This window comes from Polaromonas sp. P1_F4 (assembly GCF_056405675.1).
The window spans coordinates 284353-339696 of sequence record NZ_JBFUBP010000002.1 but is presented as its reverse complement, the minus strand read 5'-3'; the positions used below and the strand labels follow the sequence as shown (position 1 = coordinate 339696).

59 protein-coding genes and 1 tRNA gene (1 of these 60 only partly in view) are annotated in these 55344 nt (G+C 60.7%); 52 read left to right on the top strand and 8 right to left on the bottom strand.

The window, feature by feature from the left end; all coding sequences use genetic code 11:
- Window positions 1-87 precede the first annotated feature (87 nt).
- Entirely contained in the window at window positions 88-735 is a 648-nt protein-coding gene (locus AC1DYQ_RS06615; RefSeq protein WP_477686104.1) for a protein-methionine-sulfoxide reductase heme-binding subunit MsrQ, read from the top strand.
- 59 nt (window positions 736-794) lie between these two features.
- Here the strand turns inward: AC1DYQ_RS06615 and lysA are convergent, their stop codons facing one another.
- The gene (gene lysA / locus AC1DYQ_RS06610; RefSeq protein ID WP_477686103.1) at window positions 795-2078 is read right to left on the bottom strand and encodes a diaminopimelate decarboxylase; all 1284 of its coding nucleotides are present in this window, start codon (window positions 2076-2078) and stop codon (window positions 795-797) included.
- 162 nt (window positions 2079-2240) lie between these two features.
- Window positions 2241-2450, bottom strand: coding sequence for an LPS translocon maturation chaperone LptM (lptM, locus tag AC1DYQ_RS06605; RefSeq protein WP_477686102.1), 210 nt, complete (start codon window positions 2448-2450; stop codon window positions 2241-2243).
- A gap of 12 nt (window positions 2451-2462) precedes the next feature.
- Here lptM and cyaY point away from each other — a divergent pair, with 12 nt between their 5' ends.
- Entirely contained in the window at window positions 2463-2813 is a 351-nt protein-coding gene (gene cyaY, locus AC1DYQ_RS06600; protein WP_477686101.1) for an iron donor protein CyaY, read from the top strand.
- A gap of 81 nt (window positions 2814-2894) precedes the next feature.
- On the opposite strand, the gene AC1DYQ_RS06595 is transcribed toward cyaY, so the two are convergent.
- Window positions 2895-5306 (bottom strand): penicillin-binding protein 1A, encoded by a 2412-nt coding sequence (locus tag AC1DYQ_RS06595; RefSeq protein WP_477686100.1) that lies wholly within the window; start codon window positions 5304-5306, stop codon window positions 2895-2897.
- A gap of 268 nt (window positions 5307-5574) precedes the next feature.
- Between AC1DYQ_RS06595 and AC1DYQ_RS06590 the strand changes: the two genes are divergently transcribed.
- The 5 genes from AC1DYQ_RS06590 to AC1DYQ_RS06570 are packed head-to-tail and all read left to right on the top strand — an operon-like array spanning window position 5575 to window position 10702.
- Window positions 5575-6654 (top strand): pilus assembly protein PilM, encoded by a 1080-nt coding sequence (locus tag AC1DYQ_RS06590; protein ID WP_477686099.1) that lies wholly within the window; start codon window positions 5575-5577, stop codon window positions 6652-6654.
- Complete coding sequence (locus AC1DYQ_RS06585; protein WP_477686098.1) at window positions 6651-7319, top strand: PilN domain-containing protein; 669 nt, start codon at window positions 6651-6653, stop codon at window positions 7317-7319. The genes AC1DYQ_RS06590 and AC1DYQ_RS06585 overlap by 4 nt, the downstream gene beginning before the upstream one ends.
- Before the next feature lie 22 nt (window positions 7320-7341).
- Window positions 7342-8010 (top strand): type IV pilus inner membrane component PilO, encoded by a 669-nt coding sequence (locus tag AC1DYQ_RS06580; protein WP_477686097.1) that lies wholly within the window; start codon window positions 7342-7344, stop codon window positions 8008-8010.
- Window positions 8007-8561, top strand: a complete 555-nt coding sequence (locus AC1DYQ_RS06575) for a pilus assembly protein PilP (protein ID WP_477686096.1) — start codon at window positions 8007-8009, stop codon at window positions 8559-8561. Before AC1DYQ_RS06580 ends, AC1DYQ_RS06575 begins: the two co-directional genes overlap by 4 nt.
- Window positions 8558-10702 (top strand): type IV pilus secretin PilQ, encoded by a 2145-nt coding sequence (locus AC1DYQ_RS06570; protein ID WP_477686095.1) that lies wholly within the window; start codon window positions 8558-8560, stop codon window positions 10700-10702. Before AC1DYQ_RS06575 ends, AC1DYQ_RS06570 begins: the two co-directional genes overlap by 4 nt.
- Here the strand turns inward: AC1DYQ_RS06570 and AC1DYQ_RS06565 are convergent.
- Complete coding sequence (locus AC1DYQ_RS06565; RefSeq protein WP_477686094.1) at window positions 10699-10848, bottom strand: hypothetical protein; 150 nt, start codon at window positions 10846-10848, stop codon at window positions 10699-10701. The two genes, AC1DYQ_RS06570 and AC1DYQ_RS06565, sit on opposite strands and share 4 nt — an antisense overlap.
- On the opposite strand from AC1DYQ_RS06565, the gene AC1DYQ_RS06560 reads away from it, so the two are divergent.
- The 34 genes from AC1DYQ_RS06560 to tatC all read left to right on the top strand — a co-directional run bounded on the left by AC1DYQ_RS06560 (window position 10847) and on the right by tatC (window position 43157).
- The gene (locus AC1DYQ_RS06560; protein ID WP_477686093.1) at window positions 10847-11407 is read left to right on the top strand and encodes a shikimate kinase; all 561 of its coding nucleotides are present in this window, start codon (window positions 10847-10849) and stop codon (window positions 11405-11407) included. The genes AC1DYQ_RS06565 and AC1DYQ_RS06560 overlap by 2 nt on opposite strands.
- A gap of 45 nt (window positions 11408-11452) precedes the next feature.
- Complete coding sequence (gene aroB / locus AC1DYQ_RS06555; protein ID WP_477686092.1) at window positions 11453-12568, top strand: 3-dehydroquinate synthase; 1116 nt, start codon at window positions 11453-11455, stop codon at window positions 12566-12568.
- A gap of 99 nt (window positions 12569-12667) precedes the next feature.
- Window positions 12668-13864: a deoxyguanosinetriphosphate triphosphohydrolase gene (locus AC1DYQ_RS06550; protein ID WP_457279729.1), complete on the top strand. Its 1197-nt coding sequence runs from the start codon at window positions 12668-12670 to the stop codon at window positions 13862-13864.
- A gap of 33 nt (window positions 13865-13897) precedes the next feature.
- Entirely contained in the window at window positions 13898-15145 is a 1248-nt protein-coding gene (locus AC1DYQ_RS06545; protein ID WP_477686091.1) for an MFS transporter, read from the top strand.
- 192 nt (window positions 15146-15337) lie between these two features.
- Window positions 15338-16486: an ABC transporter substrate-binding protein gene (locus AC1DYQ_RS06540; RefSeq protein WP_477686090.1), complete on the top strand. Its 1149-nt coding sequence runs from the start codon at window positions 15338-15340 to the stop codon at window positions 16484-16486.
- Between the two features lie 106 nt (window positions 16487-16592).
- Window positions 16593-17303 (top strand): transposase, encoded by a 711-nt coding sequence (locus AC1DYQ_RS06535; protein WP_477686089.1) that lies wholly within the window; start codon window positions 16593-16595, stop codon window positions 17301-17303.
- Window positions 17304-17541: 238 nt separating this feature from the next.
- Window positions 17542-22287 carry a glutamate synthase-related protein gene (locus AC1DYQ_RS06530; RefSeq protein ID WP_477686088.1) on the top strand — a complete coding sequence of 1582 codons (4746 nt, stop codon included), beginning with the start codon at window positions 17542-17544 and terminating at the stop codon, window positions 22285-22287.
- Between the two features lie 113 nt (window positions 22288-22400).
- Window positions 22401-23867: a glutamate synthase subunit beta gene (locus AC1DYQ_RS06525; protein ID WP_477686087.1), complete on the top strand. Its 1467-nt coding sequence runs from the start codon at window positions 22401-22403 to the stop codon at window positions 23865-23867.
- A 530-nt stretch (window positions 23868-24397) separates the two neighbouring features.
- Window positions 24398-25243 carry an ABC transporter ATP-binding protein gene (locus tag AC1DYQ_RS06520; protein WP_477686086.1) on the top strand — a complete coding sequence of 282 codons (846 nt, stop codon included), beginning with the start codon at window positions 24398-24400 and terminating at the stop codon, window positions 25241-25243.
- Window positions 25240-26034, top strand: coding sequence for a lipid asymmetry maintenance ABC transporter permease subunit MlaE (gene mlaE, locus AC1DYQ_RS06515; protein WP_457279722.1), 795 nt, complete (start codon window positions 25240-25242; stop codon window positions 26032-26034). Before AC1DYQ_RS06520 ends, mlaE begins: the two co-directional genes overlap by 4 nt.
- Before the next feature lie 131 nt (window positions 26035-26165).
- Window positions 26166-26672 carry an outer membrane lipid asymmetry maintenance protein MlaD gene (gene mlaD / locus AC1DYQ_RS06510; protein ID WP_457279721.1) on the top strand — a complete coding sequence of 169 codons (507 nt, stop codon included), beginning with the start codon at window positions 26166-26168 and terminating at the stop codon, window positions 26670-26672.
- On the top strand, window positions 26669-27445 hold the full coding sequence (locus tag AC1DYQ_RS06505; protein ID WP_477686085.1) for an MlaA family lipoprotein: 777 nt from the start codon (window positions 26669-26671) through the stop codon (window positions 27443-27445). The genes mlaD and AC1DYQ_RS06505 overlap by 4 nt, the downstream gene beginning before the upstream one ends.
- A gap of 193 nt (window positions 27446-27638) precedes the next feature.
- Complete coding sequence (locus AC1DYQ_RS06500; RefSeq protein ID WP_477686084.1) at window positions 27639-28280, top strand: MlaC/ttg2D family ABC transporter substrate-binding protein; 642 nt, start codon at window positions 27639-27641, stop codon at window positions 28278-28280.
- A 14-nt stretch (window positions 28281-28294) separates the two neighbouring features.
- Window positions 28295-28564 carry an STAS domain-containing protein gene (locus tag AC1DYQ_RS06495; protein WP_477686083.1) on the top strand — a complete coding sequence of 90 codons (270 nt, stop codon included), beginning with the start codon at window positions 28295-28297 and terminating at the stop codon, window positions 28562-28564.
- A gap of 98 nt (window positions 28565-28662) precedes the next feature.
- Complete coding sequence (locus AC1DYQ_RS06490) at window positions 28663-29622, top strand: ABC transporter ATP-binding protein (protein ID WP_457279717.1); 960 nt, start codon at window positions 28663-28665, stop codon at window positions 29620-29622.
- A 109-nt stretch (window positions 29623-29731) separates the two neighbouring features.
- A complete protein-coding gene (locus tag AC1DYQ_RS06485; RefSeq protein ID WP_477686082.1) occupies window positions 29732-30487 on the top strand; it encodes an ABC transporter permease in 756 nt (251 codons plus the stop codon).
- A gap of 134 nt (window positions 30488-30621) precedes the next feature.
- Window positions 30622-30867 carry a BolA family protein gene (locus tag AC1DYQ_RS06480; protein WP_457279715.1) on the top strand — a complete coding sequence of 82 codons (246 nt, stop codon included), beginning with the start codon at window positions 30622-30624 and terminating at the stop codon, window positions 30865-30867.
- A gap of 4 nt (window positions 30868-30871) precedes the next feature.
- Complete coding sequence (gene murA / locus AC1DYQ_RS06475; protein WP_477686081.1) at window positions 30872-32146, top strand: UDP-N-acetylglucosamine 1-carboxyvinyltransferase; 1275 nt, start codon at window positions 30872-30874, stop codon at window positions 32144-32146.
- Complete coding sequence (gene hisG, locus AC1DYQ_RS06470; protein WP_477686080.1) at window positions 32143-32796, top strand: ATP phosphoribosyltransferase; 654 nt, start codon at window positions 32143-32145, stop codon at window positions 32794-32796. The genes murA and hisG overlap by 4 nt, the downstream gene beginning before the upstream one ends.
- A gap of 4 nt (window positions 32797-32800) precedes the next feature.
- On the top strand, window positions 32801-34183 hold the full coding sequence (hisD, locus tag AC1DYQ_RS06465) for a histidinol dehydrogenase (protein ID WP_477686079.1): 1383 nt from the start codon (window positions 32801-32803) through the stop codon (window positions 34181-34183).
- On the top strand, window positions 34184-34624 hold the full coding sequence (locus tag AC1DYQ_RS06460) for a hypothetical protein (RefSeq protein WP_477649152.1): 441 nt from the start codon (window positions 34184-34186) through the stop codon (window positions 34622-34624).
- A gap of 47 nt (window positions 34625-34671) precedes the next feature.
- A complete protein-coding gene (gene hisC, locus AC1DYQ_RS06455) occupies window positions 34672-35775 on the top strand; it encodes a histidinol-phosphate transaminase (RefSeq protein WP_477686078.1) in 1104 nt (367 codons plus the stop codon).
- A complete protein-coding gene (gene hisB / locus AC1DYQ_RS06450; RefSeq protein ID WP_477649150.1) occupies window positions 35772-36380 on the top strand; it encodes an imidazoleglycerol-phosphate dehydratase HisB in 609 nt (202 codons plus the stop codon). Before hisC ends, hisB begins: the two co-directional genes overlap by 4 nt.
- A 124-nt stretch (window positions 36381-36504) precedes the next feature.
- Complete coding sequence (gene hisH / locus AC1DYQ_RS06445) at window positions 36505-37194, top strand: imidazole glycerol phosphate synthase subunit HisH (protein ID WP_477669864.1); 690 nt, start codon at window positions 36505-36507, stop codon at window positions 37192-37194.
- Window positions 37195-37288: 94 nt separating this feature from the next.
- Window positions 37289-38029: a 1-(5-phosphoribosyl)-5-[(5-phosphoribosylamino)methylideneamino]imidazole-4-carboxamide isomerase gene (gene hisA, locus AC1DYQ_RS06440; RefSeq protein ID WP_477650971.1), complete on the top strand. Its 741-nt coding sequence runs from the start codon at window positions 37289-37291 to the stop codon at window positions 38027-38029.
- A gap of 9 nt (window positions 38030-38038) precedes the next feature.
- Complete coding sequence (locus AC1DYQ_RS06435) at window positions 38039-38797, top strand: hypothetical protein (RefSeq protein ID WP_477686077.1); 759 nt, start codon at window positions 38039-38041, stop codon at window positions 38795-38797.
- A gap of 7 nt (window positions 38798-38804) precedes the next feature.
- Window positions 38805-39605: an imidazole glycerol phosphate synthase subunit HisF gene (hisF, locus tag AC1DYQ_RS06430; protein ID WP_477686076.1), complete on the top strand. Its 801-nt coding sequence runs from the start codon at window positions 38805-38807 to the stop codon at window positions 39603-39605.
- A gap of 161 nt (window positions 39606-39766) precedes the next feature.
- Entirely contained in the window at window positions 39767-40192 is a 426-nt protein-coding gene (gene hisI, locus AC1DYQ_RS06425) for a phosphoribosyl-AMP cyclohydrolase (protein ID WP_477686075.1), read from the top strand.
- The gene (locus AC1DYQ_RS06420) at window positions 40179-40562 is read left to right on the top strand and encodes a phosphoribosyl-ATP diphosphatase (protein WP_477686074.1); all 384 of its coding nucleotides are present in this window, start codon (window positions 40179-40181) and stop codon (window positions 40560-40562) included. Before hisI ends, AC1DYQ_RS06420 begins: the two co-directional genes overlap by 14 nt.
- A gap of 85 nt (window positions 40563-40647) precedes the next feature.
- Complete coding sequence (locus AC1DYQ_RS06415; RefSeq protein WP_477686073.1) at window positions 40648-40995, top strand: DUF4870 family protein; 348 nt, start codon at window positions 40648-40650, stop codon at window positions 40993-40995.
- Between the two features lie 23 nt (window positions 40996-41018).
- Complete coding sequence (locus tag AC1DYQ_RS06410) at window positions 41019-41378, top strand: histidine triad nucleotide-binding protein (RefSeq protein WP_457279704.1); 360 nt, start codon at window positions 41019-41021, stop codon at window positions 41376-41378.
- 184 nt (window positions 41379-41562) lie between these two features.
- Complete coding sequence (gene tatA, locus AC1DYQ_RS06405; RefSeq protein ID WP_477686072.1) at window positions 41563-41802, top strand: Sec-independent protein translocase subunit TatA; 240 nt, start codon at window positions 41563-41565, stop codon at window positions 41800-41802.
- A 16-nt stretch (window positions 41803-41818) separates the two neighbouring features.
- Window positions 41819-42286: a Sec-independent protein translocase protein TatB gene (tatB, locus tag AC1DYQ_RS06400; RefSeq protein ID WP_457279703.1), complete on the top strand. Its 468-nt coding sequence runs from the start codon at window positions 41819-41821 to the stop codon at window positions 42284-42286.
- Window positions 42287-42356: 70 nt separating this feature from the next.
- Window positions 42357-43157: a twin-arginine translocase subunit TatC gene (gene tatC / locus AC1DYQ_RS06395; RefSeq protein ID WP_477672777.1), complete on the top strand. Its 801-nt coding sequence runs from the start codon at window positions 42357-42359 to the stop codon at window positions 43155-43157.
- 129 nt (window positions 43158-43286) lie between these two features.
- On the opposite strand, the gene AC1DYQ_RS06390 is transcribed toward tatC, so the two are convergent.
- Complete coding sequence (locus AC1DYQ_RS06390; RefSeq protein WP_477650970.1) at window positions 43287-44444, bottom strand: S1C family serine protease; 1158 nt, start codon at window positions 44442-44444, stop codon at window positions 43287-43289.
- A 243-nt stretch (window positions 44445-44687) separates the two neighbouring features.
- Here AC1DYQ_RS06390 and AC1DYQ_RS06385 point away from each other — a divergent pair, with 243 nt between their 5' ends.
- Both AC1DYQ_RS06385 and AC1DYQ_RS06380 read left to right on the top strand, forming a co-directional pair.
- Window positions 44688-45293, top strand: coding sequence for a chalcone isomerase family protein (locus tag AC1DYQ_RS06385; protein WP_457279700.1), 606 nt, complete (start codon window positions 44688-44690; stop codon window positions 45291-45293).
- Between the two features lie 34 nt (window positions 45294-45327).
- The gene (locus AC1DYQ_RS06380; RefSeq protein WP_477686071.1) at window positions 45328-46089 is read left to right on the top strand and encodes a Nif3-like dinuclear metal center hexameric protein; all 762 of its coding nucleotides are present in this window, start codon (window positions 45328-45330) and stop codon (window positions 46087-46089) included.
- A gap of 17 nt (window positions 46090-46106) precedes the next feature.
- Here the strand turns inward: AC1DYQ_RS06380 and AC1DYQ_RS06375 are convergent, their stop codons facing one another.
- A complete protein-coding gene (locus AC1DYQ_RS06375; protein WP_477686070.1) occupies window positions 46107-47456 on the bottom strand; it encodes a hypothetical protein in 1350 nt (449 codons plus the stop codon).
- 68 nt (window positions 47457-47524) lie between these two features.
- Between AC1DYQ_RS06375 and AC1DYQ_RS06370 the strand changes: the two genes are divergently transcribed.
- Both AC1DYQ_RS06370 and pdxA read left to right on the top strand, forming a co-directional pair.
- Complete coding sequence (locus AC1DYQ_RS06370; protein ID WP_477686069.1) at window positions 47525-47671, top strand: hypothetical protein; 147 nt, start codon at window positions 47525-47527, stop codon at window positions 47669-47671.
- Complete coding sequence (gene pdxA / locus AC1DYQ_RS06365) at window positions 47668-48708, top strand: 4-hydroxythreonine-4-phosphate dehydrogenase PdxA (protein ID WP_477686068.1); 1041 nt, start codon at window positions 47668-47670, stop codon at window positions 48706-48708. The genes AC1DYQ_RS06370 and pdxA overlap by 4 nt, the downstream gene beginning before the upstream one ends.
- Before the next feature lie 167 nt (window positions 48709-48875).
- On the opposite strand, the gene mscL is transcribed toward pdxA, so the two are convergent.
- Complete coding sequence (gene mscL, locus AC1DYQ_RS06360) at window positions 48876-49301, bottom strand: large conductance mechanosensitive channel protein MscL (protein WP_477686067.1); 426 nt, start codon at window positions 49299-49301, stop codon at window positions 48876-48878.
- A gap of 293 nt (window positions 49302-49594) precedes the next feature.
- Here mscL and petA point away from each other — a divergent pair, with 293 nt between their 5' ends.
- The 6 genes from petA to AC1DYQ_RS06330 all read left to right on the top strand — a co-directional run bounded on the left by petA (window position 49595) and on the right by AC1DYQ_RS06330 (window position 54149).
- On the top strand, window positions 49595-50230 hold the full coding sequence (gene petA / locus AC1DYQ_RS06355) for a ubiquinol-cytochrome c reductase iron-sulfur subunit (RefSeq protein ID WP_457279695.1): 636 nt from the start codon (window positions 49595-49597) through the stop codon (window positions 50228-50230).
- Window positions 50231-50358: 128 nt separating this feature from the next.
- A complete protein-coding gene (locus AC1DYQ_RS06350) occupies window positions 50359-51900 on the top strand; it encodes a cytochrome b (RefSeq protein ID WP_477686066.1) in 1542 nt (513 codons plus the stop codon).
- Between the two features lie 16 nt (window positions 51901-51916).
- The gene (locus tag AC1DYQ_RS06345) at window positions 51917-52672 is read left to right on the top strand and encodes a cytochrome c1 (protein ID WP_457279693.1); all 756 of its coding nucleotides are present in this window, start codon (window positions 51917-51919) and stop codon (window positions 52670-52672) included.
- A gap of 85 nt (window positions 52673-52757) precedes the next feature.
- Window positions 52758-53369, top strand: a complete 612-nt coding sequence (locus tag AC1DYQ_RS06340) for a glutathione S-transferase N-terminal domain-containing protein (protein WP_007868077.1) — start codon at window positions 52758-52760, stop codon at window positions 53367-53369.
- 141 nt (window positions 53370-53510) lie between these two features.
- A complete protein-coding gene (locus tag AC1DYQ_RS06335) occupies window positions 53511-54062 on the top strand; it encodes a ClpXP protease specificity-enhancing factor (RefSeq protein ID WP_477669848.1) in 552 nt (183 codons plus the stop codon).
- An 11-nt stretch (window positions 54063-54073) separates the two neighbouring features.
- Window positions 54074-54149, top strand: a tRNA-Thr gene (locus AC1DYQ_RS06330).
- 124 nt (window positions 54150-54273) lie between these two features.
- On the opposite strand, the gene AC1DYQ_RS06325 is transcribed toward AC1DYQ_RS06330, so the two are convergent.
- Complete coding sequence (locus AC1DYQ_RS06325; RefSeq protein ID WP_457279691.1) at window positions 54274-54591, bottom strand: hypothetical protein; 318 nt, start codon at window positions 54589-54591, stop codon at window positions 54274-54276.
- Window positions 54592-54644: 53 nt separating this feature from the next.
- On the opposite strand from AC1DYQ_RS06325, the gene AC1DYQ_RS06320 reads away from it, so the two are divergent.
- Window positions 54645-55344, top strand: partial view of a M23 family metallopeptidase gene (locus AC1DYQ_RS06320; protein WP_477686065.1) — the 5' portion only. The gene runs 281 nt beyond the window's last position; the window shows 700 of its 981 coding nt (coding positions 1-700); it begins with the start codon at window positions 54645-54647; its stop codon lies beyond the right edge, outside the window.

The following is a 55344-nucleotide window of genomic DNA, read 5'->3' as shown; positions in this document are numbered from 1 at the left end:
GCAAAGCCGGTTCCGCGGCCCCTGCTGGTGTGAGGGGCATGGGGCGTTGCATCTCGACGAGAGTCGCTCCGATAGCGGATGGCTGTGATGGCAAGCTCGCAAAAATGGTTGCTGCATCCTGCTGCTAAACCAATGCTCTTCGCCGTTTGCCTGCTGCCCTTTGCGTGGCTCTTCTATGGCGCTTTCACTAACCAGCTGGGCGCCAATCCGGCCGAGGCGTTGATACGCGCCACCGGCGACTGGACATTGCGCTTTATCTGTATCGTCCTGACGGTCACGCCGCTTCGGGTCATCACCAGCACGCCTGCACTGGCGCGCTTTCGGCGCATGCTGGGGCTGTTCGCGTATTTCTACGTCGTCATTCACCTGCTGAGCTACAGCTGGTTCGACATGGGCTTTGACTTTGCCGATATTGCCAAAGACATCGCCAAGCGGCCTTTCATCCTCGTGGGGTTTTCGGCCTTTGTGTTGCTGACGCCCCTGGCGGCTACGTCCTTCAATGCGGCCATCAAAGCCATGGGTGCCAAACGCTGGCAGTGGCTGCACAAGCTGGTCTACCTGATTGCCGGCTTGGGGCTGCTGCATTTTTTCTGGATGCGCGCCGGCAAGAACAATTTTGCCGAAGTGTTCGTTTACGCCGCGATCATCGCCCTGCTGCTCGGCTGGCGTGTGCAGCAGTCCTTGAGGAAAAAGAGGCTGAAACCCATATACGACGTGCGCAACCAGCTATCATAATGATAGCGATATGCGCGCTTCACGAGGCCGGCTTGTGACCGGTGAGCCCGGCTCCAGTCTCAACCCGCTACCAGCTGTTCCTGCCGCATCTGGTCTTCGGCGGTTTCCCGGCGGCGTATGAGGTGCACTTCGCCACCGTCAACCAGAAGTTCGGCGGCCCGGCCACGTGTGTTGTAGTTGCTGGCCATGCTCATGCAATACGCACCTGCCGACATCACGGCCAACTGGTCACCCGCCGTGACAGACAGCACGCGGTCGCGGCCTATCCAGTCACCGCTTTCGCAGACGGGGCCCACGACGTCATACGTCGCTTCGGCAGTTTTGCCTTCGGCCAACACGGGCACGATGGCGTGGAAAGCCTGGTACATCGCGGGGCGCGGCAGGTCGTTCATCGCCGCATCGACGATGCAGAAGTTCTTGTGTTCGCCCGGCTTGACGTAGAGCACTTCCGTCAGGCAAACCCCTGCATTGCCGACCAGCGAACGGCCCGGCTCGATCATCAGTTTTTTGCTGCCATAGCCGCGTGCGTCGATCTTCGTGAGCAGCTGCTGCCAGAGCGCGTCGGCTTCGGGCGGGGTGTCGTTGTTGTAGTTGATGCCCAGGCCACCTCCGAAATCGATATGTTCGAGCGGGATGCCCGCGGTTTCAATGGCCGCCACCAGGTCGAGCACCCGGTCCATGGCGTCAAGGTACGGCGTGGTGTCGGTGATCTGCGAGCCGATGTGGCAATCGATGCCCACGACCTGCAAACCTTTGAGCGAAGCCGCATGCCGGTAAATACGCAATGCGTCTTCGTGTGCCACGCCGAACTTGTTGTCTTTAAGGCCCGTGGAAATGTAGGGGTGCGTCTTGGGGTCCACATCGGGGTTGACGCGAATGCTGACGGGCGCACGCATGTCCATGGCCAAGGCTACCCCGGACAGCACATCCAGCTCGGCTTCGCTTTCGACATTGAAGCAGCCGATGCCGGCGCTCAGGGCCTGGCGCATTTCGCCGCGGGTTTTGCCCACACCCGAAAAAATAATCTTCCGCGCTTCGCCGCCGGCGGCCAGTACGCGGTTGAGTTCTCCGCCCGAAACGATGTCGAAGCCGCAACCCGCCCGGGCAAACGCCTGCAGGATGCCGAGGGAGGAGTTGGCCTTCATGGCATAGCAAATTTGCGCGTTGCGCCCTGCAAAGCCACGCTGGTAAGCCGCCAGCGCCGAAAGCATGGCCGCCTTGGAATACACAAACAGCGGCGTGCCGTGTGCCGCGGCCAGATCGCGAAGCCGGACATTTTCAACAAACAGCTCGGTATCGCGGTAAGCGAAATGGGGGTGGCCGGGGAGAGGTTGGCGGGTCATGAAGAATGGGCTTTGAAGCGGTTGGAGTTATTGGCAACTATCTTAAGGAGCGCAGGGCTTGCGCGCCATGATCGATTGACGGCATGAACGGTCGGGCGCCTTTAGATTGAAGGCCCAGCCACCGGATGGCCTGAATCTTCAATGAATCGGCCAGGTTGCAGGTCAGCGAGCGGCTGACGCCGGCGGTGTTGCAGGCGCGGCAGCCGGCGGCGCTGTGGTGGCCGTGGCCGGCACCTTCGGGGGAACTGGCAGGTAAAGTGCGCCTTTTTGTCCGCAACCGGCCAGCAAGGCCGCGCCGACCACAATTGCAGCAAGGCCATAGCGGGAGGCCGAAGGGCGGATGCGGCCTAAAATTTGAGCTGAAGAAACCATGATGGGATTGTAATGACGGACCTTGAATACCAGGATCTGGCCGAGAGCGCGCTCAGGGCCGTTGAAACCGCCTGTGACCGGATCAATGATGAGACCGACGCGGATATCGATAACCAGCGCACTGGCGGCATGGTCACACTGACTTTCTCCAACCGCAGCCAGATCATCATCAACCTCCAGAAACCCTTGCAGGAAATATGGATGGCGGCCAAGGCCGGCGGATTCCACTACAAATTCAGGGACGGGCACTGGGCTGACACCAAGGACTCGAGCGAGTTTTTTGCCAATTTGTCTCGCTATGCCAGCGAGCAGGCCGGCCAGACATTGGTGTTCGCGGCTTCGGCGGAAGCAAATAAGGCGTAGCAGCAGGAGCTTGCAGGTGTGCCGTGCTTGGCGTTGAAACAAAAAAGGGCTCCGTGGAGCCCTTTTTTGATGCGTTTCATCTCAGTTTTTGAACAGATCCAGAATGCGCTTTTTCTCGTCCGAAGGCGGTAGCACCTGGATCGCGCCTGGCGCTGCCGGCGTGGCCGCTGCTGCCGGGTCCTGTTGTATACCGACCGTGCTGACCCCGGAGCCTTTGGCATATTCGCTGTAATACCACTCTCCGCCAACGTTGACGACACCTTCGGGCGGCGGGTATTCGGTCACCGGCACGCCCTTGAGGGCGTATTCCATGAAGTTGATCCAGATCGGCAGGCTCAGGCCGCCGCCGGTTTCACGGTCGCCGAGTTTTTTCGGCGTGTCGTAACCCATCCACACCGCCGCCGTCAGAGTAGGCTGGAAACCCACGAACCAGGTGTCGATCGAGTCATTGGTGGTACCGGTCTTGCCGAAAAGGTCGGGGCGCTTGAGCGTGGCTTGCGCTTTGGCCGCGGTACCCGAGCGTGCGACTTCCTGCAGCAGGCTGTCCATGATGAACGCATTGCGCGCATCGATGGCCCGGGCCGATTCGTCCAGCACGGGGGGCTTGCTTTCCAGCAGGACTTTGCCGCGTTGGTCGGTGATTTTGGTGACCAGGTAGGGATTGACGCGGTAACCGCCGTTGGCAAATACCGAATAAGCGGTGGCCATTTGTATCGGGGTGACCGATCCGGCGCCCAGCGCCATCGTCAGGTAGGCGGGATGTTTTTCGGCCTCAAAGCCGAAGTGGGTGATCCAATCCTGCGCATACGGGGCACCGATAGCCTGCAGTATGCGGATGGAAATCATGTTCTTGGATTTCTTCAGGCCGGTCCGCAGACTCATGGGGCCGTCGAAAGTGCCGTCGTAGTTTTTGGGCTCCCAAGGCTGGCCCCCAGTGACGCCGGCGTCGAAAAACAGCGGGGCGTCATTCACCACGGTCGCTGGGGTAAAGCCCTTCTCGAGGGCGGCGGAGTATATAAAAGGCTTGAAGCTGGAACCCGGCTGGCGCCAGGCCTGGGTCACATGGTTGAACTTGTTTTTTTCGAAATCAAACCCGCCCACCAGTGCCCGGATGGAACCGTCGCGCGGATCAAGGGCCACAAAAGCGCCTTCCACTTCAGGCAACTGGGTGATTTCCCAGGTGTTTTTTTGTGTTTTCGCCACGCGGATCAGGGCGCCGCGGCGAATCTTGATGTTGGGCCCCGCCTTGTCAGCCAGCCCGGATTGAGCGGGTTTCAGGCCGTCGCCGGTAATTTCAACCGTTTCGCTGTTTTGGCGCATGGCCAGAATCCGTTTGGGATTGGCTTCCAGCACGATCGCCGACATCACATCTCCGTTGTCGGGGTTGTCGGTCAGTGCGTCGTCAATCGCATCTTCTGTTTCCTGCGCATTGGCCGGCAGATCGATGAACTTCTCGGGGCCCCGGTAAATTTGCCGGCGCTCATAGTCCATGATGCCCTTGCGCAAGGCTTTGTAGGCGACCATCTGGTCGGTGGCACGCAGGGTGGTATAGACATTCAGGCCGCGGGTGTAGGTTTCGTCCCCGTACTGGTTGTAAACCAGCTGGCGCACGGTTTCAGCGACATATTCCGCGTGTACCCGGCCCGCGTCTGGCCCGGTCCTGACCTTGAGCTCTTCTTCCTTGGCGGCCTTGGCCTGTTCGGCGGTAATGAAGCCGTTTTCTTCCATGCGCTCGATGATGTAGAGCTGGCGGGCCCGGGCTCGCTTGGGATTGATGATGGGGTTGTAGGCCGAAGGCGCCTTGGGCAGGCCCGCCAGCATGGCTGCCTCGGAGATGGAGATGTTCTTCAGGGGCTTGCCGAAATAGGCCTCTGAGGCCGCGGCAAAGCCATAAGCCCGGTTCCCCAGAAAAATCTGATTCATATAGATCTCAAGGATCTGGTCCTTGGTCAGCAGGTGCTCCAGCTTGAAGGTCAGCAGGATTTCATAGATCTTGCGGGTATAGCTTTTCTCGGCTGACAGATAGACATTGCGGGCCACCTGCATGGTGATAGTGGAGGCGCCCTGGCTCTTGGCTCGACCCACATTGGCAAAGCCGGCCCGGATCACGCCCAGGTAATCCACGCCGCCATGCGAGAAAAAGCGGGCATCTTCAATGGCCAGCACCGCGTCCTTCATGACCTGCGGGATGTCCTTGATCGGGGTGAGACTGCGGCGTTCTTCCCCGAACTCGCCAATAACCACCCCATCGGCGGAGTAAACCCGCAATGGCAACTTTGGCCGGTAGTCTGACAGGTCAGAGATATCCGGCAGGTTGGGGTAGGCAACCGACAGCGCTACAGCCACAAACAGCAAGACGGCGGCAACACCAGCCAGCAACAGGCCGCCACTCCACAAAAAGAGCATGACCAGCCAGCGGGGGACGAGGGACTTTGCGCGACCTTGCTTGACCGGGGCAGAGTTTGAATCAGAAGACGTGGGTGTGGAGGGCATGTAGACAATCGTAAAGTCGCGTCACCATTATAAAAATCCTGACAAGCCGGGCGGGCGGGGTGTCAGCGCAAGCCCCATACTTTTACGTTTGCAGACATCGTTTTGGGGAACCCTGTCAGGACATGGCTCGGTAAGACCGTCTGCTTTTGACAACGTTCCGAGCGCCCAAAACAGGAAAAATCCTTACTGCACAAAGAGCTTACTGCTACTATTCAAGTGATTTCTTAAGTATGCAGGGCTACATATTAGCCGTCATTTGGGGACCGCCTTGATCTCTCTGGGATCGTTATTCAACCGCCAACAACCCGCTTTGCTGGGTTTAGATATCAGCTCATCCAGTGTCAAGCTGGTGGAGTTGAGCCGTGACAAGGCCGGTAATCTGGTGCTGGATCGCTGTGCGATCGAACCACTGGAGCGAGGCTGGATTACCGATGGTAACGTCGAAAAATTCGACGAAGTGGCCGACGCGGTGCGCCGGCTCGTTAAAAAAAGCGGAACCCGTACCAAGAATGTGGCAATGGCCCTGCCGGCTTCGGCAGTCATTACCAAGAAAATCATCCTCCCGGGCGGCCTCAGCGACGCAGAGCTGGAAATCCAGGTCGAATCCGAAGCCAATCAATATATTCCGTTCTCTCTGGATGAAGTCAGTCTCGATTTCTGCGTGGTGGGCCCGAGCGCTACCTCCAGCGGCGACGTTGAAGTACTGATTGCCGCTTCGCGCAAGGAAAAAGTACAGGACAGGCAGGGTCTGGCAGAAGCCGCCGGGCTCAAGCCTATTGTTATAGATGTGGAGTCGTATGCCTCTCGCCTGGCCACCGCACGCCTCATTGAGAGCCTTCCCAACAAGGGCGTGGACACCATGGTGGCCCTGTTTGAAGTGGGTGCATTGACGACCAGCATGCAGGTCATCAAAAACGACGAAGTACTTTACGAGCGTGACCAGGCCTTCGGTGGAGCACAGCTGACGCAGCTCATCATTCGGCAGTACGGCTTTTCCCCTGAAGAAGCGGAAAGCAAAAAACGCAGTGGCGATTTGCCGGAAGACTACGAATCCGGCGTGCTGAAGCCTTTTGTCGAGAGCATGGCGCAGGAAATCGGACGGGCCTTGCAGTTTTTCTTTACCAGTACACCGCACAACAAAGTTGACTATGTCATGTTGGCCGGCGGCTCGTCCGCCCTGCCAGGTCTGACCGACTCCGTTACCCAGCAGACGTCGTTTGCCTGCGTGCTTGCCAATCCTTTTGAAGGAATGGAACTCGGTGACGGCGTACGTGAAAAGAAGATGCGGCGCGAAGCGGCATCCTATCTGACCTCATGCGGTCTGGCTTTGCGGAGGTTTCTGCAGTGATTCTCGTCAATCTGCTTCCCCATCGCGAAGCTGCGCGCAAGCGCAGGCGCGAAGTTTTTTTTGCCACGCTGGGTATGGCGGCCTTGGTCGGCGGTCTTATTTGCGGCGCTGTTTATTCCTGGTACCTTGCCCAGATTGAGGGCCAGCGGGGAAAGAACAATTTTCTGAAAACGGAAATTACCCGATTAGAAGGGCAGATCAAGGATATCGCCACGCTGCAGGCAGAAATTTCCGCACTCAGGGCTCGCCAGAATGCCGTGGAAGATCTGCAGGGAAACCGCAATCTGCCGGTGTATTTGCTGAGCGAACTGGTCAAGCAGTTACCGGATGGCGTGTACATCACAACCATGCGGCAGGAAAACCAGACAGTATTGATCAGCGGTGTCGCCCAGTCCAACGAGCGAGTTTCGGAGCTGTTGCGCAACCTTGCTAACAACAGTGCGTGGTTAACCCGGCCGGAGCTTGTTGAAATCACCGCCAGTACGGTGGCCTTGACTGCACGTGACCAGCGCAGGGTATCCAATTTTTCGATGAGGGTCGGGCTGAAGCGGGCCAGCGATCCGAAGACGGCTGGTTCAGCACCGGCAGGCCCAGGGACGGTACCGGTGGTGTCTGGGGCGGCTGCCAAGCCAGCCTCGGCCGCCTCGGCGCCGGCCAAGGTATGAGGCGGAATGAACGAGTTTGATCATGGCAAAAATCTCTAAAAATTCCATTGACGTTGCTGCGATTCAAAGCAGTCTCAAATCCCAATTCACGGGTCTGGATGCCAACGACCCACCTTCCTGGCCTGCGCTTCCGCGTTACCTCCTGTGTGTGGCTGTGACGATTTTTGTCGTCGTGGCTCTATGGTTTGTATGGCTCAGTGCGTCAGATGAAGAGTTGACCTTGGAGAAAGCCAAGGAGGTTCAACTCAAAGACGATTACTCAAAGAAGCTTGCGCAGGCCGTTAATCTGGACGCACTAAAGAAGCAGCGCGAGCAGGTTCAGCAATATGTCACGCAGCTTGAAAAGCAACTGCCTAGCAAAGCCGAAATGGATGCGTTGCTTTCCGATATCAACCAGGCGGGTTTGGGCCGCAGTCTGCAGTTCGAATTGTTTCGTCCTGGCCAGGTCAGCGTGAAAGAGTATTACGCAGAATTGCCGATCGCTGTTCGAGTCACCGGTAAATACCATGACATGGGTGCTTTTGCCGCTGATATCGCCAATCTTTCCCGCATCGTCACTTTGAATAACCTGACCATAACGCCAGTCAAGGACGGCATCCTGGTCATGGACACCACAGCCAAGACGTTCCGCTATCTGGATACTGACGAAGTAGCCTTGCAGCGCAAGAGTGCTCCGGGAGCCAAAAAATGAATGCAGGCAAATACACGATAGTCGTCTGTAGTCTGGCGGGAACGTTATTGGGCCTGTCCGGTTGTGGTTCTTCTGAGCAAGAGGAGTTGCAGGAGTGGATGACGCAACAGCGTAATGCCACCAAGCCAAAAGTGGAGCCGTTGCCGGAGCCCACGAAGTTTTCGCCGCAACCATATGGTCAGGAGAGTTCAATTGAACCCTTTAGCAACCAAAAACTGACACAGGCCTTGAAGCGCGAATCCAATCAGGCGACGGCCAACGCCGCCTTGATTGCACCCGAACTGAGCCGGCGCAAAGAACCATTGGAGGCGTATCCCTTGGATGCCATTGTCATGGTGGGCAGCCTAATCAAGGTTGGACAGCCCGTCGCACTGGTGCGGGTGGACAACCTGGTTTACCAGGCTCGGGTTGGGAATTACCTGGGTCAGAACTACGGCCGAATCACCAAAGTCACTGAAACGGATCTCGCTTTGCGCGAAATAGTGCAAGACGCAGCGGGTGAATGGATAGAGCGGACCGCGACATTACAGTTATTAGAGGGATCAAAATGAACAAGCAGACACCGGTACTAGAGACGCAGGAAAAAAGGGGCCGCCTGCAGCTTTTGTTTGGGCGTGTGTTGCGTTGCGCTTCGCTCAGTTTGGCATTTTCAGTAGCTGCCTCTCCTTTGCTGGCGCAGGCACAGAATGCCATCCAGGCCGTTTCCGGATCAGTTCAGGGAGGTGCAGAAGTCATTCGAATCGATTTGGCAGAGCCTTTGGCCGCGGTACCAACGGGCTTTAGTATCCAGACGCCAGCGCGCATCGCACTGGATTTCCCGGGTGTGGGAAATTCCATGGGGCGGTCTGCAGTAGATATCAACCTGGGAAATTTGCGTTCGGCAAATGTTGTACAAGCAGGGGAGAGGACTCGGGTGGTCCTGAATCTCAAAGTGCCAACGGCGTACAAGGCCGAGATTCAGGGCAAATCGCTGTTGATCACCCTCGATTCCGTAGCGGTGGCGGCGCCCTCGGCCATTACACCGCCAGTGTTTGCAGAAAACCGCAACACTGACACACTTCCTTTGAAGGACATCGACTTTCGGCGGGGCGTCGAAGGTTCTGGCCGCATCGTTGTGGACCTGCCTAATAACCAGGTGGGCGTGGACATTCGCCAGCAAGGCCAGACTCTGGTAGTTGAGTTCCTCAAAACTGCGCTGCCCGAAGGCTTGCGTCGGCGCCTGGATGTCGGCGATTTCGGTACACCGATACAAACCGTCACCACGTTTCAAACGGGCGACAAAGTCCRCATGGTGGTCGAACCCAAAGGTGCTTGGGAGCACAGTGCGTACCAAAGCGATAACCAGTTTGTATTGGAAGTACGTCAGCAAAAAATTGATCCGAGCAAACTGACGCAAGGACCTGGGTATAACGGTGAGAAGCTGTCCCTGAATTTCCAGAACATTGAAATTCGCTCGCTCTTGCAGGTGATCGCCGACTTTACAAACTTCAACATCGTGACGTCGGATTCAGTGACTGGTGCGGTTACCTTGCGCCTAAAAGATGTGCCGTGGGATCAGGCGTTGGACATTATTCTTCAAGCCAAGGGTCTGGGGATGCGTAAAACGGGCAACGTCTTGCTGATAGCGCCCAAAGATGAACTCGCAGCAAAAGACAAGCTGGAGCTGGAATCAAAGAATGCGATTCAAAGCCTGGAAACGCTTCGTACTCAGGACTTCAAGCTTAACTATGCAAAGGCGACGGATATTGCCGCAGGATTGCTGGGCACCAATGCCGGCGCAACAAAGATACTTTCGGCTCGTGGAAGCGTGATTTCAGAAACGCGTACCAATCAGTTATTCGTTACCGATATACCCTCTCGACTGGAGCAAGTCCAAGCGCTGATTGCAAAGCTCGATGTGGCCGTCCGTCAGGTATTGATTGAAGCCCGTATTGTGGAAGCATCCGATTCATGGGGTAAATCATTAGGTGTCAGGTTGGGCGGTCGGCCATTCAATACTACCAATAACGTTATGTTTGGGAGTACTTACATCGCACCCAATGTTCCTACGGGTACACCGGCTATTCTCGGAGGAAACATTGGGACCAATGCCGGTGACTTCCTGAGTATGCCCGCCGTTGGTCAGAATGGATTTGGAGCTTCCACGTTTGCCTTGTCACTCTTCAACTCGTCAATGACCAGGCTTTTGAACCTTGAAATTTCTGCTTCGGAAGCAGACGGCAAAACCAAAATTGTGTCTAGCCCTCGAATCATTACCGCAGACCAGGTCAAAGCTCTGATCGAGCAGGGTACGGAATTGCCGTATCAGCAGGCAACTTCCAGCGGTGCGACGTCTATTGCTTTCCGCAAGGCCAATCTGAAGCTGGAGGTCACCCCCCAGATTACGCCGGAAGGCAACATCATTCTTAATGTTGACGTGAACAAGGACAGCGTGGGGCGAGAAACCTCTAACGGTTTTGCCATTGATACCAAACATATCCAGACACAGGTACTCGTGGAAAATGGTGGAACTGTGGTGATTGGCGGAATTTTTGAGCAGAATGATCGCGATAACGAAACAAAGGTTCCTTTCCTGGGTGATCTTCCGGGCGTCGGTAATCTGTTCAAGCAAAGAACACGCTCAGCCACCAAGTCAGAGATGCTGGTGTTCCTGACTCCCAAGATGCTGACAAATGGAGGCGCGCTGCGTTAAACCAGATAATGGGCTATCAGCGCGCATTGGAGGTCAGGCTTCACAGCTGCACGGCGCAGCGCCGGTAACGTTGAAATAGCTGGTTTATTATCTTCATGCGCAAGCAGGCCGACCGGCGATGCTTGCGCGCCCGGCAGCCGTTTCATGGATCAATTGAATGCACATCCGTTGAGAATCGCCTGCGTGGGTTTGCCTGGGTCGGGGAAATCCACCGTCGGCAGGCATCTTGCCCGAAGAATGGGGTTGCGGTTCATTGACTCGGATCAGGTGATAGAGCAGCGTATCGGTTGCTCTATCAGGGAGTTTTTTGAGCGCGAAGGTGAAGACGCATTTCGCGACATCGAGCAGCTGGTCATCGATGAGTTGACTCAGGGTGAGGCTTGTGTGCTCTCCAGCGGCGGAGGGGCTGTGCTGCGCCCCGCCAACCGCCAACATCTTCGGGGGCGGGCGCAGGTGGTTTACCTGCATTCCATTCCCGAAGAGGTTTTTCGCCGTTTGCGGCATGACCAGAACCGCCCCTTGCTTCAGGTGGCTGACCCGCTGGCGCGACTGAGGGACCTTTACGCCGCCCGCGACTCTCTTTATCGGGAAACAGCACACTTTGTCATTGAAACAGGCCGTCCCTCGGTCTCTACGCTGGTCAACATGATCCTGATGCAGCTGGAGCTGGCAGGCGCGATGGCTCCGCATCCTGGCCGGCCATAACCATTGGCAAGCCTTGGAAAGGGTGGAAGCCTCTACACTTCTTGCATGCAAGAAAATTCCTCTTCCGCCGTTGCGACAATCCGGATTGATCTGGCCGAACGCAGCTATCCGATCGTCATTGGCAGCGGGCTTCTGGGAAGCAGCAATACCTATCTGGGTATTCCTAAGGCCGCAACCGCACTGGTAGTCTCAAACACCACCGTAGCACCGCTGTATGCCGTGCAACTCACCCGTGCGTTGCAGCAACGCTATGACAAGGTGCTGCTGGTCACCCTGCCGGATGGTGAAACCCATAAAGACTGGCCAACCCTGCAATTGATTTTTGATGCCCTGCTGGAAAACGGCTGCGACCGAAAGACGGTGCTGTTTGCCCTGGGTGGCGGCGTGGTCGGGGACATGACCGGCTTTGCCGCGGCCAGCTACATGCGCGGCGTACCTTTTGTGCAGGTGCCCACGACATTGCTGGCCCAGGTGGACTCGTCGGTAGGGGGCAAGACGGCGATCAACCATCCGCTGGGTAAAAACATGATCGGCGCGTTCTACCAGCCCTTGCAGGTGGTGTGCGACCTGGATGTCCTGGCGACGCTGCCTTCCCGCGAACTGAGTGCGGGCCTGGCCGAGATCATTAAATACGGCCCCATTGCCGACATGGCATTCCTTGAATGGATCGAAACCAACTTGCAAGAGCTGCTTGCCAGGGAGCCCGTTGCCATGGCCCACGCCATCCGGCGCAGTTGTGAGATCAAGGCATGGGTTGTAAGCCAGGACGAACGGGAGTCGGGCTTGCGGGCCATCCTGAATTTCGGTCACACCTTTGGCCACGCGATTGAATCCGGCCTGGGCTATGGGGAATGGCTGCATGGCGAAGGTGTGGGCTGCGGCATGGTGATGGCCGCGCATCTGTCAGAGCGTCTGGGCCTGGTTGACAAGCCTTTTACGGAGCGCCTGACCAATCTTGTCCGACGATGCGGCCTGCCGGTGCGAGGACCTGTGCTGTCAACCACCGACAATGCAGGCCGCTATCTCGAATTGATGCGCATCGATAAAAAATCCGAAGCGGGGGAGATACGGTTTGTTGTGATCGACGGCCCCGGGAAGGCAGCCGTTCGCAGCGCGCCGGATGCCATGGTGCGCAGTGTCATAGATATGTGCTGTGCATAAGCGGCGGAAAATATGGAAGGAGTACCTGAGATTGCTATCAATTCAGGAGCTTCTTGCGCTTATACGGTATGGGACTCCGGTCGTTTTTATGCTTAATCCATGAATCTCCAGCCCTACGCCTGTGACCCTTCGCGTTCGCGCGGCCGCCGCTTTGCCGAGCCTGCTGCGCCAACCCGGTCCGAGTTTCAGCGCGACCGCGACCGTATCGTGCACTCCACCGCTTTTCGGCGCCTGGTGTACAAAACCCAGGTGTTTCTGAATCACGAAGGTGATTTGTTTCGCACCCGGCTGACTCATTCGCTGGAGGTCGCCCAGCTGGGACGGTCCATCGCCCGCACGCTTCAGCTCAATGAAGATCTCGTGGAAGCCATTGCGCTGGCGCATGACCTGGGCCACACGCCGTTCGGCCATGCCGGCCAGGATGCCTTGAACGCGTGTCTGAAAGCCTGTAACCCAGACAGCGCAGGCTTTGAGCACAACCTGCAAAGCCTGCGCGTGGTGGATTCCCTTGAGGAGCGCTATCCGGCCTACAACGGGCTGAACCTGACCTTTGAGACGCGCGAGGGAATCCTGAAACATTGTTCCAGGCGCAATGCACGCCATATTGAAGCCCGCGAGCCGGACGGTGTTGCCCGCCGGTTCGTAGAGCCCGCTGACGGGCCGCGCTGGCAGCAACCCGGTCTGGAAGCACAACTGGCCAATCTTGCGGACGAAATAGCCTACAACGCACACGATATTGACGACGGCGTGCGCTCCGGCCTGTTAAGCCTGGAGCAACTGGAGGGTGTCGAGCTGTTCGCGCAACACTGCCGGGAAACGCAGCTGGCGCACCGGGCCTTGAAAGGCCGGCGGCTGCTGTTTGAGACCATACGGCGCATGCTCAGTGCGCAGGTCTATAACGTGATGGATGCGACATCGCTTGCGATTTACAAGGTTGCCCCTGCCAGCGTGGACGAAGTTCGCAGGCATCCGGCGCTGGTGTGTTTTACCGAAGAAATGGCGACGCAGTCTGCATCCCTCAAACGTTTTTTGCTGCGAAACTTGTACCGCCACCCGAAAGTGGTGGAAACCACGCAGGCTGCCAAGCAGGTAGTTCGTGATCTGTTCGAAGCCTATATGGCCGACCCGGCCCAGATGCCGCAGGCTCACATCGACCGGTTTGACGGCATTGATGCCCCCCATGCGGCGGGCGCAAAACCCGAGAGGGTGGTCGCCGACTACATTGCCGGCATGACAGACCGCTTTGCCGCCAAAGAGCATGAACGCCTTAAGGGGCGCGCAGCCTTTCCGGTTTAGGTGGAATTGTGGCCGCCCATCGCAGCAAACAACTTGACTGAGCCCCGGCCAGCAACAACCCCGGGCCCGAATGCGGCCTGGTACGTGGTGGCTGCCGGTGTGGTGGCCGCCCTTTACGTGGGAAAACTACCGCCTGCGCTGCCTGTGCTGGGAAAGGTATTGGGCGTGACATTGCTGCAGGCCGGATTTCTGCTGTCGCTGGTGCAGCTGGCGGGTATGGTGCTCGGGCTGCTCATCGGGCTTGTTGTGCAGCGTGCCGGCCTCAAGCGCAGCATGGTGGCCGGGCTGCTGGTGTTGTCCGGTGCCGGCCTGTTGGGCGGCATGTCTCCCGATGTGCATTGGCTGCTGACCGCACGTGTATTCGAAGGGCTGGGATTCCTCTGGGTGGTGTTACCGGCTCCAGCCCTGATCCGCCAGCTGGTGCCACAAGAGCGGCTCAACGGCATGCTGGGAGTATGGGGCGCCTACATGCCGCTGGGCGCCTCTCTGGCCTTGCTGGGCGGCCCCGCGATCATCGGCCTGGCCGCACCTGACTGGGGTTGGCGAATCTTGTGGTGGCTTCTGGCCGCGCTGGCCGCAGTGCTGGCTTTGCTGGTCGTGTGGCAAGTTCCTGCAGAAGAGGGGCATCTGCATGATGGCATGCCCCCTCGGCAATCGCCGGCTCCTCATTTCCGTGGCGGAGATATTGTCCGTGCGACCCTGCGGTCGCGCGCAGCCTGGTACATGGCTGTTGCTTTTGCGATGTACTCGGGACAGTGGCTTGCCGTGGTCGGGTTCCTGCCGTCCATCTACACCCAGGCTGGCGTGAGCGGTGTGTGGGTGGCATGGCTTACGGCGCTTGCGGCGGCCGTCAATATCATCGGCAACGTCGCGGCAGGCAGGCTGCTGGAGCGTGGTGTACGACCGGTGGTTCTGCTTGGCGCAGGCTTCCTGTCGATGGCTGGAGGCGCGCAGCTCGCATTTGCCGTGCAATTGCTCCCGGAAATACAGTACGTGGCCATACTGGTCTTCTCGATGGTGGGCGGCCTGATCCCCGCAACACTGTTTAACCTGGCCATCCAGCTTGCGCCCCGCCGTGATGCCGTGTCCACCACCGTCGGCTGGGTCCAGCAGTGGTCGGCGCTGGGGCAATTTGTCGGTCCTCCGCTGGTTGCCTGGGTGGCCGGCACTGCGGGAGGATGGCAATGGACGGGCTGGCTTGCGACGGCCAGCTGCGCCATCGCCCTCGTGTTGGCAATCTTGCTTCATCGCCTGCCTGGATCTGCCCGACAACGCACTTGAACGGGCGCATGTTGGCGCCCCATGCGCATAGGCTTATGACGTGTTGGCATTTCCACGGTGGTTTTTGGGGGTCGCACAGATTACGCTGAGGGTCTGCGCACAATTTGTGACATTTCTTCGGAATATTGAGCGCATGCTGGAGTACGGGCATCAAACCTGCTTTGGCTATTTCGTCTCTCAAAAGGTGTTTTCATGGGTTTCAATCGACGTCAACTAATTCTGCGCGGGGTTTCCGCGGGCGCTGCGGTAGCAAGCCCTGCGCTCTGGGCTCAAAGCAAAACCAGCCGCAAGATTCTTCTTGGCCAATCAGTGCCCTTGACAGGTGCAGCCGACCAGATCGGCCTGGCGTATCTGAATGGGGCAAAGATTTATTTCGATGCCATCAATGCAAAGGGCGGTGCCGGCGGTCACAAGATAGAAGTCAAGACACTCGACGACGGCTACAACCCGGCCAAGGCTGCCGCCAATGCCAAGCAGTTGATCGACGAAGGCGTCGATGCGCTGTTCGGCTTTGCCGGTACAGCCAGCTGTGATGCCGCGTTTGCCGCTTCCAAGGCATCCGGGGCGCTCTTTTTCGCACCTTTTGCGGCGTCGGACGCGCTGCATGATCCTGCTCTGGCAAACATCTTTCATGTGCGCCCGGCGCTGGCCGACGAGGCCTACAAAATTGCGCGCCACTGCGCCACCCTCAACCAGGACCGTATCGGTGTATTTGCCGAAGATGACGCCATGGGGCGGGGCGGCCTTGCAGCGGTGAACCAGGCCCTGATCGACCTGAAGCGCCCAGCCATCGTTGGCAGCGCCCTGTCGCCCGTCAACAGCGACAAGGTCGATGCTGCGGTGGCGCAGCTGATGAAGGCGCAACCCCAGGCCGTGATTCAGGTCAGCCTGTTCAATTCATCGGCAGCGTTCATCCGCAAGATGCGCCAGGCCGGCTTCGGCGGGCAGTTCCTCAATTTCTCCGTCGTGGGTATCGATCCGCTATTCAGTGCCTTGGGCAAGGAGATAGGCGGTGTGGTGATCTCGCAGGTGGTGCCGTCGCCACGCAGCACGGGTACGCCCATCATCAAGGAATACCTGGATGTACTGAACCAGACGGACCAGACGCCGAGTTACGAGAGTGTGGAGGGTTATATTGCTGCCCGTACTTTTGCCGAAGGCGTGCGCCGCAGTGCGGCCGGCAGCGGCAAACCCGACAGGGCTGGTCTGCAAAAGGCGTTTGAAACCATGACGGACTATGACGTGGGCGGCTTTCGTGTGAATCTGCGCCCCAAGAAATACGAATCGGTGCGCGCGATTGACCTGGTCACCATCACGCCTGACGGCAAGGTTGTCCGTTAAGCGCCTTTACTCCGGGGTGTTTTAACGGCGCTTCGATGGACTGCTGCCGGCAAAAATCGGGGTCAGATTCCTTTTATCATGGTGCAAACTCCCGACATTGCATCCCATGGCCCGTCTTCCCCGTCTGACGCTTCCCGGTTACCCCCACCACATCATCCAGCGGGGGAATAACCGGCAAGCCGTGTTTTCTTCAGCTGCCGACCATCAGATGTTTTTGGCGCTGCTGGACGAAAGCGCCCGAAAATTCGGCGTTGCCCTGCATGCCTACGTGCTGATGGACAACCATTTCCATTTGCTCGCCACGCCGTCCACAGCAGAAAGCCTGCCGCAGATGATGCAAGCGGCCGGGCGGCGCTATGTGCGTTACTTCAACGACAGCCAGGCCCGCTCCGGCACCTTGTGGGAAGGGCGTTATCGGGCCACCGTGATCGAGGCCGAGCGCTACCTGCTGGCGTGCATGGCCTATATGGACCTCAATCCAGTCCGCGCGGGACTGGTGGCCGAGGTCAAAGACTATCCATGGTCCAGCTACGGCCATTACGCAGGCCTGCGGGTCGACGGCCTGCTCACGCCGCACCCGATGGTCTGGGCGTTGGGCAACACGCCCTTCGCCCGTGAAGCGGCCTACGCCGAACTGGTGCGCGCCGGCATCACGCTGGAGCAGCAAGACCAGCTGACCCGATCCGCCCTGAGTGGCTGGGCCCTGGGTGGAGATGGCTTTTTGGCGGAGTTGCAAAAGCGCACGGAGCGCCGCGTCACCAGGAACCAGGCGGGGCGCCCACCTCTACGCGTGGCCGAGGTGGTGGATGATGATTAATTCCTTATTTATCAAGGCTTGATGCGCCCGAATCTAATATGTCCCTAATTTATTGTTGATTAAATTAATCGACATTTAATTAGAATCTGACCCCATTTAAACCACTTGGCATTGTTGTTGCAATGCAATATGCTCCCATTCCCTGCGAAAAATTATGAACCTTGCGGATGGAAGCGTTGCCATGCCTTTTCTAAGGCCGCGCGGCACCGCCGTCATCCCCAACTGACGAGGAATTGCCATGACCACGGCTGCTGAAATCAAACATTTTGAAGAAAACGGTTTGTACTCCGGTGCAAACGAACATGACGCCTGCGGCGTCGGCTTCGTGGCGCACATCAAAGGGCACAAAAGCCACGCCATCGTCCAGCAAGGCCTGAAAATCCTCGAAAATCTCGACCATCGGGGTGCAGTGGGCGCTGACAAATTGATGGGTGACGGCGCCGGCATTTTGATTCAGCTGCCCGACGCGCTGTATCGCGAAGAAATGGCCAGCCAGGGCGTGCAGCTGCCGCCGCCCGGTGAGTACGGCGTCGGCATGGTGTTTCTGCCCAAAGAGCACGCATCCCGCCTGGCGTGCGAGCAGGCGCTGGAGCGCGCCGTCAAGGCTGAGGGCCAGGTGCTGCTGGGCTGGCGCGACGTGCCGGTCAACCGCGACATGCCCATGTCGCCCACCGTGCGCGAAAAAGAGCCCATCCTGCGCCAGATCTTCATCGGCCGCGGCAACGATGTGATCGTGCAGGACGCGCTGGAGCGCAAGCTGTACGTGATCCGCAAAACCGCCAGCGCCGCCATCCAGAACCTGCGCCTGACGCACAGCAAAGAATATTACGTGCCCAGCATGTCCAGCCGCACGGTGGTCTACAAAGGCCTGCTGCTGGCTGACCAGGTGGGCACCTACTACCGCGACCTGACCGACCCACGCTGCGTCTCGGCACTTGGCCTGGTGCACCAGCGTTTTTCGACCAACACCTTCCCCGAATGGCCCCTGGCCCACCCCTACCGCTATGTGGCGCACAACGGCGAGATCAACACCGTCAAGGGTAACTACAACTGGATGAAGGCGCGTGAAGGCGTGATGTCTTCGCCGGTGTTGGGCGCCGATCTGCAAAAGCTCTATCCCATCAGCTTTGCCAGCCAGTCCGACACCGCCACCTTCGACAACTGCCTTGAGTTGCTGACCATGGCTGGCTACCCCATCAGCCAGGCCGTGATGATGATGATCCCCGAGCCCTGGGAGCAGCACACCACCATGGACGAGCGCCGCAAGGCCTTCTATGAATACCACGCCGCCATGCTTGAGCCTTGGGACGGCCCGGCCTCCATCGTCTTCACCGACGGCCGCCAGATCGGCGCCACGCTGGACCGCAATGGCCTGCGCCCCTCGCGTTACTGCGTGACCGACGATGACCTGGTCATCATGGCCTCCGAATCCGGCGTGCTGCCGATTCCTGAGCACAAGATCGTGCGCAAATGGCGCCTGCAGCCCGGCAAGATGTTCCTGATCGACCTGGAACAGGGCCGCATGGTTGACGACGAGGAAATCAAGGCCACGCTGGCCCACAGCAAGCCCTACAAGCAATGGATTGAAAACCTGCGCATCAAGCTGGACGACGTGGCAGGCAAGGCCGCCAAGACCGCTCCGGTCACTGTGCCCGCGGCTTCGAACATCGCGCTGCTTGATCGCCAGCAGGCCTTTGGCTACACGCAGGAAGACATCAAATTCCTGATGTCCCCGATGGCCGCCAACGGCGAGGAAGCCACCGGCTCCATGGGCAACGACAGCCCGCTGGCTGTGCTGTCCAACAAGAACAAGCCGCTGTACAACTACTTCAAGCAGTTGTTCGCGCAGGTGACCAACCCGCCTATCGACCCGATACGCGAAGCCATCGTGATGTCGCTGGTGTCCTTCATCGGCCCCAAGCCCAACCTGCTGGACATCAACCAGGTCAACCCGCCGATGCGGCTGGAAGTCAGCCAGCCGGTGCTCAACGTGGCCGACATGCAGAAACTGCGCGATATCGAGTCGCACACCCAGGGCAAGTTCAAGAGCTACACCCTGGACATCACCTATCCGCTGGCCTGGGGCCATGAAGGTGTCGAGGCAAAGCTGGCTTCGCTGTGCGCCGAGGCGGTCGACGCGATCAAGGACGGCAAGAACATCCTGATCATCAGCGACCGCGGCATCAGCGCCACGCAGGTTGCCATCCCGGCCCTGCTGGCCCTGTCGGCCATTCACCAGCACCTGGTGAAGGAAGGCCTGCGCACAACCGCCGGCCTGGTGGTCGAAACCGGCTCCGCCCGTGAAGTGCACCACTTCGCCGTGCTGGCCGGCTACGGCGCCGAAGCCGTGCACCCCTACCTCGCCATGGAAACGCTGGCTGAGCTGTCCAAAGGTTTGCCGGGCGACCTCAGCACCGACAAGGCCGTCTACAACTACACCAAGGCCATCGGCAAGGGCCTGTCCAAGATCATGTCCAAGATGGGCGTGTCGACCTACATGAGCTACTGCGGCGCGCAACTGTTCGAGGCCATCGGCCTGAACCGCGACACCGTGGCGAAGTTCTTTACCGGCACCGCCAGCCAGGTCGAAGGCATGGGCGTGTTCGAGATCGCTGAAGAAGCCCTGCGCATGCATCGCGCCGCCTTCAGCGACGACCCGGTGCTGGCCAACATGCTGGACGCCGGCGGCGAATACGCCTGGCGCGTGCGCGGCGAAGACCACATGTGGACGCCCGATGCAATCGCCAAGCTGCAGCATTCCACGCGCTCCAACAACTGGAACACCTACAAGGAATACGCCCAGCTGATCAACGACCAGAACCGCCGTCACATGACGCTGCGCGGCCTGTTCGAGTTCAAGATTGATCCGTCCAAAGCCATCCCGATTGATGAAGTCGAGCCGGCCAAAGAGATCGTCAAGCGTTTTGCCACCGGTGCCATGTCTCTGGGTTCCATCAGCACCGAGGCCCACGCCACGCTGGCCGTAGCCATGAACCGCATCGGCGGCAAGAGCAACACGGGCGAGGGCGGTGAAGACCCGAACCGTTACCGGCAAGAGCTCAAAGGCATCCCGATCAAGAAGGGCGAGACCCTCAAAAGCGTGATCGGCCCGAAACAGGTCGAGGTTGATCTGCCACTGCAAGACGGCGATTCGCTGCGCTCGCGCATCAAGCAGGTCGCGTCGGGCCGCTTCGGCGTCACCGCCGAGTACCTGGTATCTGCCGACCAGATCCAGATCAAGATGGCGCAGGGCGCCAAGCCCGGCGAGGGCGGCCAGCTGCCCGGTGGCAAGGTCAGCGAATACATCGGCTCGCTGCGTTACTCGGTGCCCGGCGTGGGGCTGATCTCGCCACCGCCGCACCACGACATTTACTCGATCGAAGATCTGGCACAGCTGATCCACGATTTGAAGAACGTGAACCCGCGCGCCAGCATCAGCGTCAAGCTGGTGAGTGAAGTCGGCGTTGGCACCATTGCAGCGGGCGTGGCCAAGGCCAAGTCCGACCACGTGGTGATTGCCGGCCATGACGGCGGCACGGGTGCTTCGCCCTGGTCGTCCATCAAGCATGCCGGCTCGCCCTGGGAAATCGGCCTGGCCGAAACGCAGCAGACCCTGGTGCTCAACCGCCTGCGCGGCCGCATCCGCGTGCAGGCTGACGGCCAGATGAAAACCGGCCGCGACGTCATCATCGGTGCGCTGCTCGGTGCTGACGAATTCGGTTTTGCCACCGCGCCGCTGGTCGTTGAGGGCTGCATCATGATGCGCAAGTGCCACCTCAACACCTGCCCTGTGGGTGTGGCCACACAAGACCCTGTGCTGCGCCAGAAATTCAGCGGCAAGCCCGAGCATGTGGTCAATTACTTCTTCTTCGTCGCCGAAGAGGCGCGCCAGCTCATGGCGCAACTCGGCGTGCGCAAGTTTGACGACCTGATCGGCCGCGCCGACCTGCTCGACACGCAAAAAGGCATCGAGCACTGGAAGGCCAGCGGCCTTGACTTCGCTCGCCTGTTCTACCAGCCGAACGTGCCGGCCGACGTGCCGCGCATGCATGTGATGGAGCAGGACCACGCGCTTGAAAAAGCACTGGACGTGCGTCTGATCGAAAAGTCCAAGGCCGCCATTGAAAAGGGCGAAAAAGTCCAGTTCATCGAAGTGGCGCGCAACGTCAACCGCACCGTCGGCGCCATGCTGTCGGGTGAGCTGACACGCCACCACCCGCAAGGCCTGCCGGACGACACGCTGCGCATCCAGCTTGAAGGCACGGGCGGCCAGTCCTTCGGCGCCTTCCTGGCCAAGGGCATCACCATGTACCTGATCGGTGACGCCAACGACTACACCGGCAAGGGCCTGTCAGGCGGCCGTATCGTCGTGCGCCCCAGCATCGACTTTCGCGGCGACGCGGTGAAAAACACCATCGTCGGCAACACCGTGCTGTACGGCGCGACCACCGGCGAAGCTTTCTTCAGCGGTGTGGCCGGCGAACGTTTTGCCGTGCGCCTGTCGGGCGCCACGGCGGTCGTTGAAGGCACGGGCGACCACGGCTGCGAATACATGACGGGCGGCACGGTCGCGGTGCTGGGCAAGACCGGCCGCAACTTCGCCGCCGGCATGAGCGGCGGCGTGGCCTATGTGTACGACGAAGACGGCTTGTTTGCGACGCGCTGCAACACCTCCATGGTGTCCATGGACCGCATCGTCACCACAGCCGAGCAGCACACCCATGACAAGGCCGACTGGCATGCTGAACAAAGCGATGAGGAATTGCTCAAGCGCCTCTTGCAAGACCACAACCGCTGGACCGGCAGCAAGCGCGCGCGCGAGTTGCTGGACAACTGGAGCGAGTCACGCCTGAAGTTTGTGAAGGTCTTCCCGAACGAATACAAGAAGGCATTGATCGAGCGCAAGGAACGCCGCCTGGAAGCCGCGACCGAGACCACCCGGGCTCAGGTCGCCACCAACCAGGAAGCGGTGGCGGCTAAATAAGCCGGTTGCGCCTTTCACACACAAAACTCACTGCTATCGAATTTATAGCTGCTTGCGCCCGGTTTTAAAGGGCTAAGGGCATAAAACGCTTAAAGAATTGCACAGGACGCATCATGGGAAAAATCACCGGCTTCATGGAATACGAGCGCATCGAAGAGGGCTACAAGCCCGTGCCGGAGCGCCTGAAGAATTACAAGGAATTTGTCATCGGGCTGGACGACGCGCAGGCCAACAAGCAGGCCGCGCGCTGTATGGACTGCGGCACGCCGTTTTGCAACAGCGGCTGCCCCGTCAACAACATCATTCCTGACTTCAACGACATGGTGTTTCGCGCCGACTGGAAAAACGCCATCGACACGCTGCACAGCACCAACAACTTCCCCGAGTTCACCGGCCGCATCTGCCCGGCGCCCTGCGAAGCCGCCTGCACGCTGAATGTGAATGACGACGCCGTGGGCATCAAGTCGATTGAGCACGCCATCATCGACCGCGCCTGGTCCGAAGGCTGGGTCAAGCCTGTGATGCCCAAGCACAAGACCGGCAAGAAGGTTGCCGTGGTCGGATCCGGTCCCGCCGGCATGGCCGCCGCGCAGCAACTGGCGCGCGCCGGCCATGAGGTGACGCTGTTCGAGAAGAACGACCGCGTCGGTGGCCTGCTGCGCTACGGCATCCCTGACTTCAAGATGGAAAAGGTCCACATCGACCGCCGCGTCGAGCAAATGAAGGCCGAAGGCGTGAACTTCCGCACCGGTGTGATGGTGGGCAGCCTGCCTAAGGACTCCAAAGTCACCAACTGGGCGAAAGAAAGCATCACCCCTGAGCAACTCCAAAAAGACTTCGATGCTGTCATCCTGACCGGCGGCGCCGAACAATCGCGCGACCTGCCCGTCCCCGGCCGCGACCTGGACGGCGTTCACTTCGCGATGGAGTTTTTGCCCCAGCAAAACAAGATCAATGCCGGTGACAAGGTCAAAGGCCAGCTGCGCGCCGACGGCAAGCACGTCATCGTGATTGGCGGCGGCGACACCGGCTCCGACTGCGTGGGCACCAGCAACCGCCACGGCGCGGTCAGCGTCACCCAGTTTGAACTGATGCCCCAGCCGCCCGAGGAAGAAAACCGCCCCATGACCTGGCCTTACTGGCCGATCAAGCTGCGTACCTCTTCCAGCCACGAAGAAGGCTGCGAGCGCGAGTTCGCCATCTCCACCAAGGAACTGATCGGCGAAAAAGGCAAAGTCACGGGCCTGAAGACCGTTCGTGTCGAATGGAAAGACGGCAAGATGGTGGAAGTGCCAGGCTCCGAGCAAACCCTCAAGGCCGACCTGGTGCTGCTGGCCATGGGCTTTATCTCGCCGGTGGCGTCGGTTCTGGATGCGTTCGGCATCGAAAAAGACAACCGCGGCAACGCTAAGGCCGGCACCGACTTCACCGGTGGCTACGCCACCAACGTGCCCAAGGTGTTTGCTGCCGGCGACATCCGCCGCGGCCAGAGCCTCGTGGTGTGGGCGATTCGTGAAGGCCGCCAGGCCGCGCGCGCCGTCGACGAGTTTTTGATGGGCTTTAGCGACCTGCCTCGCTGAACGCCGCGCCCGGCCCTCACAAATCGCCCCAAGGGGCGGCTCAATAAACCCCACGCTTGCGCTTGGGGTGCGCGAAGGCCCCGCCGGGCTGCGCGCGCGGTGGACGAGTTCCTGATGGGCTACAGCGACCTGCGCCGCTAAGCGCCGCGCCCGGCCTTCGCAAATCGCCAAAAAGGGGCGATTGAGAGGCCCAAGCTGGTGCCCGGGTTGCGAGAAGTGGTGCCAAACCCCCAGGAATCACCCAATTGGCGTGACGGTCCGTTGCGCTTTGCGCACATCTGCCTGGTTGGCAAATAACACCGAAAACCCCGGGTGCTATCAAAAAAATAGCTGCTTGCGCCGGATAGTCGCGGCTTGCGGCCACTATCTGCCCGACAAAGCGGCAGCCTTTTTGGGCTACCCGCGCTGCTTTAGGCCGCTCAGCCCAAGGTTTTTGGTTTCCGGTCAGGGGCTGTATAAGGGCAAACCCCGTATCATTCGGTATTACTTACCCAAGCCAACACACCTGCTGGCCTGTCTTTTCTCCTTCAATGCCCGACATTTCCGCATCATCATTGGTTGAGTTCAAGGATGTGACGTTTTCCTATCCCGGCTCTGCCGGTGATCGCGTCATCCTGGACAAGGTCACGCTGTCCGTGCCTCGCGGCAAGGTTACCGCGCTGATGGGCGCTTCGGGAGGCGGCAAAACCACCGTGCTGCGCCTCATCGGCGGGCAGCAAAAGGCTGTCAGCGGCGCTGTGCTGTTCGACGGCAAGGACGTCGGCAAGCTGGCCCAGGCGGAACTCTACGCCRCGCGCCGTCGCATGGGCATGCTGTTCCAGTTCGGTGCGTTGTTCACCGATCTGAGTGTTTTCGACAATGTGGCGTTTCCCTTGCGCGAGCACACCGAATTGGGTGAGGCCCTGATCCGCGATATCGTGCTGATGAAGCTCAATGCGGTGGGTCTGCGCGGCGCGCGGGACCTGCTGCCCAGCGAAATTTCGGGCGGCATGGCCCGGCGGGTCGCGCTGGCGCGGGCCATTGTGCTGGACCCGGAACTCATCATGTATGACGAACCGTTCTCGGGGCTCGATCCGATCTCGCTCGGTACCGCCGCGCAGCTCATACGCCAGCTCAACGATACGCTGGGCATTACCAGCGTGGTGGTGTCGCATGATCTGGAAGAAACCTTCCGCATTGCCGACAAGGTCATCATCCTGGCCAATGGCGGCATTGCGGCGCAGGGCACACCTGACGAGGTGCGTCGCTCCACCGATCCGCTGGTGCACCAGTTCGTCAATGCCGAAAGCGAAGGCCCCGTGAAATTCCACTATCCGGGCCCCACTGTGGATGCCGATTTCGGCAACCCTGCGGCCAAATCAGGGAAGCGCGCATGAGCCGCTATAGCCCTGTCGCCCTGATTTCCGGCCTCGGTTTTTCCGTGCGCAGCCAGCTGGCCGAGCTGGGCTACGCCGCGCGGCTGATGTCCCGGCTGGTGGCCCTCACCGGCCCCGCCTTGGCCCGCTTTGGCCTGGTGCGCGACCAAATCTTCTTTTTGGGCAACTACTCGCTGGCCATCATTGCCGTGTCGGGCCTTTTTGTCGGTTTTGTGCTGGGCCTGCAGGGCTACTACACGCTGCAGCGTTATGGCTCGGCAGAAGCGCTGGGCTTGCTGGTGGCGCTCAGCCTCGTGCGTGAGCTGGGGCCGGTGGTCACTGCTTTGCTGTTTGCCGGCCGCGCCGGCACGGCGTTGACGGCCGAAATCGGCCTGATGAAAGCCGGCGAACAGCTCTCGGCCATGGAAATGATGGCGGTGGATCCGGTGCGGCGCATCCTGGCGCCCCGTTTCTGGGGCGGCATCATCGCCATGCCCCTGCTGGCTGCCGTGTTCAGCGCTGTGGGCATCATGGGTGGCTGGCTGGTGGGCGTGGTCATGATCGGTATTGATGCGGGCTCCTTCTGGAGCCAGATGCAGTCGGGCGTGGACGTCTGGCGCGACGTAGGCAACGGCATCATCAAGAGTTTTGTGTTTGGCGTCACCGTCACTTTTGTGGCCTTGCACCAGGGTTTCGAGGCCCAGCCGACGCCTGAGGGCGTGTCGCGCGCGACCACGCGGACCGTGGTGGTTGCGTCGCTGGCCGTGCTGGGGCTGGATTTCCTGCTGACCGCCTCGATGTTCAGCCTTTAAAACCGTCTTCATACATTTTTAATTCGCCCATGAGAAAATCCTGCTTCCCAGTGTTTGCCTTGGGTGAACCCCGCAAGGACAAAACAGCCCGGAATGGCGAAAACGCCGGACCAGGCCACTGAAAGAAAACGATGCAACGTTCCAAAAATGATCTGTGGGTGGGTTTGTTCGTGTTGATTGGCGGTGCCGCCATCCTGTTTCTGGCGCTCAAGTCCGCGAATCTGCTCAGCCTGAATTTCGATACCTCCTACAAGGTGACGGCGAAATTCGACAACATTGGCGGTCTCAAGCCGCGAGCCGCGGTCAAAAGCGCTGGCGTGGTAGTGGGCAGGGTTGAAAATATCACTTTCGACGACAAGTCCTACCAGGCCAGCGTCAATCTGGCCATGGAAAGCCGTTACGTATTCCCGAAAGACAGCTCGCTGAAGATTTTGACCAGCGGATTGCTGGGCGAGCAGTACATCGGCGTGGAGGCCGGTGGGGACGAGAAAAATCTTGCTGCGGGGGACGTGGTCAAAAACACGCAGTCCGCCGTGGTGCTTGAGAATCTGATCAGCCAGTTTTTATACAGCAAGGCGGCAGACAGCAGTTCCGGATCAGGGTCTGCGCCGCCATCAGGGACGCCAGAAAAAAAATGACAGCAGAAATCACGATGAAAAAACCGGCCGGCTGGGCTGCGGCAGTGCTTGCACTGGCACTTCTCCAGGGGTGTGCTACCGGTCCCAATGCGAGCCCGTCCGATCCGCTGGAGCCGTTCAACCGGACCATGTTCAATTTCAATGACGGTGTGGACCGCGCCGTCGTCAAACCCGTGGCAACCGCGTACCGGGATATCACGCCTGCGCCTGTGCGCACCGGTGTCACCAATTTCTTCGGCAACATTTCAGACGTGTGGTCCACCGTCAACAACCTGCTCCAGGGTAAAGGCCAGGCTTCTATCGAAAGTTTCTTCCGCGTCACGACCAATACCATCTGGGGCGTGGGTGGCATTTTTGACGTTGCCAGCGATCTGAAGATTCCCAAACACTCGGAAGATTTTGGCCAGACGCTCGGCGTTTGGGGTGTGGGCTCGGGCCCCTACCTCGTGCTGCCTTTGCTGGGCCCTTCTTCCGCGCGTGATTCGGTAGGTTCGCTGGTTGATTACCAGGGCGACCTGGTAAGCCGGATCGACAATGTCCGTGCCCGCAATTCCCTGACGACTTTGCGCCTGGTGAATGCCAGGGCCAACGTGCTCGGGGCCGGTGATGTCCTGGACCAGGCCGCACTCGACAAATACAGTTTCACCCGCGAAATCTACCTGCAGCGTCGCCGTAGCCTGATAGGTGGGCCTTCGGAGGAGAAAGAGGAGCGTTACGATTTGCCGGAAGGCGCATCGGCCGCCCCAGCGACACCAGCCTCCGCCGCCAAATAGTGTCATCCCGGGTTTGAACAGGGGTCAAAAGGCTGTTGATTGCAAACAATATTTACAAGACTGCCGTAAAACTTCATTCACAGCCCGGAAACCATCCCGCAGAATAACCATCGAACCATCGGTTGCAGCAGCGACGTATCCATAGGGGTGCTGCAATTTTCGCAGCTGCATGCTTCGTCATAGAAGGAAAATCATGAAACGCAGAACACTTGGCCATTTATTTACCGCCGCCCTCAGCCTGGCCCTGATGGGGGCCGCGCCTCTCGTTCGCGCAGCCGATGAGGCACCCGATGCCCTGATCAAGCGCGTCTCGGCCGATGTGCTGGACAACATCAAGACGGACAAGGCTGTAAAAGCCGGTGACCTCACCCGGGTGCTCACGCTCGTCGACAGCAAGATCATGCCCAACGTGAACTTCACACGCATGACGGCCTCTGCCGTTGGCCGCAACTGGCGCCAGGCCACGCCTGAGCAGCAAAAGAAGCTTCAGGACGAGTTCAAGATCCTGCTGATCCGCACCTATTCCGGCGCATTGGCACAGGTCAGCGACCAGAGCGTCAATGTCAAGCCGCTGCGTGCGGCTCCGGAAGACACTGAAGTCGTCGTCCGCACCGAAGTTCTGGGCCGGGGCGATCCAATCCAGCTGGATTACCGCATGGAAAAAACCGCCACGGGCTGGAAGATCTATGACCTCAACGTGCTGGGCGTCTGGCTGGTGGAAACCTACCGTACCCAGTTTGCCCAGGAAATCAGCGCCAAGGGCGTCGACGGCCTGATCGCTTCCCTGGTTCAGCGCAATCAGTCCAATACCGGCGCGGGCGCCAAGAAATCCTGAGCGGCGACCGCGCCATGCTGACACTCCCTTCCGCCTTGACCCATGCGGTGGCTGCCGGTTTTTCTCGCGGCCTGAAGCAGGCCGTGCAGTCCCAGCCGGGCGGGGTGGTGGTGGATGCGAGCGCACTCACGGAATTTGATTCTTCCGCCCTGGCCGTCCTGCTCGAATGCCGCCGTGAGGCACTGGCCGCCGGCAAGGGGTTCACGGTAACCGGCTTGCCTGTCCGTTTGCGCCAGCTGGCAGGCCTTTATGGCGTGGCCGAGCTGGTGCCTGCCACGGTCTGAGCCGCACTGCTTCGGCACTGGCCGCCCGCAGTGGCCCTCACAGGGCATTCAGGTACCCGCCGGGATAAAACGGCGCCAGCCCTTAAAATGATGGGCTAATGCCAGCGATCTCATTTCAGTCCGTCTCCAAAACCTATTCCTCTGCGCGAAGCCAAACAGGCCCCATTGTCCGGGCGCTTGACGACGTCAGTTTTGACATCCGGCAGGGTGAGTTTTTTGGGCTGCTCGGTCCCAACGGCGCCGGCAAAACCTCTCTCATCAGCATACTGGCCGGCCTTTCGCGCGCCAGCAGCGGCCGGGTCCTGGTGCATGGCAGCGACGTGCTCACCGACTATGCCAATGCAAGGCGAAAGCTCGGCGTCGTACCCCAGGAGCTGGTGTTCGACCCCTTTTTCTCCGTGCGCGAGGCGCTGCGCATCCAGTCCGGCTATTTCGGCATCAAACGCAACGACGACTGGATCGACGAACTGCTGGTCAGCCTGGGGCTGGCCGACAAAGCCAATGCCAACATGCGCCAGCTCTCCGGCGGCATGAAACGCCGCGTGCTGGTGGCGCAGGCGCTGGTGCACAAGCCGCAGGTCATCGTGCTCGACGAACCCACCGCCGGCGTTGATGTGGAACTGCGCCAGACGCTGTGGCAGTTCATCGCCAAACTCAACAAGCAGGGCAGCACGGTGCTGCTCACCACGCACTACCTCGAAGAAGCCGAGGCTTTGTGCAGCCGCATCGCCATGCTCAAGCAGGGGCGGGTGGTGGCGCTGGCCCAGACTTCCGAGCTGCTCAAAGCGGCTTCGTCGAACGTGTTGCGCTTCAAGATCGACAGCGAATTGCCGGTGCACCTGGCCGCGCAGGCCCGTATCACCGGGCGCATCGTGCAGTTCCCGGCGCACAACGCCAATGAAATCGAACAATACCTCGCGGCCATCCGTGAGGCGGGGCTGGTCGCGGAAGACGTTGAAATCCGCAAGGCCGACCTGGAAGATGTGTTCCTGGACGTCATGAACAAAAAGCCGGCCGGAGAAGCCACCGAACTGAATTTAATGGGAGTGGCAACATGATCGCGTTCATCCGGGGAAGGGCCGTGCGCCGCGCCGGGCCGCCCCAAGCAAGCACAGCCCCCTCGGGGGGCAGCGTAGTACGCGAAGCGACAAGCGTGGGGGCTTTTGAATGACTGGCTGGCAAACACTGCTCTACAAGGAAACCCTGCGCTTCTGGAAAGTGGGCTTCCAGACGGTCGGAGCCCCGGTGTTGACCGCCGTGCTCTACATGCTGATCTTCGGTCATGTGCTGCAGGACCAGGTGAAGGTCTACGACCAGGTCAGCTATACCGCCTTCCTGGTGCCCGGCCTCGTGATGATGAGCGTGTTGCAGAACGCGTTCGCCAACAGCTCTTCCTCGCTGATCCAGAGCAAGATCATGGGCAGCCTGGTGTTTGTGCTGCTCACACCGCTGTCGCACTGGCACTGGTTTTTTGCGTACGTCGGCTCGTCCGTCGCACGTGGCCTGCTGGTGGGCACCGGCGTGTTTGCCGTCACCGTATTTTTCGGCCAACCCGCTTTTGTGGCGCCGCTGTGGATTGTGCTGTTTGCGGTGCTGGGCGCCGCCATGCTGGGCGCGCTGGGCGTGATTGCCGGCCTCTGGTCTGAAAAGTTCGATCAGATGGCGGCCTTCCAGAATTTCGTCATCATGCCCATGACCTTCCTGAGCGGCGTGTTTTATTCGATCCACTCGCTGCCGCCGTTTTGGCAAAAGGTCAGCCACCTGAACCCGTTTTTCTACATGATCGACGGTTTTCGCTACGGATTCTTTGGCGTCAGCGATGTTTCGCCCTGGCTGAGCCTGGGGATTGTTTTGACGGCCTTACTTGTCGTTAGCTCCGTTGCCGTGAACATGCTGCGCACCGGCTACAAAATAAGACACTAGAGATATGACCCCGACGTTCGCGCACTTCGTGTCGCTCTCTGCCCCCGAGGGGGCGCTGCGCCTGCGGCCTGGCAAAGCCAGTTCCGCGGCCCCTGCTTGCGAAGACACTCGTCTCATGCCCCAATAGACAACCTATGACCAGCGAAGAACTTCAATCCATCATCACCGCAGGCCTGCCGTGCGAACATATCGAGCTGTCGGGCGACGGCCGCCATTGGTACGCGACAATCATCTCCAGCGCCTTTGAGGGACTGCGCTTGATCCAGCGCCACCAGAAGGTGTACGCCACGCTGGGTGGACGCATGCAGACCGACGAAGTGCATGCGCTGTCGATGAAAACGTATACGCCCACCGAATGGGCCAACAACAACACGCAATAAGAACATGGACAAATTACTCATCAGGGGCGGCAAATCACTCGCCGGTACGGTCGAAATTTCGGGCGCCAAGAATGCCGCGCTCCCGGAGCTTTGTGCGGCCCTGCTGACGGCCGACACGGTGACGCTGCAGAACGTGCCGCGCCTGCAGGACGTGGCCACCATGCTCAAGCTGGTGCGCAACATGGGCGTGCAGGCCGAACGCAGCCAGGACGTGCCCAGCACTGTGGTTCTCAATGCCGGCGGCCTGAGCTCACCGGAAGCCCCTTATGAGCTCGTCAAGACCATGCGCGCTTCCGTGCTGGCCCTCGGCCCGCTGCTGGCGCGCTTTGGCGAAGCGACTGTGTCATTGCCCGGCGGCTGCGCCATTGGTTCGCGGCCGGTCGACCAGCACATCAAGGGCATGCAGGCCATGGGCGCTGAAATCGCCGTGGAGCATGGCTACATGATCGCCAAGCTGCCGGCCGGTCAGAAGCGGCTCAAGGGCACCAGCATCACCACCGACATGGTGACGGTGACCGGCACTGAAAACTTCCTGATGGCCGCCAGCCTGGCAGAAGGCGAAACCATCCTGGAGAACGCCGCACAGGAGCCCGAGATTGGCGACCTGGCTGAAATGCTCATCAAGATGGGCGCAAAGATTGAAGGCCACGGCACGCGCCGCATCCGCATTCAGGGTGTCGAGCGCCTGCATGGCTGCACCCACCAGGTGGTGGCCGATCGCATTGAAACCGGCACCTTTTTGTGCGCGGTGGCCGCTGCCGGCGGCGACGTTGTCTTGAGGCACGGCCGCGCCGACCACCTCGACGCGGTGATCGACAAGCTGCGTGAAGCCGGTGCCGTGGTGACTGCGGGTGAGGGCTTTATCCGCATCCAGGCCAGCGGCCGAATGAAGGCGCAATCCTTCCGCACGACCGAATACCCCGGCTTCCCGACCGACATGCAGGCCCAGTTCATGGCGCTGAACGCCATTGCACAGGGCAGCAGCACAGTGACCGAGACAATCTTCGAAAACCGCTTCATGCACGTCAACGAGATGGTGCGCCTGGGCGCCAAGATCCAGATCGAAGGCAAGGTCGCGGTTATGGAGGGTGTTGAAAAGCTGTCGGGCGCCACCGTGATGGCCACTGATCTGCGCGCCTCCGCCAGCCTGGTAATTGCCGGCCTGGTGGCCGAAGGTGAAACCATGGTGGACCGTATTTACCACCTGGATCGCGGCTATGACCAGATGGAAGCCAAGCTGCGCGGAATCGGTGCCGACATAGAACGAGTCAAAGCATGATCACCTTAGCGCTCTCCAAAGGCCGCATCTTCGACGACATCCTGCCGCTGCTCAAAAGCGCCGGCATCGAGGTACTCGACGACCCTGAAAAATCCCGCAAGCTGATCCTGGACACCAACCAGCCCGGCCTGCGCGTGGTGCTGGTGCGTGCCACCGATGTGCCCACCTATGTGCAATACGGCGGCGCGGATCTCGGCGTGGTCGGCAAAGACACGCTGATCGAATCCGGCAGCCAGGGCCTGTACCAGCCGCTCGACCTGCAAATCGCCAAATGCCGCATCAGCGTGGCGGTGCGCGAAGGCTTTGACTACGCCGCCGCCGTGCGCCAGGGTTCGCGCCTGAAAGTGGCCACCAAGTACGTGGCGATTGCCCGCGACTTTTTCGCCACCAAGGGCGTGCACGTCGACCTGATCAAGCTCTACGGCAGCATGGAGCTCGCGCCGCTCACAGGCTTGGCCGACGCAATCGTCGATTTGGTCTCCACCGGCAGCACGCTCAAGGCCAACCACCTGGTTGAAGTCGAACGCATCATGGACATCAGCTCGCACCTCATCGTGAACCAGACTGCACTCAAGCTCAAGCAAGAGCCCATACGCAAGCTGATCGACGCTTTTTCTGCCGCCACCTCCGCACCTGTCCTTAAATCTTGATGCTATGAAATTAATAGCTGCTCCCGCTCGTCTGTCAACGATTTCGGCCACTTTTGATGCTGAATTCAAGGCGCGCCTGCATTGGTCTGCCGACACCGATGCGGCCATTGAGCAACGCGTGGCCGACATCCTGGCCGATGTGCAGCAGCGTGGCGATGCGGCTGTGCTGGAATACACCGCGCGGTTTGATGGCCTGTCAGCCGCGTCGATGGCTGGGCTGGAACTGACGCAGGCGGATTTCAAGGCCGCATTTGATGCCATTCCCGCTGCGCAGCGCGAGGCCCTGCAGGCCGCAGCCGCCCGGGTGCGCAAGTACCACGAGGCACAGAAGAAGGCATCGGGCGAGAGCTGGAGTTATCGCGACGAAGATGGCACGCTGCTGGGCCAGAAGGTCACACCGCTGGACCGGGTGGGCATTTACGTTCCGGGCGGCAAGGCTGCCTACCCTTCCAGCTTGCTCATGAACGCCATCCCCGCCCACGTGGCTGGTGTGCAAGAGATCATCATGGTGGTGCCAACGCCTGTGCGCGGCAGCGTAGCCACGGGCGGCTCAGGCGACCAAGCTGCTTCCAGCAAGGGTGAGCGCAATGAGCTCGTGCTGGCTGCCGCCTACGTGGCCGGCGTGACCCGCGCGTTCACCATTGGCGGCGCGCAGGCCGTGGCCGCGCTGGCCTACGGCACGCAGACCGTGCCCAAGGTCGACAAGATCACCGGCCCCGGCAATGCTTATGTCGCCAGCGCCAAAAAGCGCGTCTTCGGCACGGTGGGCATCGACATGATCGCCGGCCCGAGCGAAATCCTGGTGCTGGCTGACGGCAGTACACCCGCCGACTGGGTGGCCATGGATTTGTTCAGCCAGGCCGAACACGACGAACTCGCGCAAAGCATCTTGCTGTGCCCCGACGCCGCGTACATCGATGAGGTGCAAGCCGCCATCGACCGGCTGTTGCCCGACATGCCGCGCGCCGAGATCATCGCCAAGTCCCTCACCGGCCGCGGCGCGCTGATCCACACGCGCAGCATGGAAGAGGCCTGCGAAATCAGCAACCGCATCGCACCCGAACACCTCGAAGTCTCCAGCCGCGACCCGCACAAGTGGGAGCCCTTGCTCAAGCACGCCGGCGCCATCTTCCTGGGCGCCTACACCAGCGAATCGCTGGGCGACTACTGCGCCGGCCCCAACCACGTGCTGCCCACCAGCGGCACGGCACGCTTCAGTTCGCCACTGGGCGTCTACGACTTCCAGAAGCGCTCCAGCCTGATCGAAGTCAGCGAAGCCGGTGCGCAGGTTCTCGGCAAGATCGCCGCTGAACTCGCTTATGGAGAAGGCCTGCAGGCGCACGCGCGTGCCGCCGAGATGCGGCTTTCCAAGCCCGTTAAGTCGTAAATGACAAGCATCGGATCGCTGAATTTTGTTGCGGCATGCATTGTCTTGGCAGGCTTGCAAGGCTGCGCGTCTGTGGTGCAACCCTCAGAGAAGCCACCCAACGCGATTGAGCTTTCAGGAGTGATCTCCGAAGTGTCTGCGTCGCCCTACTATGGTTTGAGTTCGGTTCAGCAAAGTAGCGCGACGCTTGCTGGGGGCTCTGCTGGCGTCATGCTAGCCAACGCCATTGGTGCGCAGCAGGGCAATCGTGACGTCAGCTCCATCCTGGTGAAGGTTTCGAGCGCCTTATCGCTGACGCTTCCCGTGAGCGGTACTTTCCAGCCTGGGGAGTGTGTGAAGCTTTTTGTAGATCCCATGTTCCGCGAGCTGTTGAACCGCAAGGATGTGGCAAACATGAGCATGCCCACGGGCTCCGCTTTCGTGCAGAAAAGCAGTTGCTGAGCGAGTCGGCAATCACAATACCGCCAGACAGAATCAATTCACCCATCATGAAACAGTCAGATACCGTACTGGCCTCCGAGCTCAAAAAACTGATTCGCCAGGACGTGCAGTCCATGCATGCCTACGCCATCCAGGACTCGGCCGGCATGGTCAAGCTTGATGCCATGGAGAACCCGCACCGCCTGCCGGCATCGCTGCAGGCCCATCTGGGCCAGCGTCTGGGTGCGCTGGCATTGAACCGCTATCCGGATGGCCGCGTGAATGATCTGCGCAAGGCCCTGGCCGACTATGCGCAGATGCCCGAGGGCTTCGACATCATGCTGGGCAACGGTTCGGACGAGTTGATCTCGCTGCTGGCCATGGCCTGCGATGTGGAAGGGGGCTCCATATTGGCGCCGCTGCCGGGCTTTGTGATGTACGCCATGAGCGCGCAGCTGCAGGGCCTCAAATTCATCGGCGTGCCGCTGACGGCCGACTTTGAGCTCGATGAGGCCGCCATGCTGGCTGCCATTGCCGAGCACCAGCCGTCCATCGTCTACCTGGCTTACCCGAACAACCCGACGGCCAACCTGTGGGACGACGCGGTGATTGAAAAGATCATCGAAGCCGTGGGCGAACAAGGCGGCCTGGTCGTGATGGACGAGGCCTACCAGCCGTTTTCCAGCAAAAGCTACATCGACCGCATCGCCAGGCATGGCCATGTGCTGCTGATGCGCACCCTGAGCAAGTTCGGCCTGGCCGGTGTGCGTATCGGTTACATGATGGGCCCGAAAGCGCTGATCGCCGAGATCGACAAGGTGCGCCCGCCCTACAACATCAGTGTGCTCAACTACGAATGCGCGCTGTTCGCGCTGGAGCACCAGGGCGAATTCGCCGCCCAGGCACAGGAGCTGGTCGCCCAGCGCGCTGTGCTGATGAAGGCGCTGGCCGGCATGGCGGCCAGGGGCGTCAAAGCCTGGAAAAGCGACGCCAACATGATCCTGGTGCGGGTGCCCGATGCGGCCAAAACCTTCGAAGGCATGAAATCGCGCAAGGTCCTGGTCAAAAACGTTTCTAAAATGCACCCATTGCTGGCCAATTGTTTGCGCCTGACGGTCGGCACCGCGGACGAGAACGTGCAAATGCTGGCGGCGCTTGAAAAATCCCTATGACCACCCCTACCCACGCTCCCCGCATTGCCGAGGTTTCACGCAACACCGCCGAGACCCAGATCACCGTCAGGGTCAACCTCGACGGTACCGGCCAAGCCAAGTTGTCCACGGGCATCGGCTTTTTCGACCACATGCTGGACCAGATCGCCCGCCACGGCCTGATCGACCTCGACATCCAGGCCAAGGGCGATTTGCACATTGACGGCCACCACACGGTGGAAGACGTGGGCATTACGCTGGGCCAGGCCGTGGCCAAGGCTGTGGGGGACAAAAAGGGCCTGCGCCGCTACGGCCACGCCTATGTGCCGCTCGACGAGGCGCTGTCGCGCGTGGTGGTCGATTTTTCGGGCCGTCCGGGCCTCGAGATGCATGTTCCTTTCAAGAGCGGCATGATCGGCACCTTCGACAGCCAGCTCGCCTACGAATTCTTCCAGGGCTTTGTGAACCACGCCTTTGTGACCTTGCACATCGACAACCTCAAGGGCGAGAACGCCCACCACCAGGCCGAAACCGTGTTCAAGGCATTTGCCCGCGCGCTGCGCATGGCGCTGGAGATCGATCCGCGCGCCGCAGGCGTGATTCCATCGACCAAGGGTTCGCTGTAACCCCTCCGCACTCAACGCCGGGAACACGTCCAATCCTTGTTTTAATGCCTGTTTTTGCCTCCAGACCAATGGTGGCGGGCGCAAGCAGCTATTAAATTCGTAGCAAACTACCTTTCGACTTTCAATGGCAAAACCCAAAACAGTCGCCGTGGTCGACTACGGCATGGGCAACCTGCACTCCGTGTCACAGGCTGTTCGCCATGTGGCGGGCGGCAGCGGCTTTGACGTGCTGGTCACCTCCCGGGCCGAAGATGTGATGTCGGCCGAACGCATAGTGCTGCCTGGCCAGGGCGCCATTGCCGACTGCATGCGCGAGCTCGCAGATTCCGGCATGCTGGAGTCGGTGCTGCACGCTGCCGCCAACAAGCCGCTGTTCGGCGTTTGTGTCGGCATGCAGATGCTGCTGAGCCACAGCGACGAAGGCCAGCCCGGCGACGGCGGTGTGGGCACCACCGGCCTCGGATTAATCCCTGGGGAGGTCACCAAATTCGAGCTGGCCGGCAAAATCCAGCCCGACGGCAGCCGTTACAAGGTGCCGCAGATGGGCTGGAACCAGGTTTACCAAAATGGTGCGGGCACGGCCAGGGCCCACCCGGTCTGGGCCGGCGTGCCCGACGGTGCGTACTTTTATTTTGTACACAGCTTTTATGCCCGGCCGTCGGATGCACACCACATCGCGGGGGAAGCCGACTACGGCGCGCGCTTTACGGCGGCGATTGCACGCGATAATATTTTTGCCACCCAGTTCCACCCCGAAAAGAGTGCCGACCACGGGCTGGCCCTGTACCGCAATTTCCTGCACTGGAATCCCTGAATACCTTGGGTCAGACCCGGTACCGGGGCGTCCGGCTTTTTGTTACCCTGAGCGTCCGTTTTGTCCTTTACCGTTTTACCGTCTTTAACCGCACATGCTACTTATCCCCGCGATTGACCTGAAAGACGGTCACTGCGTCCGCCTCAAACAGGGCGACATGGATCAATCCACCATCTTCAGCGAAGACCCGGCCGCCATGGCGCGCAGCTGGGTCGACAAGGGCGCGCGGCGCCTGCACCTGGTGGACCTGAACGGCGCCTTTGCAGGCAAGCCCAAGAACGAGGCCGCCATCAAGCAGATCCTGGCCGAAGTCGGCAGCGAAATCGACGTGCAGCTGGGCGGCGGCATCCGCGACCTGGACACCATCGAGCGCTACCTCGACGCTGGCCTGCGCTACGTCATCATCGGCACAGCCGCTGTGAAGAACCCCGGCTTCCTGCAAGACGCGTGCACCGCGTTCGGCGGCCACATCATCGTCGGCCTGGACGCCAAGGACGGCAAAGTAGCCACCGACGGCTGGAGCAAGATGACCGGCCACGAGGTCGTAGACCTCGGCAAGAAATTCCAGGACTACGGCGTCGAATCCATCATCTACACCGACATCGGCCGCGACGGCATGCTCACCGGCATCAACATCGACGCCACCGTCAAGCTCGCCCAGGCGCTGACGATTCCCGTGATCGCTTCGGGCGGCCTTTCGAACATGGCTGACATCGAAAAACTCTGCGAAGTCGAGGAAGAGGGCGTGGAAGGCGTGATCTGCGGCCGCTCGATTTACAGCGGCGATCTTGACTTTGAGAAAGCACAAGCCAGAGCTGACGAACTGAACGGATAAGGCATGCGCATGTTCACCCGCGCCGCGTACTGGCTGATACTCACGTTGTTTGCGTCAGCCGGTGCCGTCAAGGCGCAACCTGCCGCGTCTCCTCAGGCCTTTGAGCTTTGTTACACCGCTAATACTGGCCCCGCCGATGCAACCGGCGCCATCTCCCCTCGTAGCGCTACGCAGAAACAACAACTGATCGAGTGTTTGAGCAAGACACCCGATAGCGATCCGCGCAAGGCTTATTTGCTGAGTCAGGAACGTAGTCCTCCCGCGATTTGTGCTTCCGCAAAATCCGCCTTTTTACCTGGGTTGGAGGCCTGCGGCGCGGAGCAGGCCGATGCACAGAATTATCGGGAAGCCCACGCCACGTTTCATGCCGCAGTCATGGCGGGTTCCGCCACCGCACTGAGCATCCTCCTCGAAGAGTCGATGGATGAGGACGGGTTTGGCGCGGTTATCCTGCCTGCCGAAAAAGCCTTCTACGCTTACCTGTTCTGTAGCGCGGGCGCCGGCCTGCAGGTCAACCAGCCGCCGGAAATCCTGTATGTCCCATCTTTGCGCCGGCGGGACGCTCCGCAGCTTCCGATCCTCTCCGCGGATCGAGCGGCAGCCTGCGCTGCGGGCGTTGAGCGGCAGTACGGCGCGAAACTGACCGTTCAGCAAAGGAAGGACGTGCGAAGTCGGGCCGCAGTGACTGCTGCCGATATTCCCGGCAAAGCCCGTGCTTTTTTGGCCCAGTACCCTGAATACCGACCTTTCAACGCAGCCTACCGTTAGCCTATTCATGCTCGCTAAACGAATCATTCCTTGCCTTGATGTGACTGGCGGCCGCGTGGTCAAAGGCGTCAACTTCACCCAGCTGCGCGACGCCGGCGACCCGGTCGAAATCGCCGCACGCTACAACGAGCAGGGCGCCGACGAGCTCACTTTCCTCGACATCACGGCCACCAGCGACGGGCGTGACCTGATCCTGCCGATCATCGAGGCAGTTGCTTCCCAGGTTTTCATCCCTCTTACCGTGGGCGGCGGTGTTCGCACCGTCGAAGACGTGCGCCGTTTACTCAATTCCGGCGCCGACAAGACCAGCTTCAACTCGGCCGCCATCGCCAACCCACAGGTGATCGCCGACGCTTCCGCCAAATACGGCTCGCAGTGCATCGTGGTGGCGATCGACGCCAAACGCCGTGGCGTGGAGGACGAAAAGCGCCTCACACCCACCGGCGAACCGGTCGGCCCGGGCTGGGATGTGTACAGCCACGGCGGGCGCAAGAACACCGGCCTGGACGCCGTGGCCTGGGCCACCGAGATGGCGCGTCGCGGTGCCGGCGAGATCTTGCTGACCAGCATGGACCGCGACGGCACCAAGTCGGGCTTTGACCTGGCGCTGACCCGCGCGGTGAGCGACGCTATCAGCGTGCCGGTGATCGCCTCGGGCGGCGTTGGCAACCTGGAGCACCTGGCCGACGGCATACAAAATGGCGGTGCCGACGCGGTGCTGGCTGCCAGCATCTTTCATTACGGCGAATACACCGTTCAGCAGGCCAAGCAGCATATGGCAGCGCGTGGCATCCCCGTCCGTCTGTAGAGTTTATTAAGCTTTTTAGGCCTATCGCCCAATAAATATGGGCGCCAGCAGCTCCTGATTTAATAGCAAACTCTTTTTGGTCGAAACCTGCAAATGGCGAGACCGCATGGTTTGGCGGCTTGTAATACTGTCGTTCAGCGCAATCTTGGACAATACACACCATGAACTGGTTAGATGAAGTCAGCTGGGACGACAAGGGCCTGATCCCTGTCATTGCGCAGGAAGCCTCCAGTGGCGATGTGCTCATGTTCGCCTGGATGAACCGCGAGGCGCTGCAAAAAACTGCTGAGCTTGGCCAGGCGGTGTATTTCAGCCGCTCGCGCGGGCGGCTCTGGCACAAGGGTGAGGAATCCGGCAACCAGCAAACGGTCCATGAGATCCGCCTGGACTGCGACAACGACGTGATTTTGCTCAAGGTGACGCAGTTGGGCCACACGCCGGGCATCGCTTGCCACACAGGCCGCCACAGCTGCTTTTTCAGTGTGTATAAAAGCGGCCAATGGGTGGTGACTGAGCCGGTCCTGAAAGACCCGACAACCATGTATAAAAAAGCATCAACAGACTCCGGCAAACATGACCACGAATGACTCCCTCCAGCGCCTGGCGCAGATCATCGAAAGCCGCAAGGCGGCCAACGGCGGTGACCCGGACACCAGCTATGTGGCGCGCCTGCTGCATAAAGGCCCCGACGCTTTCCTGAAAAAAATCGGCGAAGAAGCCACGGAAACCGTGATGGCGGCCAAAGACATCGACCATGGCGGGCCCACGGCAGAGCTCAAGGGCAAGCTGGTTGGCGAAGTGGCCGATCTGTGGTTTCACAGCCTGATTGCGCTGGCGCATTACGGCCTCAGCCCGCTGGACGTGATTGCCGAGCTGGAGCGCCGCGAAGGCACCAGCGGCATTGAAGAAAAAGCCTTGCGCAAGGCCCAGCGCCGTGATGCGGCCGAAAAGCCCTGAGCCTGGCATTGCTGGCTGCCATTACCTGTGGCTGATTTCCTTCCCCCTGTATCGCCTCATATCGCTTTGACTGGAACCTGAACGCATGGAAACCGACCTGGCCGAATTCGAAGGCAAGAATCCCGCCGACCGCACCATCATGCATGTGCTGTACGGCCTGCACACGCTGGCCTGGTTCAGCGGCGGTGTGTTTGCGGTGATCGCCGTCATCATCAACTACATTCGCCGCGCGGATGAAACCGATGCGCTCTACATCGACCACCACAACTACATGATTCGCACCTTCTGGTGGACGCTTGCGTGGCTGGTGCTGCTGTCGCCGCTGTGGCTGTTGATTGTGCCGGGGTGGGTGGCCTATGGCATTGTCTGCCTCTGGTACCTGTACCGCTGCGTGCGTGGCTGGATGCGTTTTAACAGCCACCGTCCTGCGTAATTTCCTTGAGTCACGACCCAGCCATGAACCACTCCGACACCTGCATTTTCTGCAAGATCGCCGCGGGCACCATCCCAAGCCGGAAAGTGTACGAAGACGACGAGCTGTACGCTTTTCACGACATCAACCCGTGGGCGCCCGTGCATTTCCTGATCATTCCCAAGGACCATATTCCGTCCATGGCCCAGGTTGGCCCCGAACACGCCGCCCTGCTGGGGCGCATGATGGTGCTGGCCCCCAAACTGGCGATGGAGCAGGGTTGTAACCCGTATCCGGAGGGCGGCTACCGGATCGTGACCAATACCGGCGCCGAAGGCGGACAAGAGGTGCATCACCTGCACTTTCACGTGATTGGCGGCCCGCGGCCATGGCTGAAGGGCTAGAAGGGCTAGAAGGGTTACAAGCCAAAGGGAACCCCGGTGCCCACAACCACACTAAACCGGTAGGCCAATGTGTGTAATCGGTTTTCCGGCAGGCAGGGCCTTTAGAATCAACGCAATTGCGTGCAAACCGCCCCAAACCGGCAATGTTGCATTTACACCTGTATTTACAGATTAGGAGCAAATCATGGGTTCATTTTCCATCTGGCACTGGCTGATCGTGCTGTTGATCGTGGTGATGGTTTTCGGCACCAAAAAGCTGAAAAACATGGGCAGCGACCTCGGCGGCGCCGTCAAGGGTTTCAAGGACGGCATGAAGGACGGCAGCCAGCCCCCCGCTGACGTGCCCGTGCCGCCTGCCAGCGTCACGAACGCGCAGGCATCGGATAAAACGACGATCGACGTCGAAGCCCGTCAAAAATCTTAATTCGGCCTGACATTCAGTGATCGACCTCGGCATCTCCAAAATGGCGCTGATCGGCGCCGTGGCGCTGATCGTTATCGGCCCGGAGAAGCTTCCGCGCGTGGCGCGCACCGTGGGTACGTTGCTGGGCAAGGCGCAGCGTTATGTGGCCGACGTCAAAAACGAGGTCAACCGCTCCATGGAGCTGGACGAGCTCAAGAAGATGAAGGAAACCGTTGAGGGAGCCGCCCGCGACGTAGAGAACTCCATCCAGACCAACGCCAGCGATTTTGAAAAATCCTGGGCCGAGGCCACGGGCGAGTCGTCCTCCGGCGCCCTGCCGGGCATGGAAATCTTCCCCGAGTACAGGCACCCGAAAAAGAAGTGGCGGCTCAAGCAGGGCGCGACACCCCAGTGGTACAAGGCCCGTTCGGGCGTGCGCACCAAGGCCCAGTCCGGCGCGGCCCGCGTGGCGCGCTTCCGTCCGCAGCCGGGCCGCATGCCTTGAGCTGCTTTCCTGCTGATTTCCTCCTGTTTGCGTGCCCCCCCGCGCAGCCCTACCAGCGCAAATTCCCCTCATGAGCGATCCCCACACCGACAAGCCCGACGAACTCGCGGGCACCGAGCAGCCTTTTGTGCAGCACCTCGTGGAGCTGCGCGACCGGATGATCAAGGCGGTGATTGCCATCGGCATTGCGGCTGCCGTGCTGGCGGTGTACCCCGGCGCCAGCGCACTCTATGACCTGATGGCCGCCCCGCTGGTGGCCACGCTTCCCAAGGGCGCCACGCTGATCGCCATCAGCGTGATCACGCCGTTCGTGGTGCCCATCAAGATCCTCTTCATGGCCGCCTTCATGATCGCGCTGCCGGTGGTGCTGTACCAGGTGTGGGCCTTTGTCGCACCGGGCCTGTATTCGCATGAGAAAAAACTGGTCATGCCGCTGGTGGTTTCCAGCACCCTGCTGTTTTTCATCGGCGTGGCGTTTTGTTATTACTTCGTGTTTGGCCAGGTGTTCGCCTTCATCCAGAGCTTTGCGCCCAAGTCCATCACGGCGACGCCGGACATCGAGGAATACCTGAGCTTCGTGCTGGGCATGTTCCTGGCGTTCGGGCTGGCCTTTGAAGTGCCGATTGCGGTGATCCTGCTGGTGCGCATGGGCATACTCACCGTGGCCCAGCTGCGACAGTACCGCGGCTATTTCTGGGTGATTGCCGCCATCGGCACCGCCCTGGTCACCCCGCCCGACGCCGGCTCCATGATCATGTTGCTGATGGTGGTGGGCGGGCTGTATGAGGTCGGCATCCTGGCGGCCCTGTTGTTCGTCAAGCACACCAAGGTGCCAGAGACCGACAGCGACACCGAAGCGGCCAAGCCCTGATTTCCCGCCGGGGCTGTTCAAAAAACCTTGGGTAAAAATGGCTGCAGCCCAATATGGCCGGGCGCAAGCAGCTATTAATTCAATAGCATCTTCGCATTGATGGCTGAGGGTCCCTGCCGCCCCGGCCGATCAGCGCTGCTGAACCTTGGGCCGCTGGCGCTTGCCGGGCGTCACCGGAATCTCGGTCTGCTTGTCCTTGCGCAGCACCGTCAACGGCGCCGGCGTACCGGGCTTGAGGGCTGCCACAGCGGTCAACAACTGGCTCACGTTGCGCACGCCCTTGCCGTTCACGGCGGTGATCACATCGCCGGGCAGAAGGCCGGCCTGCGCGGCCGGGCCGTTTTGCAGAACGCCGGTGATGATGACTCCGCCTTCTTTGGCCGCAGCCGCCGGAAGGCCGAATGTTTCAGCGAGTTCGGGGTTGAGGTCCTGCGGCTCCACGCCGATCCAGCCCCGCGTGACCTGGCCGTCCTTCACGATGCCGTCGAGCACCAGCTTGGCGGTCGACACCGGGATGGCAAAACCAATGCCCATGGAGCCGCCCGAGCGCGAATAAATCGCGGTGTTGATGCCCATCAGGTTGCCGTTCACGTCGACCAGCGCGCCGCCCGAATTACCGGGGTTGATGGCGGCGTCGGTCTGGATGAAATTTTCAAAGGTGTTGATGCCCAGCTGGTTGCGCCCCAGTGCGCTCACGATGCCGCCGGTGACCGTCTGGCCCACGCCAAACGGGTTGCCGATGGCCAGCACCGCGTCGCCCACCTGCAGGGCGTCGGAGTTGCCCAGCACGATGACGGGCAGCTTGTCCAGGTCGATCTTGAGGATGGCCAGGTCGGTGTCCGGGTCGGTGCCTATGACCTGTGCTTTTGCCTTGCGCGTGTCATTGAGGATGACCTCGATCTCGTCGGCGCCTTCCACCACGTGGTTGTTGGTCAGGATGTAGCCGCTGGCGCTGATGATGACGCCGCTGCCCAGTCCGCCCTGCGGTTCATTGGGGCTCTGGTCGCCGAAGAAAAACTTGAACCACGGGTCTTCGGCATGCGGGTTTTTGGCGGCGGCCTTGCTGGTGTTGATGCTGACCACCGCCGCAGAAGCAACTTTGGCCGCCGACGCGAAGCCGCTTCCGGCACCGCCGCTGCGCGGCGCGCTGCCGGCCGGGGCCTCGATGACGGACACGCCCGGCATGTTGCCGCGGTCCAGCCACTGCGGCTTGAGCGTGGCCACCACGAAGTAGGCCGCCAGCAGGACGGTGACGGTTTGGGAAAAAAGAAGCCAGGTGCGTTTCATGAGGCGTGAGGGTCGGCGTGCCGGTACGAAGGTGCGGAAGACGAAAGGGGGCGGGAATCCGGGGCGGCACAGGGCCGGAAGGGGCGCGGCGCCAACTGATGGAGTTTATCGCTTCGGGTCCCCGCTCGCTGTAAGGAAGCACGCCGGCTGGCTCCGGTACCATGTTCCTGGCTGCCGCAAGGCCGCAGCCGCGGGCAGCCTGAACCGCCGCCCGCGGTCAACAACCATAACGGAGGTGACAACATGCATCAGTGTTCAAGGCGGACCTGGCTCGCGCGTGGCGCGGCCGCATTGACAGCGGGTTCGGCGGGACTGGCATTGCCGGTTCTGGCCGCACCCACGGCGACGAAATTTCCGGCCAGTGTGGTGGCGCAGGGCACCACACTGCAGCTCAACGGCGCCGGCACCCGCTTCAAGGCCATTTTCAAGGTCTATGACATGGCCCTGTACACGAGCCGCAAGGTCTCGTCGGCCGACGAGGCGATGAAGCTGGGAACGCCCATACGCCTGGCCTTTGTGGCGCTACGCGAAGTCTCCGGCACCGACCTGGGCCGGCTCTTCCTGCGAGGCATGGCCGACAACTCAAGCCGCGACGCTGTCAGCCGCCACTCGGTGTCGAGCAACCGGCTGATCGATATCTTCTCGGGCCGCAGCAAGCTGATGCCCGGCGATTCATTCGCGATGGAGTTTGTTCCGGGCAAGGGCACCAGCTTTTTCATCGCCGAGCAGCCGCAGGGCGCAGCCGTCGGTGATGCGGAGTTCTTTCGCATGGTGCTGGGCATCTGGCTGGGGTCCGTTCCGGCGGACTTCATGCTCAAGGACGCTTTGCTGGGCCTCGAGAAAAGCTGAGCATCCTCAGGCAGCGCCCTGAGACAATGGGGCCATGAGCACCACACGACAGGACTTGCTGCAGGCCTTTGACACGCTTTTGCAGCCCGCGCGCTTCAAGGACTACGGCCCCAACGGCCTGCAGGTCGAAGGCAAACCCTCGGTCGGCAAGATCGTTTCCGGCGTTACCGCCAGCCTGGCGCTGATCGAAGCGGCCATTGCGGCGCAGGCCGACGCCATCTTTGTGCACCACGGCCTGTTCTGGCGTGGCCAGGACGGCCGCGTCACGGGCTGGATGAAGCAGCGCCTGGCGTTGCTGCTGGCGCACGACATCAACCTCTATGCCTACCACCTGCCGCTGGACGCGCATCCCGAGCTTGGCAACAACGCGCAGCTGGGCTTGCAGTTAGGCCTCACGGCCACAGGCCACTTTGGCGAGCAGGACCTGGGGTTTATCGGTGGCCGTACCGGTGGCGCGGCATTTGCGGATGCGACTGCGTTGGCGTCGCACGTCGAACAAGTGCTAAATCGGCCTGTAACCAAAGCAGGTCCGGCGCGAGCAGCTATCAAAAACATAGCGTGGTGCACCGGCGGCGCGCAGGGGTATTTTGAGGCGGCGATTGCCGCAGGCGCAGACGCCTTCATCACCGGCGAGATTTCCGAACCCCAGGCGCACTACGCGCGAGAGATGGGCGTGGCCTTTATTGCCTGCGGGCACCACGCCTCCGAGCGCTACGGCGCGCCGGCCGTGGCGGCGCAGGTTGCCGCGCAGCTCGGCCTTGTTCACCAGTTCATCGACATCGACAACCCGGCCTGAAGCGTTTCTTGCGGGAATCAGGCCGGCTTGTGGCGCTGCCGCCCGGTTCGGCTGGCGTTGGGGCTGGCGTTAGGGCTGGCGGGTTTGGCCCGCAGCGGGGTTTGCGGCGCGGCGTTTCGCAGCGCGTGCCAGCTGGAGCCCAGCTCGGCATGCTCCACCGGCACGGCGGTGCGGGTTTCCGGATCCAGCAGCGCGGCGCGGGAGCGCATGGCGCGGGCAGCCTGCGCCACAGACTGCGCTTCGTGCAGCAGCTGGGCGACGTCCTTGCCGGCGATCGACAGATGAACGATGCCAACGGCAATGTCCGGCTTGATCCGGGCACGCCCCCCGCCCAGGGCCGTCACGTCCATCGGCCGGCGCAGGTCGGAGGCCACGCGCAGGCCCATTGTGCGTATCCAGCGCGGCGAATGCATGGTTTCCAGCAGCACCACAAAGCAGCGGTCGTAGTAGCGGCCGGCCGGGTTGACAGCGCCGGTGTGGCGCTGAATGCGGCGCGCCATCTGGATGTAGATTTCGTTCAGGCCGGCCTGGCCGATCTGGGGCAGCAGGCCTTCGGGCTCGAACAGCAGCACGGCCATCAACGCGCCGTCGCGCCGCGTGCGCAGACGCCGGCGCTGCGCACGGATGATTTTCTGCACCATCGCCACGCCGTCATAGAGCTGGGTGATCGGGTCATGCCCCGACGCTTCGCCGTGCTTCAGCTGCCGGGTCTGCCGGTTGCGCAGCCACAGCATGGCGGCCGTGATGACCACACTGAGCAAGGCTGCCATGGCCACGCCGGCCTGCAGCGGCAGTGAAAACCGGGTGGGGCTCAGCGCCAGGCCGTACAGGCCGATCTGCGCGGGCAGCGTCAGCAGGCAGCCCAGCGCCAGGCCCCAGGCCATCCGGTCACCGAGTTGCGTGGCGCGCACCGACAGCCACAGCACCACGGAAAGATTGACGACGGCGAGCGTTGCCGAGGCGGGCAGGGCCCACTGCGGCTCCAGCAGCAGGCAGAGCGGCCCGCCGGCGATGCAGACCAGGGTGATGGTTAACAGGCTGACCTTCATCAGGTGGTCGCGCTGGTGGGCCGACAGCCATTTGCTGGCGCCGAAGCTGCCCATCGACGCGCAAGCCGGCCCGACAAGGAGTTGCGCAATGCCCAGCGACTCCTTGCCGTCCGGCCAGAGCTCCATGGGCAGGCCGCACAGCAGCATCACCACCAGCCAGCAAAGCACGAGGTAAGCCAGGGTCTGCCAGGCAGCGCGGGTGCGGCTGTAAAGGGCATCGGCCAGGGCCAGCAGCAGCACCAGGCCAAGTGCGCCGGCCGCAGCACTCCACAGCATCATTTCACCGTCGGACATCAGGACGGGCATGGCAGCATTCATGGCAGGCTGATGTCCTGCGCGCTGGTTGCCTGCCGCTGCGATGTGGTTTGCGCCAAAATACCCCCAGCATGCATCTGACCGACCCCCCTGAATTCATTGATCCGGCGCCGCGCTGTGCCGCCGGTGTGTTGACCTGTTTCTTTGTGATTATGGGGTTTCCTGTAACCAAATGCACCCTGCGGCCGCAATTCACCGCGGCGGCGCCCGGCTTGTGAACAAGCCGCTGCTCATCACCATGGGTGACGCCGCCGGCATCGGCCCGGAGATCATCGCCAGGGCTTTTCGCGACGCGCCCGTTGACATGGCGGGCTGCGCCGTGGTGGGTGATGTCGCCACGATGCGCCGCGCTGCCGCGTTGACAGCGTCCCCGCTGGCGCTGCCGGTGGCCCGGCTGGACACCCTGGCCGATGCGGCGGGCGTGCCGCCCCATTGCATCGGGGTGTTGCAAAAATGCGAGTTGGAGGCCGTGCCTTACGGCCAGGTCAATGGCCGGGCCGGCCAGGCTGCGGCCGACTGCATCGTCTGGGCGGCCCGCAGCGTGCTGGCCGGTGAGGCTTGCGCCATGGTGACGGCGCCCATCCACAAGGAAGCACTGGCGGCGGCCGGCGGCTGGGCGGCCGCTTTTCCGGGCCACACCGAAATGCTTCAGGCCGAGGCGGCCGCTTTTCTGGGTAAATCGGCGGCGGACGTGCCGGTGCGCATGATGCTGGCCAACGATGAACTCAAGACCGTGTTGGTGAGCATTCACATGTCACTGCGGCGCGCCATTGAGGCCGTCACCTTTGACAACGTGCTGCAGACTTTGCGCATCACCCATCGTGCAGTGGCTACCAGCCTGGGCCGGGCGCCGCGCATCGCGGTGGCGGGGCTGAATCCGCACGCCGGCGAAGGGGGGCTGTTCGGCAGCGAAGAGCAGTCCATCATCGCGCCGGCTATCGCTGCCGCTCGCGCAGAAGGCCTGGATGTGAGCGGTCCCTTCGCACCCGACACGGTGTTCATGCGCGCCCGCCATGCCGCCGGCAAGCCCGGCGAATTTGACGTGGTGGTGGCGATGTACCACGACCAGGGGCTGATCCCGGTCAAGTACCTGGGCGTGGAGCAGGGCGTGAATGTGACGCTGGGGCTGCCGCTGGTGCGCACGAGCCCCGACCACGGCACGGCGTTTGACATCGCCGGGCGCGGCGTGGCCGATGCGTCCAGCCTGTTGGCAGCCGTCCGCATGGCGCGCCAGCTGGCCCTTTCCCGGATTTAAGGTAAATTGGGCTGCAGCCCAATAGGGATGAGCGCAAGCAGCTATAAAATCAATAGCACCTTCCCCGTCTTCGCAAGCAGGGGCCGCGGATCTGGCTTTGCCAGTCCGCAGGCGCCGTCCCCTGTAGGGAGAGGTCCGCTACACGAAGTGAGCGAGCCACAGGGGGGTTACTTTTTTAGACTGTCTCGGATTTCGCGCAGCAGCATGATGTCTTCAGGCGGCGCGGCGGGCGATGGTGCGGCTTCGTGGTGACGTTTGAGTCGGTTGATCTGCTTGACCATCAGGAAAATGATGAAGGCCAGGATGACGAAGTTGACGCTCACCGTCAGGAAGTGGCCGTAGGCAAACACCGGGACGCCCGCCTTTTTAAGGGCTTCAAGCGACATGTCGGTGCCCGGCGGCACGGTGCCCAGCAACACGTACATGCTGGAAAAGTCCAGCTTGCCGAAGACCAGGCCCACCACCGGCATGATCAGGTCGCTCACCACGGCGTCGACGATCTTGCCGAAAGCGGCCCCGATGATCACGCCCACGGCCAGATCGATCACATTGCCCTTGACGGCAAATTCCTTGAATTCCTGCATCATTCCCATGAGTCTCTCCTGTTATTGGCAGCGGTTGCCGGCCGTGCCGGTGTTCTGCGAAAAAAATGATTATGAAGGCTGTGCGTGTTTTCGGGCGGCGCGGAAGGGTCGGCTTGCAACAAAGTATGCGAAGGCGGCCGGCTGCCTTAAAAACAGGCACTTCCAGCCCAGCCATGCGGGCCGCCACCGCCCGGGCCGGGCCCTCTGCCTTGAAAAACGACATCGCGCTCCGCTACAATTGCGGGTTGACCCCACTAAGCCTCCCACCAAGCCTATTTCAAGCCAGTTCTTGAAGGACTCTCATGACCCAAGCAAGCGAAGCAAGCGCGAACGGTGTGCCCCACGGCGCCCCCGTCGATAAAGATAAAAGAAACTGGCTCGTGGCCACCTGCGCTGTAGGCGGCGCAGGCGTTGCAGCCACCGCAATCCCCTTTGTCAGCACTTTCCAGCCCTCCGAAAAAGCCAAGGCTGCCGGTGCGGCCGTCGAGGTCGATATCTCCGGTGTGAAGCCCGGCGAAAAGATCACGGTGGAATGGCGCGGCAAGCCCGTCTGGATCATCAAACGCACGCCCGAGCAGCTCGCCGAGCTGCCCAAGGTCGATGCCCTCCTGGCCGACCCCAAATCCGAGCGCAAGCCCGACGAACTGACCCCTGAATACGCCCGCAACGAAAACCGCTCCATCAAGCCCGAAACGCTGGTGGTGGTGGGCATCTGCTCGCACCTGGGCTGCTCGCCTTCCGACAAGTTCCAGCCTGGCGCGCAGCCTTCGCTGCCCAACGACTGGGCCGGCGGTTTCCTGTGCCCCTGCCATGGCTCGACCTTCGACATGGCCGGCCGCGTGTACAAGAACAAGCCTGCGCCGGACAACCTGGAAGTGCCGCCGCACATGTACCTCTCGGACACCCGTCTGCTGATTGGTGAAGACAAGAAGGCCTGAAGGCGCTTGCCTTAACCCGCGTTAACCAAGCTCCTTCACAAGACCCTGTAGCCAGCACCTGATACCCGCCGACCTTTCTGCCGCGTACCAGGTGCTTGCCAAAGAATCCCACCGAACCAGGATCAGTTATGGCTGAATTCAAAGAAATTTCCCCCGATGCCCCGCTCGCCGTCAAGGCGATGAACTGGGTCGACAACCGGTTTCCCGCCAGCAAGCTCTACAAAGAGCACATGAGCGAGTACTACGCACCGAAGAACTTCAACTTCTGGTACATCTTCGGCTCGCTGGCCATGCTGGTGCTGGTCATCCAGATCGTCACCGGCATCTTCCTCACGATGAATTACAAGCCCGATGCCGCGCTGGCCTTCGGCTCTGTCGAATACATCATGCGCGACGTGCCCTGGGGCTGGCTGATCCGCTACATGCACTCCACCGGTGCTTCCGCCTTCTTCGTGGTGGTCTACCTGCACATGTTCCGCGGCCTGCTCTACGGCAGCTACCGCAAGCCGCGCGAGCTGGTCTGGATCTTCGGCTGCGCGATTTTCCTGTGCCTGATGGCCGAGGCCTTCATGGGCTACCTGCTGCCATGGGGCCAGATGAGCTACTGGGGCGCCCAGGTGATCGTCAACCTGTTTGCCGCCATCCCTTTCATCGGCCCTGACCTCGCGCTGCTGATCCGCGGCGACTATGTGGTCGGCGACGCGACGCTGAACCGCTTCTTTGCTTTCCACGTCATCGCCGTGCCGCTGGTGCTGCTGGGCCTGGTGGCCGCGCACATCATCGCACTGCATGAAGTCGGCTCCAACAACCCTGACGGCGTTGAAATCAAGGGTCCGAATGCACCGAAGGACGCCGCAGGTCACCCGCTCGACGGCATTCCCTTCCACCCTTATTACACGGTGCACGACATCTTTGGTGTGAGCGTCTTCCTGATGATCTTCACGGCGATCATCTTTTTCGCGCCCGAGTTCGGCGGCTACTTCCTGGAGTACAACAACTTCATCCCGGCCGACCCGCTGAAGACGCCTGCGCACATCGCACCGGTCTGGTACTTCACGCCTTACTACTCGATGCTGCGCGCCATCACCGGTGAAATGGCCGGTGCACTGGGCATCATCGCGATCGTCGCCGCAGTGCTTGCCGCCCGCAAACTCTCCGGCATCTTCAAGCCGGCGGTGCTGGTGATTGCCATTGGCGCGGCCTTGCTGCTGGGCCTGCTGCCTTCCATCGCCAACTGGATCGGCCTGGTCATTCCTTCCGCCGGCGCCGGTATCGCGCAGGGCCTGGATGCGCTGGCCAAACCGCTGGCCGGCGTGCCTTTCCTGGGCGAACTCTGGGGCATGATGATCAAGGGTATCGACGCCAAGTTCTGGGGCGTGGTCGTGATGGGTGGTGCGGTCATCATCCTGTTCTTCCTGCCATGGCTGGACCACAGCCCGGTCAAGTCGATCCGCTACCGCCCTGACTGGCACAAATACCTCTACGGCATCTTTGTCGTGAATTTCCTGGTGCTCGGTTACCTGGGCGTTCAGCCGCCATCGGCCATCGGTGAGCGCGTGTCCCAGCTCGGCACCCTGTTCTATTTTGGTTTCTTCCTTTTGATGCCGTGGTGGAGCCGCCTGGGTACGCCCAAAACGCCGCCTGACCGTATTATTTTCCACGGTCACTAAGCAGGAGATAACAACAATGAAAAAACTGATTTTTTCCCTGATCGCGGCCCTGGGCCTGGTTGCCGGTGCACACGCTTCCGAAGGCGGCATGGCCTGGGACAAGGCGCCGAACAATACGAATGACCTGGGCTCCCTGCAAAACGGCGCCAAGCTGTTCGTCAATTACTGCCTGAACTGCCACTCCGCTGCTTTCATGCGTTTTAACCGCCTGAAAGACATCGGCCTGACCGAGCAGCAAATCAAGGACAACTTGTTGTTCACGACCGAAAAGGTCGGCGACACCATGAAGGCCGCGATTGATCCCAAGCAGGCGAAGGACTGGTTCGGTGGCAATCCCCCCGACCTGACCGTGATTGCGCGTTCGCGCTCGGGTGCCGGCGGCACGGGTGCTGATTACCTTTACACCTACCTGCGTACCTACTACCGCGACGAAACCAAAGCCACAGGCTGGAACAACCTGGCTTTCCCCAGTGTGGCCATGCCGCATGTGCTGTGGGAACTGCAGGGTGTGCGCGCGCCGGTGTTCGACGAAAAGGAAGAGCACGGCCACAAGGTGTCGGTCTTCAAGGGCTGGAAGCAGGTCACGCCCGGCACCATGACGCCGCTGCAGTATGACCAGGCGATGGGTGACCTCGTGGGTTACCTGCAATGGATGGGCGAGCCGGCCCAGAACACCCGTATTCGTGTCGGCGTCTGGGTGCTGATTTTCCTTCTCGGCTTGACCTTTGTTGCCTGGCGCCTGAATGCGGCGTTCTGGAAAGACGTCAAGTAATTTTTCGCCGGGGCTAAGCTCCCGGCACCTTCTGGAGTGGATGCTTTCAATGTATCCACTCCTTTGCATTTAGGAGTTCCGCACCATGATGGTCCTTTATTCAGGCACGACCTGCCCCTTCTCGCACCGCTGCCGTTTTGTGCTGTTTGAAAAGGGCATGGATTTCGAGATTCGCGATGTTGACCTGTACAACAAGCCCGAAGACATCAATGTGATGAACCCATACGGGCAGGTACCTATCCTGGTCGAGCGCGACCTGATTCTGTACGAATCGAACATCATCAACGAGTACATCGACGAGCGCTTTCCGCACCCGCAACTCATGCCCGGCGACCCGGTTGACCGTGCGCGCGTGCGCCTCTTCCTGCTGAACTTCGAAAAAGAACTGTTCGTCCACGTCAGCACGCTGGAATCGCGCGCCTCCAAAGGCAACGAAAAGGCGCTTGAAAAAGCCCGTTCGCACATCCGCGACCGCCTGACGCAGCTCGCGCCGATCTTCCTGAAAAACAAGTTCATGCTGGGCGACAACTTCTCCATGCTGGACGTGGCGATTGCCCCGCTGCTGTGGCGCCTGGACTACTACGACATTGACCTGTCGAAAAATGCCGCACCGCTGCTCAAGTATGCGGAACGCATTTTTTCGCGCCCCGCCTATATCGAAGCACTGACGCCGTCTGAGAAAGTGATGCGCAAGTAATGACCCCCACGCTTGTCGCTTCGCGTACTGCGCTGCCCCCCGAGGGGGCGCTGCGCCTGCGGTCTGGCAAAGCCAGTCCCGCGGCCCTGGCTGGCAAAGAAGGTGTCGACAAGTTGTTGTGGCTTCAACTTGGCTGAATTCATGAACGCCCTGGACTCCACGTCGACCCGCCCTTATTTGATACGGGCCTTGTACGAGTGGTGCACCGACAACGGCTTCACGCCTTATGTGGCCGTGTCGGTGGACGACACCGTGCAGGTGCCGCGCGAGTACGTCAAGAACAACGAGATCGTGCTCAACATCAGTTTTGACGCGACCTCGTCACTCAAGCTCGGCAACGATTTCATCGAGTTCAAGGCGCGGTTTGCCGGCAGTGCCCGGGAAATCATGGTGCCCATCAGCCACGTGATCGCGATCTATGCCCGTGAAAACGGGCAAGGCATGGCTTTTCCCATGGTTGCGGCTTCCGCCGGTCCGGTTTCCGGCGCTGAGGCGGGCGCCGAAGACCCTCATGGCGCACCGCCGGTGGCTGCCGCGCCAGCTGCGCATCCGCACAATCCGGCGGAAGGCCCGGAAAAGATCATGCAGCTGGTGCCCGAAAGCAGCGCAGATTCGCAAGCCGATGACGGTTCCGAGCCGCCGGATCCGCCCAAGTCGCCGCGCACACGGCCTTCACTGAAACGGGTCAAGTAAAATAGCTTTGTGCCGCTTTAGCTCAGTTGGTAGAGCAACCGCCTTGTAAGCGGTAGGTCGTCAGTTCGATTCCGACAAGCGGCACCATTTTCCCTTTCCTGTTGCCTTCCCCATGCCATATGGGTACCATACGCTACGAAATTGGTAGCAGGCAATGTGATCAACATGCGGGCCACGACGTATTGAGGCTTCTGTGAGCCGGTCTGGACGACTACTTTTTGGCTATTAGTATCTTAAGCCGAATTGATGTAACCTTCCAACCTTTGCCGAGAAGGCGCGCCTGGATCAGGGGGAGCAACTGCCGGATTTTTGCAGCAGCCGCATTGCCATTCACCAGCAGGCACCAGGTTTCACCGTCAATCGGTCCGGCCTGAACGGCGGGCCGCAGGGCTTCAGGAAGCAGCGATTCAATGGCCTTGAGCCTTTCGCTGGACTCCTGAACGAGCTCCGTCAGCCGTGCCAGGGAAGGTGAATTCCCGGCCGCCTGGTAAACGGAAAGCGCCTGGGGAAGGCGCCGGTCAGTGGTCATGATGGGCAGATAGCAGCCTGGCAAGCGCAAGCTGAAAAAAAAGAGGTAGACAAGTGCATTTGATTATCACGGATGCGTGGCTGGCGAAAAGCCGGGCCATTTATTTAAGCGGTACCAAACTGGTGCTGGCCGGCTTTGTCGCCGCCCTGGCGCTCATGCTCGTGGCTGCGGGTCTCTACCACTGGGTATTCCTCAAGGGCGCGCGGGAAGGCTGGCCGGTCGTCGGCTCGCTGGTCAAGCTCATGGTCAAGGACGAATTCGACCAGCGTGACCGCTTTATGCGTGAAAACCTCGATGTCATGGCCAGGCGGGTCGGCGAAATGCAGGCCAAGATGATGCAGCTCGAAGCACTCGGCGAGCGGGTGTCGGGCCTGGCAGGTGTCAGCCCGAATGACATCAAGGTGACGCCCGGCCGCGGCGGCGTGCTGGTGGCGGGTCCTTCGCTGACCATGGAAGAGCTGCAAGCCACCCTGGCTGACCTGGACAAACTGACCGACCAGCGCGTGGACCTCATGACCGTGATGGAGTCGCGCCTCTTCGACCAGAAGATCAAGAAAATGATGGTTCCCACCCAGGAACCGGTGGCCGGTGGCAATCTGGGCTCACCTTTCGGCTGGCGCATTGACCCGATGAACGGGCGCTCCGCCTTGCACACCGGCCTGGATTTCCCGTCCGAGCCGGGTACCGCGATTCTTGCCGCCGCAGGCGGTGTGGTCGTCACGCAGGAATACCACCCCGCTTACGGCAACATGG

Bases quoted from the DNA above. Each gene is read 5' to 3' on its own strand.
- AC1DYQ_RS06380 (WP_477686071.1), top strand. From the start codon at position 45,328: ATGAGCACCACACGACAGGACTTGCTGCAGGCCTTTGACACGCTTTTG.
- lysA (WP_477686103.1), bottom strand. From the start codon at position 2,078: ATGACCCGCCAACCTCTCCCCGGCCACCCCCATTTCGCTTACCGCGAT.
- petA (WP_457279695.1), top strand. From the start codon at position 49,595: ATGACCCAAGCAAGCGAAGCAAGCGCGAACGGTGTGCCCCACGGCGCC.
- AC1DYQ_RS06410 (WP_457279704.1), top strand. From the start codon at position 41,019: ATGAACCACTCCGACACCTGCATTTTCTGCAAGATCGCCGCGGGCACC.
- hisH (WP_477669864.1), top strand. From the start codon at position 36,505: ATGGCAAAACCCAAAACAGTCGCCGTGGTCGACTACGGCATGGGCAAC.
- murA (WP_477686081.1), top strand. From the start codon at position 30,872: ATGGACAAATTACTCATCAGGGGCGGCAAATCACTCGCCGGTACGGTC.
- AC1DYQ_RS06485 (WP_477686082.1), top strand. From the start codon at position 29,732: ATGACTGGCTGGCAAACACTGCTCTACAAGGAAACCCTGCGCTTCTGG.
- tatC (WP_477672777.1), top strand. From the start codon at position 42,357: ATGAGCGATCCCCACACCGACAAGCCCGACGAACTCGCGGGCACCGAG.
- AC1DYQ_RS06500 (WP_477686084.1), top strand. From the start codon at position 27,639: ATGAAACGCAGAACACTTGGCCATTTATTTACCGCCGCCCTCAGCCTG.
- AC1DYQ_RS06495 (WP_477686083.1), top strand. From the start codon at position 28,295: ATGCTGACACTCCCTTCCGCCTTGACCCATGCGGTGGCTGCCGGTTTT.
- AC1DYQ_RS06370 (WP_477686069.1), top strand. From the start codon at position 47,525: ATGCATCTGACCGACCCCCCTGAATTCATTGATCCGGCGCCGCGCTGT.
- AC1DYQ_RS06505 (WP_477686085.1), top strand. From the start codon at position 26,669: ATGACAGCAGAAATCACGATGAAAAAACCGGCCGGCTGGGCTGCGGCA.
- AC1DYQ_RS06615 (WP_477686104.1), top strand. From the start codon at position 88: ATGGCAAGCTCGCAAAAATGGTTGCTGCATCCTGCTGCTAAACCAATG.
- AC1DYQ_RS06460 (WP_477649152.1), top strand. From the start codon at position 34,184: ATGACAAGCATCGGATCGCTGAATTTTGTTGCGGCATGCATTGTCTTG.
- AC1DYQ_RS06390 (WP_477650970.1), bottom strand. From the start codon at position 44,444: ATGAAACGCACCTGGCTTCTTTTTTCCCAAACCGTCACCGTCCTGCTG.
- AC1DYQ_RS06350 (WP_477686066.1), top strand. From the start codon at position 50,359: ATGGCTGAATTCAAAGAAATTTCCCCCGATGCCCCGCTCGCCGTCAAG.
- AC1DYQ_RS06340 (WP_007868077.1), top strand. From the start codon at position 52,758: ATGATGGTCCTTTATTCAGGCACGACCTGCCCCTTCTCGCACCGCTGC.
- mscL (WP_477686067.1), bottom strand. From the start codon at position 49,301: ATGGGAATGATGCAGGAATTCAAGGAATTTGCCGTCAAGGGCAATGTG.
- AC1DYQ_RS06345 (WP_457279693.1), top strand. From the start codon at position 51,917: ATGAAAAAACTGATTTTTTCCCTGATCGCGGCCCTGGGCCTGGTTGCC.
- AC1DYQ_RS06420 (WP_477686074.1), top strand. From the start codon at position 40,179: ATGACCACGAATGACTCCCTCCAGCGCCTGGCGCAGATCATCGAAAGC.
- AC1DYQ_RS06595 (WP_477686100.1), bottom strand. From the start codon at position 5,306: ATGCCCTCCACACCCACGTCTTCTGATTCAAACTCTGCCCCGGTCAAG.
- hisB (WP_477649150.1), top strand. From the start codon at position 35,772: ATGACCACCCCTACCCACGCTCCCCGCATTGCCGAGGTTTCACGCAAC.
- AC1DYQ_RS06525 (WP_477686087.1), top strand. From the start codon at position 22,401: ATGGGAAAAATCACCGGCTTCATGGAATACGAGCGCATCGAAGAGGGC.
- AC1DYQ_RS06375 (WP_477686070.1), bottom strand. From the start codon at position 47,456: ATGAATGCTGCCATGCCCGTCCTGATGTCCGACGGTGAAATGATGCTG.
- cyaY (WP_477686101.1), top strand. From the start codon at position 2,463: ATGACGGACCTTGAATACCAGGATCTGGCCGAGAGCGCGCTCAGGGCC.
- mlaD (WP_457279721.1), top strand. From the start codon at position 26,166: ATGCAACGTTCCAAAAATGATCTGTGGGTGGGTTTGTTCGTGTTGATT.
- hisA (WP_477650971.1), top strand. From the start codon at position 37,289: ATGCTACTTATCCCCGCGATTGACCTGAAAGACGGTCACTGCGTCCGC.
- aroB (WP_477686092.1), top strand. From the start codon at position 11,453: ATGCAAGAAAATTCCTCTTCCGCCGTTGCGACAATCCGGATTGATCTG.
- hisG (WP_477686080.1), top strand. From the start codon at position 32,143: ATGATCACCTTAGCGCTCTCCAAAGGCCGCATCTTCGACGACATCCTG.
- AC1DYQ_RS06530 (WP_477686088.1), top strand. From the start codon at position 17,542: ATGACCACGGCTGCTGAAATCAAACATTTTGAAGAAAACGGTTTGTAC.
- AC1DYQ_RS06560 (WP_477686093.1), top strand. From the start codon at position 10,847: ATGGATCAATTGAATGCACATCCGTTGAGAATCGCCTGCGTGGGTTTG.
- AC1DYQ_RS06550 (WP_457279729.1), top strand. From the start codon at position 12,668: ATGAATCTCCAGCCCTACGCCTGTGACCCTTCGCGTTCGCGCGGCCGC.
- hisI (WP_477686075.1), top strand. From the start codon at position 39,767: ATGAACTGGTTAGATGAAGTCAGCTGGGACGACAAGGGCCTGATCCCT.
- AC1DYQ_RS06385 (WP_457279700.1), top strand. From the start codon at position 44,688: ATGCATCAGTGTTCAAGGCGGACCTGGCTCGCGCGTGGCGCGGCCGCA.
- hisC (WP_477686078.1), top strand. From the start codon at position 34,672: ATGAAACAGTCAGATACCGTACTGGCCTCCGAGCTCAAAAAACTGATT.
- AC1DYQ_RS06540 (WP_477686090.1), top strand. From the start codon at position 15,338: ATGGGTTTCAATCGACGTCAACTAATTCTGCGCGGGGTTTCCGCGGGC.
- AC1DYQ_RS06580 (WP_477686097.1), top strand. From the start codon at position 7,342: ATGGCAAAAATCTCTAAAAATTCCATTGACGTTGCTGCGATTCAAAGC.
- AC1DYQ_RS06490 (WP_457279717.1), top strand. From the start codon at position 28,663: ATGCCAGCGATCTCATTTCAGTCCGTCTCCAAAACCTATTCCTCTGCG.
- mlaE (WP_457279722.1), top strand. From the start codon at position 25,240: ATGAGCCGCTATAGCCCTGTCGCCCTGATTTCCGGCCTCGGTTTTTCC.
- AC1DYQ_RS06535 (WP_477686089.1), top strand. From the start codon at position 16,593: ATGGCCCGTCTTCCCCGTCTGACGCTTCCCGGTTACCCCCACCACATC.
- AC1DYQ_RS06565 (WP_477686094.1), bottom strand. From the start codon at position 10,848: ATGAAACGGCTGCCGGGCGCGCAAGCATCGCCGGTCGGCCTGCTTGCG.
- tatA (WP_477686072.1), top strand. From the start codon at position 41,563: ATGGGTTCATTTTCCATCTGGCACTGGCTGATCGTGCTGTTGATCGTG.
- AC1DYQ_RS06325 (WP_457279691.1), bottom strand. From the start codon at position 54,591: ATGACCACTGACCGGCGCCTTCCCCAGGCGCTTTCCGTTTACCAGGCG.
- AC1DYQ_RS06415 (WP_477686073.1), top strand. From the start codon at position 40,648: ATGGAAACCGACCTGGCCGAATTCGAAGGCAAGAATCCCGCCGACCGC.
- lptM (WP_477686102.1), bottom strand. From the start codon at position 2,450: ATGGTTTCTTCAGCTCAAATTTTAGGCCGCATCCGCCCTTCGGCCTCC.
- AC1DYQ_RS06575 (WP_477686096.1), top strand. From the start codon at position 8,007: ATGAATGCAGGCAAATACACGATAGTCGTCTGTAGTCTGGCGGGAACG.
- hisD (WP_477686079.1), top strand. From the start codon at position 32,801: ATGAAATTAATAGCTGCTCCCGCTCGTCTGTCAACGATTTCGGCCACT.
- AC1DYQ_RS06480 (WP_457279715.1), top strand. From the start codon at position 30,622: ATGACCAGCGAAGAACTTCAATCCATCATCACCGCAGGCCTGCCGTGC.
- AC1DYQ_RS06335 (WP_477669848.1), top strand. From the start codon at position 53,511: ATGAACGCCCTGGACTCCACGTCGACCCGCCCTTATTTGATACGGGCC.
- hisF (WP_477686076.1), top strand. From the start codon at position 38,805: ATGCTCGCTAAACGAATCATTCCTTGCCTTGATGTGACTGGCGGCCGC.
- AC1DYQ_RS06435 (WP_477686077.1), top strand. From the start codon at position 38,039: ATGTTCACCCGCGCCGCGTACTGGCTGATACTCACGTTGTTTGCGTCA.